General features: G+C 53.6%; 59 protein-coding genes, 1 tRNA gene and 1 pseudogene (1 of these 61 cut by a window edge). 25 read left to right on the top strand and 36 right to left on the bottom strand.

Features of this window, described 5'->3' with window-relative positions; genetic code table 11:
- The 7 genes from WD823_RS00125 to WD823_RS00155 form a co-directional block, all read left to right on the top strand.
- Nucleotides 1–337 (top strand): hypothetical protein (locus WD823_RS00125; protein ID WP_368427451.1); only part of this gene is annotated, 337 nt, incomplete at its 5' end.
- Between the two features lie 41 nt (nt 338–378).
- Complete coding sequence (locus WD823_RS00130; RefSeq protein ID WP_368427452.1) at nt 379–1,179, top strand: transporter substrate-binding domain-containing protein; 801 nt, start codon at nt 379–381, stop codon at nt 1,177–1,179.
- 82 nt (nt 1,180–1,261) lie between these two features.
- Nucleotides 1,262–1,843, top strand: coding sequence for a hypothetical protein (locus WD823_RS00135; protein ID WP_368427453.1), 582 nt, complete (start codon nt 1,262–1,264; stop codon nt 1,841–1,843).
- Between the two features lie 261 nt (nt 1,844–2,104).
- Entirely contained in the window at nt 2,105–2,413 is a 309-nt protein-coding gene (locus tag WD823_RS00140; protein ID WP_368427454.1) for a hypothetical protein, read from the top strand.
- A gap of 90 nt (nt 2,414–2,503) precedes the next feature.
- Nucleotides 2,504–2,770, top strand: a complete 267-nt coding sequence (locus WD823_RS00145) for a hypothetical protein (protein WP_368427455.1) — start codon at nt 2,504–2,506, stop codon at nt 2,768–2,770.
- 100 nt (nt 2,771–2,870) lie between these two features.
- A complete protein-coding gene (locus WD823_RS00150) occupies nt 2,871–3,515 on the top strand; it encodes an SGNH/GDSL hydrolase family protein (RefSeq protein WP_368427456.1) in 645 nt (214 codons plus the stop codon).
- Between the two features lie 166 nt (nt 3,516–3,681).
- Entirely contained in the window at nt 3,682–5,475 is a 1,794-nt protein-coding gene (locus WD823_RS00155; protein ID WP_368427624.1) for a winged helix-turn-helix domain-containing protein, read from the top strand.
- Nucleotides 5,476–5,478: 3 nt separating this feature from the next.
- Here the strand turns inward: WD823_RS00155 and WD823_RS00160 are convergent, their stop codons facing one another.
- Complete coding sequence (locus WD823_RS00160) at nt 5,479–5,931, bottom strand: YHS domain-containing (seleno)protein (RefSeq protein ID WP_368427457.1); 453 nt, start codon at nt 5,929–5,931, stop codon at nt 5,479–5,481.
- Between the two features lie 329 nt (nt 5,932–6,260).
- Between WD823_RS00160 and WD823_RS00165 the strand changes: the two genes are divergently transcribed.
- The 5 genes from WD823_RS00165 (at nt 6,261) to hemG (ending at nt 10,401) form a co-directional block, all read left to right on the top strand.
- Nucleotides 6,261–6,797 carry a hypothetical protein gene (locus WD823_RS00165; protein ID WP_368427458.1) on the top strand — a complete coding sequence of 179 codons (537 nt, stop codon included), beginning with the start codon at nt 6,261–6,263 and terminating at the stop codon, nt 6,795–6,797.
- 163 nt (nt 6,798–6,960) lie between these two features.
- Complete coding sequence (locus WD823_RS00170; RefSeq protein ID WP_368427459.1) at nt 6,961–7,983, top strand: alpha/beta hydrolase family protein; 1,023 nt, start codon at nt 6,961–6,963, stop codon at nt 7,981–7,983.
- A 295-nt stretch (nt 7,984–8,278) separates the two neighbouring features.
- The gene (locus WD823_RS00175) at nt 8,279–8,908 is read left to right on the top strand and encodes a histidine phosphatase family protein (RefSeq protein ID WP_368427460.1); all 630 of its coding nucleotides are present in this window, start codon (nt 8,279–8,281) and stop codon (nt 8,906–8,908) included.
- An 87-nt stretch (nt 8,909–8,995) separates the two neighbouring features.
- Nucleotides 8,996–9,772, top strand: coding sequence for a hypothetical protein (locus WD823_RS00180; RefSeq protein WP_368427461.1), 777 nt, complete (start codon nt 8,996–8,998; stop codon nt 9,770–9,772).
- Nucleotides 9,773–9,873: 101 nt separating this feature from the next.
- Nucleotides 9,874–10,401, top strand: coding sequence for a menaquinone-dependent protoporphyrinogen IX dehydrogenase (gene hemG, locus WD823_RS00185; RefSeq protein WP_368427462.1), 528 nt, complete (start codon nt 9,874–9,876; stop codon nt 10,399–10,401).
- Nucleotides 10,402–10,428: 27 nt separating this feature from the next.
- Here hemG and rlmB read toward each other — a convergent pair whose 3' ends face one another.
- Together rlmB and rnr are read right to left on the bottom strand one after the other, a co-directional pair.
- Nucleotides 10,429–11,169 (bottom strand): 23S rRNA (guanosine(2251)-2'-O)-methyltransferase RlmB, encoded by a 741-nt coding sequence (rlmB, locus tag WD823_RS00190; RefSeq protein WP_368427463.1) that lies wholly within the window; start codon nt 11,167–11,169, stop codon nt 10,429–10,431.
- A gap of 1 nt (nt 11,170) precedes the next feature.
- On the bottom strand, nt 11,171–13,441 hold the full coding sequence (gene rnr, locus WD823_RS00195) for a ribonuclease R (RefSeq protein ID WP_368427464.1): 2,271 nt from the start codon (nt 13,439–13,441) through the stop codon (nt 11,171–11,173).
- A 63-nt stretch (nt 13,442–13,504) separates the two neighbouring features.
- Here rnr and WD823_RS00200 point away from each other — a divergent pair.
- Nucleotides 13,505–13,589, top strand: a tRNA-Leu gene (locus WD823_RS00200).
- A 62-nt stretch (nt 13,590–13,651) separates the two neighbouring features.
- Here the strand turns inward: WD823_RS00200 and WD823_RS00205 are convergent.
- From WD823_RS00205 to prfB, 10 genes are all read right to left on the bottom strand, one after another.
- Complete coding sequence (locus WD823_RS00205) at nt 13,652–14,944, bottom strand: adenylosuccinate synthase (RefSeq protein ID WP_368427465.1); 1,293 nt, start codon at nt 14,942–14,944, stop codon at nt 13,652–13,654.
- Between the two features lie 15 nt (nt 14,945–14,959).
- The gene (locus WD823_RS00210; RefSeq protein ID WP_368427466.1) at nt 14,960–16,144 is read right to left on the bottom strand and encodes an ATP phosphoribosyltransferase regulatory subunit; all 1,185 of its coding nucleotides are present in this window, start codon (nt 16,142–16,144) and stop codon (nt 14,960–14,962) included.
- A 30-nt stretch (nt 16,145–16,174) separates the two neighbouring features.
- Nucleotides 16,175–16,363: a DUF2065 domain-containing protein gene (locus tag WD823_RS00215; RefSeq protein ID WP_368427467.1), complete on the bottom strand. Its 189-nt coding sequence runs from the start codon at nt 16,361–16,363 to the stop codon at nt 16,175–16,177.
- A gap of 21 nt (nt 16,364–16,384) precedes the next feature.
- Nucleotides 16,385–17,254 (bottom strand): protease modulator HflC, encoded by an 870-nt coding sequence (gene hflC / locus WD823_RS00220; RefSeq protein ID WP_368427468.1) that lies wholly within the window; start codon nt 17,252–17,254, stop codon nt 16,385–16,387.
- On the bottom strand, nt 17,251–18,456 hold the full coding sequence (gene hflK, locus WD823_RS00225; RefSeq protein ID WP_368427469.1) for an FtsH protease activity modulator HflK: 1,206 nt from the start codon (nt 18,454–18,456) through the stop codon (nt 17,251–17,253). The genes hflC and hflK overlap by 4 nt, the downstream gene beginning before the upstream one ends.
- Nucleotides 18,457–18,513: 57 nt before the next feature.
- A complete protein-coding gene (hflX, locus tag WD823_RS00230) occupies nt 18,514–19,839 on the bottom strand; it encodes a ribosome rescue GTPase HflX (protein WP_368427625.1) in 1,326 nt (441 codons plus the stop codon).
- 1 nt (nt 19,840) lies between these two features.
- Nucleotides 19,841–20,107: an RNA chaperone Hfq gene (gene hfq / locus WD823_RS00235; RefSeq protein WP_368427470.1), complete on the bottom strand. Its 267-nt coding sequence runs from the start codon at nt 20,105–20,107 to the stop codon at nt 19,841–19,843.
- Nucleotides 20,108–20,211: 104 nt separating this feature from the next.
- Nucleotides 20,212–21,156 carry a tRNA (adenosine(37)-N6)-dimethylallyltransferase MiaA gene (gene miaA, locus WD823_RS00240; protein WP_368427471.1) on the bottom strand — a complete coding sequence of 315 codons (945 nt, stop codon included), beginning with the start codon at nt 21,154–21,156 and terminating at the stop codon, nt 20,212–20,214.
- A 96-nt stretch (nt 21,157–21,252) separates the two neighbouring features.
- On the bottom strand, nt 21,253–22,743 hold the full coding sequence (gene lysS, locus WD823_RS00245) for a lysine--tRNA ligase (protein WP_368427472.1): 1,491 nt from the start codon (nt 22,741–22,743) through the stop codon (nt 21,253–21,255).
- Nucleotides 22,744–22,794: 51 nt separating this feature from the next.
- Nucleotides 22,795–23,896, bottom strand: a protein-coding gene (prfB, locus tag WD823_RS00250; RefSeq protein ID WP_368427473.1) for a peptide chain release factor 2 whose coding sequence is annotated in 2 segments (ribosomal slippage) — nt 22,795–23,820 and nt 23,822–23,896 — 1,101 coding nt in all. Because the reading frame shifts where the segments join, the coding sequence is not laid out codon by codon here.
- A gap of 701 nt (nt 23,897–24,597) precedes the next feature.
- Here prfB and msrB point away from each other — a divergent pair.
- The 3 genes from msrB to WD823_RS00265 are packed head-to-tail and all read left to right on the top strand — an operon-like array spanning nt 24,598 to nt 26,265.
- Entirely contained in the window at nt 24,598–24,996 is a 399-nt protein-coding gene (gene msrB / locus WD823_RS00255) for a peptide-methionine (R)-S-oxide reductase MsrB (RefSeq protein ID WP_368427474.1), read from the top strand.
- Complete coding sequence (locus WD823_RS00260; RefSeq protein ID WP_368427475.1) at nt 24,996–25,373, top strand: VOC family protein; 378 nt, start codon at nt 24,996–24,998, stop codon at nt 25,371–25,373. The genes msrB and WD823_RS00260 overlap by 1 nt, the downstream gene beginning before the upstream one ends.
- Before the next feature lie 34 nt (nt 25,374–25,407).
- Nucleotides 25,408–26,265 (top strand): DUF5996 family protein, encoded by an 858-nt coding sequence (locus tag WD823_RS00265; protein WP_368427476.1) that lies wholly within the window; start codon nt 25,408–25,410, stop codon nt 26,263–26,265.
- Nucleotides 26,266–26,369: 104 nt separating this feature from the next.
- On the opposite strand, the gene WD823_RS00270 is transcribed toward WD823_RS00265, so the two are convergent.
- The gene (locus WD823_RS00270) at nt 26,370–27,218 is read right to left on the bottom strand and encodes a sulfurtransferase (protein WP_368427477.1); all 849 of its coding nucleotides are present in this window, start codon (nt 27,216–27,218) and stop codon (nt 26,370–26,372) included.
- A 142-nt stretch (nt 27,219–27,360) separates the two neighbouring features.
- Between WD823_RS00270 and WD823_RS00275 the strand changes: the two genes are divergently transcribed.
- From WD823_RS00275 to dsrK, 7 genes are all read left to right on the top strand, one after another.
- Complete coding sequence (locus WD823_RS00275) at nt 27,361–27,522, top strand: hypothetical protein (protein ID WP_368427478.1); 162 nt, start codon at nt 27,361–27,363, stop codon at nt 27,520–27,522.
- Between the two features lie 85 nt (nt 27,523–27,607).
- Nucleotides 27,608–27,967 (top strand): sulfurtransferase complex subunit TusD, encoded by a 360-nt coding sequence (gene tusD, locus WD823_RS00280; protein WP_368427479.1) that lies wholly within the window; start codon nt 27,608–27,610, stop codon nt 27,965–27,967.
- Between the two features lie 42 nt (nt 27,968–28,009).
- Nucleotides 28,010–28,399 carry a sulfurtransferase complex subunit TusC gene (gene tusC / locus WD823_RS00285; protein WP_368427480.1) on the top strand — a complete coding sequence of 130 codons (390 nt, stop codon included), beginning with the start codon at nt 28,010–28,012 and terminating at the stop codon, nt 28,397–28,399.
- 12 nt (nt 28,400–28,411) lie between these two features.
- Nucleotides 28,412–28,711, top strand: a complete 300-nt coding sequence (gene tusB, locus WD823_RS00290) for a sulfurtransferase complex subunit TusB (RefSeq protein ID WP_368427481.1) — start codon at nt 28,412–28,414, stop codon at nt 28,709–28,711.
- A gap of 32 nt (nt 28,712–28,743) precedes the next feature.
- Complete coding sequence (locus WD823_RS00295) at nt 28,744–29,076, top strand: TusE/DsrC/DsvC family sulfur relay protein (RefSeq protein WP_368427482.1); 333 nt, start codon at nt 28,744–28,746, stop codon at nt 29,074–29,076.
- A 60-nt stretch (nt 29,077–29,136) separates the two neighbouring features.
- On the top strand, nt 29,137–29,907 hold the full coding sequence (locus WD823_RS00300; protein ID WP_368427483.1) for a respiratory nitrate reductase subunit gamma: 771 nt from the start codon (nt 29,137–29,139) through the stop codon (nt 29,905–29,907).
- The gene (gene dsrK, locus WD823_RS00305) at nt 29,900–31,399 is read left to right on the top strand and encodes a sulfate reduction electron transfer complex DsrMKJOP subunit DsrK (RefSeq protein ID WP_368427626.1); all 1,500 of its coding nucleotides are present in this window, start codon (nt 29,900–29,902) and stop codon (nt 31,397–31,399) included. The genes WD823_RS00300 and dsrK overlap by 8 nt, the downstream gene beginning before the upstream one ends.
- Here dsrK and cysG read toward each other — a convergent pair.
- The 16 genes and pseudogenes from cysG to rpsB form a co-directional block, all read right to left on the bottom strand.
- Nucleotides 31,396–32,814, bottom strand: coding sequence for a siroheme synthase CysG (gene cysG, locus WD823_RS00310; protein WP_368427484.1), 1,419 nt, complete (start codon nt 32,812–32,814; stop codon nt 31,396–31,398). The genes dsrK and cysG overlap by 4 nt on opposite strands.
- Before the next feature lie 157 nt (nt 32,815–32,971).
- The gene (rnhB, locus tag WD823_RS00315; RefSeq protein ID WP_368427485.1) at nt 32,972–33,562 is read right to left on the bottom strand and encodes a ribonuclease HII; all 591 of its coding nucleotides are present in this window, start codon (nt 33,560–33,562) and stop codon (nt 32,972–32,974) included.
- A 16-nt stretch (nt 33,563–33,578) separates the two neighbouring features.
- Nucleotides 33,579–34,754, bottom strand: coding sequence for a lipid-A-disaccharide synthase (lpxB, locus tag WD823_RS00320; RefSeq protein ID WP_368427486.1), 1,176 nt, complete (start codon nt 34,752–34,754; stop codon nt 33,579–33,581).
- 3 nt (nt 34,755–34,757) lie between these two features.
- Nucleotides 34,758–35,528 carry an acyl-ACP--UDP-N-acetylglucosamine O-acyltransferase gene (gene lpxA / locus WD823_RS00325; protein WP_368427487.1) on the bottom strand — a complete coding sequence of 257 codons (771 nt, stop codon included), beginning with the start codon at nt 35,526–35,528 and terminating at the stop codon, nt 34,758–34,760.
- Complete coding sequence (gene fabZ / locus WD823_RS00330) at nt 35,529–35,972, bottom strand: 3-hydroxyacyl-ACP dehydratase FabZ (protein WP_368427488.1); 444 nt, start codon at nt 35,970–35,972, stop codon at nt 35,529–35,531.
- Nucleotides 35,969–37,006, bottom strand: a complete 1,038-nt coding sequence (lpxD, locus tag WD823_RS00335; RefSeq protein ID WP_368427489.1) for a UDP-3-O-(3-hydroxymyristoyl)glucosamine N-acyltransferase — start codon at nt 37,004–37,006, stop codon at nt 35,969–35,971. Before lpxD ends, fabZ begins: the two co-directional genes overlap by 4 nt.
- Nucleotides 37,007–37,012: 6 nt before the next feature.
- Nucleotides 37,013–37,525 carry an OmpH family outer membrane protein gene (locus WD823_RS00340; RefSeq protein ID WP_368427490.1) on the bottom strand — a complete coding sequence of 171 codons (513 nt, stop codon included), beginning with the start codon at nt 37,523–37,525 and terminating at the stop codon, nt 37,013–37,015.
- Nucleotides 37,526–37,542: 17 nt separating this feature from the next.
- Nucleotides 37,543–39,834, bottom strand: coding sequence for an outer membrane protein assembly factor BamA (gene bamA, locus WD823_RS00345; protein WP_368427491.1), 2,292 nt, complete (start codon nt 39,832–39,834; stop codon nt 37,543–37,545).
- A 39-nt stretch (nt 39,835–39,873) separates the two neighbouring features.
- Entirely contained in the window at nt 39,874–41,235 is a 1,362-nt protein-coding gene (gene rseP, locus WD823_RS00350) for an RIP metalloprotease RseP (RefSeq protein WP_368427492.1), read from the bottom strand.
- Entirely contained in the window at nt 41,232–42,482 is a 1,251-nt protein-coding gene (gene ispC, locus WD823_RS00355; RefSeq protein WP_368427493.1) for a 1-deoxy-D-xylulose-5-phosphate reductoisomerase, read from the bottom strand. Before ispC ends, rseP begins: the two co-directional genes overlap by 4 nt.
- A 3-nt stretch (nt 42,483–42,485) precedes the next feature.
- Entirely contained in the window at nt 42,486–43,313 is an 828-nt protein-coding gene (locus tag WD823_RS00360) for a phosphatidate cytidylyltransferase (protein ID WP_368427494.1), read from the bottom strand.
- On the bottom strand, nt 43,306–44,082 hold the full coding sequence (locus tag WD823_RS00365) for an isoprenyl transferase (RefSeq protein WP_368427495.1): 777 nt from the start codon (nt 44,080–44,082) through the stop codon (nt 43,306–43,308). Before WD823_RS00365 ends, WD823_RS00360 begins: the two co-directional genes overlap by 8 nt.
- A gap of 64 nt (nt 44,083–44,146) precedes the next feature.
- Complete coding sequence (gene frr, locus WD823_RS00370; RefSeq protein ID WP_368427496.1) at nt 44,147–44,713, bottom strand: ribosome recycling factor; 567 nt, start codon at nt 44,711–44,713, stop codon at nt 44,147–44,149.
- Between the two features lie 2 nt (nt 44,714–44,715).
- On the bottom strand, nt 44,716–45,447 hold the full coding sequence (gene pyrH, locus WD823_RS00375; protein WP_368427497.1) for a UMP kinase: 732 nt from the start codon (nt 45,445–45,447) through the stop codon (nt 44,716–44,718).
- Nucleotides 45,448–45,450: 3 nt separating this feature from the next.
- A complete protein-coding gene (gene tsf / locus WD823_RS00380; protein ID WP_368427498.1) occupies nt 45,451–46,335 on the bottom strand; it encodes a translation elongation factor Ts in 885 nt (294 codons plus the stop codon).
- 293 nt (nt 46,336–46,628) lie between these two features.
- Nucleotides 46,629–47,363 (bottom strand): annotated as a pseudogene (gene rpsB / locus WD823_RS00385) (30S ribosomal protein S2); the annotation flags it as partial.
- 300 nt (nt 47,364–47,663) lie between these two features.
- Here rpsB and map point away from each other — a divergent pair.
- Together map and glnD are read left to right on the top strand one after the other, a co-directional pair.
- Complete coding sequence (gene map, locus WD823_RS00390) at nt 47,664–48,431, top strand: type I methionyl aminopeptidase (RefSeq protein WP_368427627.1); 768 nt, start codon at nt 47,664–47,666, stop codon at nt 48,429–48,431.
- Nucleotides 48,432–48,467: 36 nt separating this feature from the next.
- Entirely contained in the window at nt 48,468–51,158 is a 2,691-nt protein-coding gene (glnD, locus tag WD823_RS00395) for a [protein-PII] uridylyltransferase (protein WP_368427499.1), read from the top strand.
- A 6-nt stretch (nt 51,159–51,164) separates the two neighbouring features.
- Here the strand turns inward: glnD and WD823_RS00400 are convergent, their stop codons facing one another.
- From WD823_RS00400 to WD823_RS00425, 6 genes are all read right to left on the bottom strand, one after another.
- The gene (locus WD823_RS00400) at nt 51,165–51,875 is read right to left on the bottom strand and encodes an ABC transporter ATP-binding protein (RefSeq protein WP_368427500.1); all 711 of its coding nucleotides are present in this window, start codon (nt 51,873–51,875) and stop codon (nt 51,165–51,167) included.
- Entirely contained in the window at nt 51,872–52,675 is an 804-nt protein-coding gene (locus WD823_RS00405) for an ABC transporter ATP-binding protein (protein WP_368427501.1), read from the bottom strand. The genes WD823_RS00400 and WD823_RS00405 overlap by 4 nt, the downstream gene beginning before the upstream one ends.
- Nucleotides 52,659–53,789 (bottom strand): ABC transporter ATP-binding protein, encoded by a 1,131-nt coding sequence (locus tag WD823_RS00410; RefSeq protein ID WP_368427502.1) that lies wholly within the window; start codon nt 53,787–53,789, stop codon nt 52,659–52,661. The genes WD823_RS00405 and WD823_RS00410 overlap by 17 nt, the downstream gene beginning before the upstream one ends.
- Nucleotides 53,790–53,797: 8 nt before the next feature.
- Nucleotides 53,798–54,727 (bottom strand): branched-chain amino acid ABC transporter permease, encoded by a 930-nt coding sequence (locus tag WD823_RS00415; RefSeq protein ID WP_368427503.1) that lies wholly within the window; start codon nt 54,725–54,727, stop codon nt 53,798–53,800.
- A gap of 141 nt (nt 54,728–54,868) precedes the next feature.
- Nucleotides 54,869–56,059 carry a branched-chain amino acid ABC transporter substrate-binding protein gene (locus tag WD823_RS00420; RefSeq protein WP_368427504.1) on the bottom strand — a complete coding sequence of 397 codons (1,191 nt, stop codon included), beginning with the start codon at nt 56,057–56,059 and terminating at the stop codon, nt 54,869–54,871.
- 111 nt (nt 56,060–56,170) lie between these two features.
- Nucleotides 56,171–57,289 carry the 3' portion of an N-acetylmuramoyl-L-alanine amidase gene (locus WD823_RS00425; protein WP_368427505.1) on the bottom strand. The gene runs 237 nt beyond the window's last position, so only the last 1,119 of its 1,356 coding nucleotides appear in the window; its start codon lies off the right edge, out of view — the gene reads right to left on this strand; the stop codon is at nt 56,171–56,173.

Below are 57,289 nucleotides of genomic sequence, written 5' to 3' on the forward strand. Positions count from 1 at the left end.
ATTTGAGGGCGCCGCGCATCGTGGCCTTCACGCGGACATTAAGCAACCGGTTGGGTCGTCGTACGAAACCGCGCCACTCGAAGTATCGAAGCCCGCGAACTACAAGGGCCCCTTCAATTACGCTGCCTTTCGTGATGCCGCGGAGGCGTATTACCGCGGATTGGTCGGAAGTCAGGGTGGCGGCATTCGAGTAGGCGGTGGACGCAACATCCGGATGAGGAACAATCGGTTCGCCAAAGAATCCGTCAGCGAATTCGACGTTGATTCTTCAGGGGGGGTGGTAAGACGCCCAACCATCCGTTCAACGCCGACGCGCCGCAAGCGGCGCGCGGGTTAACGGCACGTTAGAGAGCAACAGTAACCTCAAAGGAGAACGCAATGCGAACGACTCATTGGCTGATGACTGCGACACTTGGACTGCTGCTTACGGGCTGTGCGGGCATTAGTACCGCCCCGACACCGGAAGCGCGACAGGCTTTGGCTCCAACCGGCAAGCTTCGCGTTGCGCTCCAGCTTGCCAATCCCTTAAACGTAATACGCGACTCCGCGTCGGGGGAGATGAAGGGAGTGGCGTTCGATCTTGGAAACGAGTTAGCCCGGCGCCTGGGGGTTCCGTTTGAGCCCGTTCTGTACCCATCGGTCGGAGCCCTTCTCGACAGCGGGAAATCCGGCGCTTGGGACGTGGCCTTTGTCGGGTTTAGTCCTGCGCGGGCAAAGGAGTGGAATTTCACCGGGCTGCATCTGGAAGTCGAATTCGGCTACCTCGTCCCGGCCGGTTCTGCCATCTCAACAATGGCTGATGTGGATCGGCCCGGGATTCGAGTTGCCGTGCAGGAGAAGTCCGGCCCGGATAGTTTTTTTTCTCGCACGCTAAAAAATACCGTGATGGTCCGAGCATCAAGCAACCCTGGCGCATTGGAGGCGCTGAAATCCGAGAGAGCAGACGTAATGGGCAGTCTCAAGCCAATCCTGTTCGATATGTCGAATCAATTGCCTGGTTCTCGAGTTCTTGACGGTCGGCCCGGCGTCGATCCGCACGCTATGGCGATGCCGAAGGGACGGGACCCCGGGGTGGCGTACGCGCGTAGGTTCATCGAGGAAGCGAAGTCCGAGGGTCTGGTGAAAGCCGCGATCGAGAGGGCCGGTTTACGCGGCGTGATTGTTGCCCCACTCAAGTGATGCTCTCTAACCATTGGGTTGAGAAGGACGCTGAAGAACGCGCCTCTCACCCAAAGCGTTATACAGCTCGCGAGTCTTGTTCATGGAATTAGATAATGTAGAAAAACTCTTTCGCTTCGCGGCTCGTGCCCAGAAACGACTTGGCATTAAGAATGGCGGCGGCACCAACTGGTATGCGAAGGTCGATAGCGGCGAGACCCATCACTACTTGTTAAACGGCGTGAAATCGCCGGAAGAAATTGAAGAAGATATCTTGGCAGCCTTTCACTGGCTTTGGAGCATCAAGGACAATGTGAAAGATTATTGTGAGAAGAAAGGTGCTGCTAGTCGTTGGATCGAGGCCGAAATCAGCGCGGACCCCTACCTGTGTGTTTGCGGCGATATTGCGAATAGAACAAAACATCCAAGCCTCAAGAAAGGCAGCAGGTCAAACAAGTACCCTGTGCTAGGAAAACTTAAATACCAAATCCCGCAAGAGGCGCTCGGCTCAATTACGGTTGGGGCATTTGATGTAACGACCGACATCGCAAAGCCGGAGCTTGTGAGTCTTAAGATGCCGATCTTAAGCAGTGACGGAAAATATCTTGGAGATGCCTTCAAGTATATTGAGTACGGATTGAAGGCGTGGGAAAGGATCATTGATCGTGCAGAAAAAGCTGTATAACACGTCGCTCAACCTGACTCACTACGTCGGCTCTTCGCGCCTCGTAGCTCGCAGGTTAGCTTTGCGTTAGGGCCCACAAGGAGGAATATCGATGCGCGTACTAAAGAGACTCGGCGTAACCATCGCCGCGTTCGTTGTTGCTGGCATTTTCGTAGCACTGTGGCGTGAGGCGGTTCCGGCTGGTGCCTTTTCTGGGGTCGTTATGGCTCTTATTGCCGTCGGTATAGTCTTCGGCACATGGAAGTGGACGGAAAGGCTTAAATGAAAACTCTCATTTCTTTGTTCTTCGTTGCGGCGCTCCTCGCCTCGTTCCCTGTTACTTCGAAAGAAGTCGATAATCCTTATCTGAAGTGTGTGGCGCAAACAAAGGATCAAGATGCTTGTCTGGACAAAGTCGGTCGAGATCATTGGACGCCGTACAAATCTCCAGACGACTGCATCATAGTCAAAGAAACTCTAGAGACAGCGGAAAAGTCTAATTGGAAATTTTCTTACAAAATTCTCTTCTTCAACGAGCGTTGTAAATCTCTTCGGCAGCCCCACTTTGAGAGAAAAAGCCGTGAGCCCTAACTGTGTTTTCAATTGGACGCGGTGTAACATCGGCGCAATATTTTGCGTTCGTGCCTCGTGCCGGCATAAACGGCGTTTGGGTGCAAAAACATGACAAACTTTCTCATTAATCAAGAATGGAAGAAGAATCCGAGTCTCGCATCGGGAGACCTTGCAATTCTTAAGTTTCAAGATGGCTTTACGTATTCGATCAAATGCATCGTAAAGAGTGTTGCAAGTAACAACATCAATGGGCATATTGAGGCTGTCTTTGATGCTCAGTCTGGCGGTGAGTTGGTGCAACACGCAATGAAAAACAAAAAAATTTCGTTCACTACTCAACACGTCTTCAAAGTCATCAAGAGAAATGCACCCTAACTACGCGTTCGAGGCCGACGCGGTAAGACAGCACGCTGTTTCCTGTTATGTTCGTACCCCGCGCGTCTCAACGCGGCGTTAATCATCAAAGAAAAATCCTATGCACCAAATCCTCGTCTATGCCGATTCGCTGTCTTGGGGCCTCATCCCGGATTCCCGCGAGCGTCTTCCTTTCGAAGATCGTTGGCCCGGAGTCATGGAAGCGGAGTTGGTTAAGCGCGGGTTGTCGATACGCGTCATCGAAGACTGCCTGAACGGCCGCCGTACTGTCTTCGAGGACCCGTTCAAGCCCGGTCGCAACGGACTCGTCGGCCTGGAACAGCGAATCGAGATCAACTCGCCATTGCGGCTCGTCATCCTCATGTTGGGCACCAACGACTTCCAGTCGACGCACCAGCACAACGCGTGGCATTCGGCGCAGGGCATGGCGGCGCTCGTGGATGCCATCCGCCGCGCGCCGATCGAGCCGGGGATGCCGGTTCCCGAGATACTTATCGTGGCGCCGCCCGCCTTCCAGACTCCAAAAGGCACCATCGCCCCAAAGTTTCTTGGGGCGAAAGAGAAAAGTGTCAGTCTCGCGGCGGCCTACGAAGCAGTCGCGCGCGAGCGCGGCTGTGGTTTTTTCGATGCCGGGATAGTTATCACAACGAGTTCGGTGGACGGCGTGCATCTGGACGCGGAACAACATGGTATCTTGGGGCACGCGCTTGCGGAGACTGTGGCCCGGCAGCTCGAGCGAGACTAGTCGCCTACTGAAATTATAATTTGACCTTGCGTCCGTTAATTATTTGTTTGGAGTCAGATCACAATTATCACTAATATAAGCGGAAACCGTGATCTAACACCAATTATTTTGAGATTAATTACATGGCTGGACGATGATCGCTCGTGATACTGACCTTCCCGCACAGATGCGGGCAAAGCGACTACGATTCGATCGTTATGTACTGGATTTGGATCGCGGCTGCCTCCTTCTCGACGGGAACGAGATCGCACTACGGCCCAAGACTTTCGCGGTCCTGCATTACCTAATTGAAAATGCCGGCCGGCTTGTTTCGAAAGACGATCTCTTTGCCGCGGTCTGGCCGAATCTCGTTATCACCGACGATGCTTTGGTGCAGAGCATCGGCGAGCTGCGGCGGGCGCTTGGAGACGACGGGCCACGCCTGATCACAACGATTCCGCGCCGCGGCTATCGATTTGAATCTGACGTGTCGGCTGTTGCAGCAGTTGATCAGTTTTCAGTAAATGCCGCCCCGATATTGGCTGCGTCCGGTGATGAGGTTCCATCGCCAGAGATTATCGTCAAGGTGCGTACGCCTCTCAGTTTTTTCACCACGGCGTCTACCGACTGGCGCATTGGGTTGTTCGTTTCGTTCACTTTCGCCGGTTTGCTTGCTGCAGGAGTGCTGTGGAGCGGCATCGCGAGCGACTGGAGATTTCTGCACGTTTTGGGATACGGCGACCGATCCGCAATCAAGAACCCCGCAATTGGTGCGAAACCTTCGGTTGCTGTGCTCCCGCTTGTTAACCAGAGCGATGATTCGGGTCGAGAGTATTTCGCGGATGGATTGACGCAGGATATTATCAACGCGCTGGGTCGGTTCTCCGCGCTGACGGTCATCTCGTGGAACGGTGTCTTCCCCTACAAGGGAAAGCCTGCGAGCCCGGAAGCGATCGGCCGCGATCTCGCCGTCACCTATCTGGTCGAAGGCAGCGTGCGCCAGATCGGGGACCGCGTGCGGGTGAGCGCGCAACTCGTCGACACGCGCCAGGGACGGGTGCTGTGGTCTGCCCGCTTCGACGAGGCGCTGGCGGACGTGTTTGCGCTGCAGGACAACATTACCACGCAGATCGTCAGTGCCCTGGCGATTCGCGTGGCGCAAATCGAACAACGCCGGGTGTTCGCAAAGCCGACCGAAAGTCTCGAGGCCTATGATTACGTGCTCCGCGCACGGCCGGCATTTCAGCGCCCGACCCGCGCAAACAATGTGGAGGCGCGCGTCCTGCTCAGACGCGCCATCGAGCTCGACCCGAACTACGCTGCCGCCTATGCGGCACTCGCCGAAACCTATCACATTGGCGCGTCGATGGGCTGGGCCGAATCGCCGACCGCTACCTTAAGCCGCGCCGAGGAATTGGCAATCAAGGCGCTGAGCCTCGATCACTCCGAAGTGCGCGCCCGCGTCATTCTCGCCCGCATCCATATCTTTCATCAGAGGTACAAGCAGGCAGAGGCAGAGATCGAGCGCGCCATTGCGATCAATCCAAACGACGCCCAGAGTCTCGCCGGACGTGGCAATATCCTGATGTGGCTGGGGCAGACGGATGCGGCGATCGAGGCATTGGAGCAAGCGCAGCGCATCGATCCCGATCTCAATACGATAGACCGCTTTGCGCTTGGTCTGGCCTACTATCTGAAAGGTCGTTATGACGCCGCGATTGAACAGGCGGAACTCAATCTTCGCGAAAGCGCAGGCGCGAACTTCAACCGCATCGTGCTGGCAGCCGCTTATACACAGCAACATCGAACCGAGGACGCCACGCGTGTTGTGGCGGAGATACATCGCATCGATCCGACCTTCGACCCACAGGAGTTTGGAACCAAGTTTCTCAACGCCGCCGATCTCAAATATTTGCGCGACGGCCTCAGCAAGGCCGGTCTCTATCCGGCAGAGGCTGGCGCCACGCGGCCGCTGAAATGACTACTAACGCTTTGGAATGAGAGCCCGGTTTTGGTTCGCCTTGGCGACGTTTCCTTCAAGCTCTTGCTGGAACCGATTCGGTCCCGCCGGTATTGCAAAAATATAAAGCTTGCCCTCTTTTATCAGCCAATATTCCGGGTTGGCCTCAATGACCTTGCCCCGAGTGAGGGCCATGGCGCAGAAATCCGCGAATTGCGGGGCGTAGCGCACCGGATCGGCCTTGAAAAGCTCCCGATGTTCCGGGCGCGAGAAGCGGTAGCGGTGCTCATCCCATTCATATTCGATCGTCGGCAGTCCGCGCGTTGGTTTCGCGTCGGTGAAATAGGCGACCGGGTCATAACCCTTGATTGCCAGTGGGACGCTTTCCGCGGCGACCGATGGTATCGAGGTTGCAAGCGAAGAGGAGACGACCAGGAGAACTAAGCGAATCGCGTTTCGGCGGAACAGATTGTACATGGCGAATTCCCTCTGAAATTTGTGTTTCGCGCGCCGTTCCGACAGACCGGCCGCGCGACACCCCAGACCATTTAGTTTTGTTGCAGTCGGCGTAAGCAATTGTAACGCACTCACCCCCTCACTCGCCTCTTCAAATTTCGGTGCTTTTTCGGCGTTTCCTTCGGATTCTCTCGTTACCGCAACCGTTCTTCCCGGCTATCTTGCCGGGGTCAAAGGTGCCGTGCAACGAGGGAACCATAAACAACGGCCACATTGGCAACAAAGTCATTCATAACTTAGGCGTCACGGCACCGCCTTCTTCTGTGCCGTAATTGCAAGGAGAACGAAACATGAGATTCAAAAGTGTGCGACTCGCATTCTGGATCGCGGCCATTGTTCCCATGGTATTGGGTGTAGCGCCCGCGTTTGTTAATGCAGCTTCCCTAAAGATCGAGTCCGTCGTATCCCCGAAGGAGGAAATACGCTTTGAATTCGCGGATGGCAGCAAGCACTTCGTGGCGATGATGAGGCGCGAAGGGAAAGCAACGGGGCAAGGGGTCCTTTCGGGGGCAACAGTGACTGAATACGGAATGCACGACATACAGCCGGGAATTTCTGGTGATCCCCACGGCTATCTCGTCTTCACCCTTCCGGAAGGCGATATTGCTTACGTGAAATGGGTCGTTCGCGGCGTATTCGTGCGCGGCGCCGACGGCAAACCGATGCTTCTTGACAATGGCGTCTGGGAAGTCGTCGGCAGTACTGGAAAGCTCAAGGGATTGCAGGGCGCGGGCACGCTTCACATCAAACGCGTGCCATCGCCGCTTGAGCGACGCTTTATCCTTGAAGGTGAACTCTTCACTGCAACGGACGGGCCTAAGAAATAGCGATTTGCGAAACAGGGCGCCTAATCATGCGCTCAAGCGGACAGTCACCGGAAAGCCGGTGCCTGATGCTGAGTTCAAACGGTTAGGCGTCCCGGCACCGTCTGTATTTACCTTCATAGCAAGGAGAACGAAAATGAAATGTAATAGTGTAATGCGATTCGCGATGCGAGTCGCTGCCACCGCTCTATTGGGAATGGCGACAGCCTCGGTCGCCGCCGCTCCGACAAAGATCGATGCAGTTGTGGTGCCCGTGCCGGCGTTCGAAGGCGACGGTCGCATCGTCGAGAAACGCCCGTGCAACTTTTTTTTCAACAACTATGACTCGTGGCTCTCGTTTGTGCGCGATCGCCATGCTCGACGCGGCGATCCGTTCGACGAATGGGCGTTTCGCGCGGCCTTCCCGCCCAGCGCCTTCCGCGCGTTAGTGGGTGGTCGTGAAGTTGAATGCTTGCAGATCACTTACCTGAGCGACAGTCTCAAGGTAGGTGGCTATGTCGTGAGGCCGCGAGGCCACGCCGCTGCCATGAAACCGCTGGTTATTTTCAACCGCGGTGGTAACCGCAGCTTCGGCCAGCTGGTGTTCGCCAACCTGGTTAATTTCGCACGCTGGTCGCAGGAGGGCTTCGTGGTGTTGGCTTCGCAATACAGAGGCGGTACGGGTAGCGAAGGCAACGACGAATTCGGCGGCGCTGATGTCGATGATGTGATGAACTTATTCGGCGTGGCTCGCGAGTTGGGCGGCATTGATATGCGCAACGTCTTCATGCAAGGCGAGTCGCGCGGCGGCTTGATGACCTATCTGGCACTACTGCGTGGTGCGCCGGTGAATGCAGCGGTAATTGTCGGCGGTCCCACTGACCTGTCACCTGAAGCCGATCCCCGACCAGAGATGCAGGCTTTGTACCGAGAGCTGATGCCGAACTTCGACGCGGACCCAGGCACGGCTCTGCGTGCGCGCTGTGTGCTAGACTTTGCGGACCGCTTGAACGTGCCATTGCTGATCTTGCATGGCGGCGCCGACTGGCGCGTCGATCCGCAGCATGCTTTGGCTTTGGCGCAGCGCCTACAGGCCCTTCAGCGGCCTTACGAACTGTTGGTCTATGCCGGCGACGACCACGGCTTGAGTCGCAACGCCGAGGACGGCTGGCGCCGAACTGTCAAATGGTTCTGGCAGCACATGAAATGAGCCTTGCCCCTGGCACCGAAGGGAGATACGTGGAGCGCCGCCTCGAGAAACCCTAGTCGACCCTGTTCCTGCATTCGCTTACCGCTTAACCGGGACAAATTTATTTTATTGGTAGTGCCGCCGTCTGAGAGTACATCGCGCACCTGACCCAGCATTGGGGAACGCAAGCGGGCGGGTCTCGTTGGCAGCGTATATGACAAACTCTGGAATACTTGAACAGCGCATGCCGACGCGAGGTAAGATACACGCCGTGAACCGACCCAGGTTTTCCATAATGCGATGCACGGCAGCACTTATGCTGGGAGCACTCGCCCTGCTAGGCAGTACCGCGGCACTGGGAAGCGAGAAGCCCTCCGATGAGGCGTTGGTGCACGGGCTACGCGCGGGCGGGTATAACCTCTACTTTCGACACGCGGCGACCGACTGGCAGACCGACGATCACGTGACCGCCGCGGGTGACTGGGTGAGTTGCGATTCCAAGAAGATGCGTCAGCTAACCCCGGCGGGCCGCGAGGCCGCGCGCGCGGTCGGCGAGGCGATGCGTGCTTTGGGAATTCCCGTGCGGCATGTGCTGGCGAGCCCTTACTGCCGCACGGTGGAGACGGCGCGTGCGCTGGCGCTCGGGCCGGTGGAGACAACGACCGATATCATGAATTTGCGGGTAGCCGATTTTTTCGGAGGCGAATCCGCCATCGCCGCGCGGACGCGCCAACGTTTGTCGATCTCCCCGCAGGCGGGCACCAATACCGTGCTGGTGGCACACGGCAACGTGATCCGCGCCGCCACCGGCGAGTATCCTGACGAGGCCGGTGCCGTCATATTCCGTCCCGAGGGTAACGGAAAATTTTCAGTACTCGCGCATGTTTCGCCGACGGAATGGGCACGCCTGGCCGCCACGTTCACTCAGCCCCGTCGTGACCGTTAATGACTTGATTAAAATGCAGAATGCTTTAAACGGACGGCACACCACTCAAGCACTTCATTAAGCCCAAGGCAGTAAGGAGGATCGAACATGAATAAATGGCTGAAAATCCTGATTGGCATAGTTGTCGTAATTATTGTAGTGGTTTCCGCGGTTTTCTTCATGACATCGGGGATGGTGGACACCGCCGACGCCTTTTTTAAAGCAATAAAACAGCAAGACATCGCCAAGGCTCGCGGTTATCTTTCCGAAGATTTTAAGTCCAGCACTGACGAAAACGCATTGAAAGCCTTTTTATCCAAGGGTGCCATGCTTAATTTCAAAGAAGCGAGCTGGTCCGATCGTCAAATCAGTGGTGGCCGAGGTGAATTGAATGGTGCCATTACCACTGAAACCGGTGGAGTCGTTCCGATAAAAATGATGTTGGTTAAAGAAAACGACGCCTGGAAAATATATGCGATTCAAAAACCCACTGCGGGATTACAGTCTGACGGCGCCTCACCGATCGTTCCCGGCGAGGCTGAGCAAGTGACGTTAGTGAAACAGTCGATACATGACTTCATCGTTTCGATAGAACAGAAGAATATGGGGCACTTTCGCAGTAAAGTATCTCAACTATGGCAGAAACAACACACCACCGAACAACTCAATCAAGCGTTCAAATCGATTATGGATTCGGGCGCGAACTGGCCGGTGCTGGACAGCTTCCAACCGGTCATTTCATCCGAGGCGAAAGTGGACGAGAACGGCGTGCTGTGGATTGCCGGTCACTACCCGACGCAACCGAGCCAGGTTAATTTTGAACAGAAATTCATTTACGAAGGGGTTTCGTGGAGACTCATCGGTTTCAAAATTCAAGCAAATTAACGGCCATCCCGGCACGCCATAGTCGCAGCGAACACCTCTGCGCCAGTATGCTAAGCCAATATCCGCCGCGAAATCTCAGGCAGGACTAATCAAATTTAAAGATGGCTAATGTTTTGATTATCTATTCAACCACCGACGGCCACACGCGAAAAATATGTCAGCGGCTGAAGCAAGCGATTGAGGGGCAGGCCCATCAGGTCAAATTGGCGTCCATGGATGAAGACCCGCATGTGGATTTGAAGCCGTTCGACAAAATCGTTCTGGGTGCCAGTATCCGCTATGGAAAGCATGGCAAACAGGTTTACGAATTCATAAAACGAAATGAACAATTGTTAGACAGCAAGCCGAATGCCTTTTTCTCGGTCAATGTCGTGGCCCGCAAACCTGAAAAGAATCGGCCCGAGACGAATCCCTATTTAATAAAATTTCTTAAACAGATATCGTGGCGACCCAAGCAATTGGCGGTATTTGCAGGGAAAATAGACTATAAAATGTACCGCTTTTGGGATCGGCAGATAATCCGTTTCATCATGTGGATCACAAAAGGCCCTACCGATTCTAAAACAGTCGCGGAATTTACCGATTGGAAACTAGTTGAAGATTTCGGACGGCAAATCGGCGATATGTAATAAAACAAGCGGAAAGGCAGATAAATTTTATATTTCGCGCTGGCGCACGGCCTCGAAGAGACATACCCCCGCCGCGACGGACACATTGAGGCTTTCCACCGTCCCGGCCATGGGGATCCGCACCCGCATGTCGCATTCCTCCTCAGTCAATCGACGCAAGCCTTTACCCTCCCCGCCCAGCACCAGTGCCAACGGCCGACGCAGATCGGCATGGAAAATATCGGTGTCCGCATCCTGGCTGGCGCCAACGAGCCAGATGCCGGCGGCTTTCAGGGTACGCAGGCAGCGCGCCAAATTGATTACTTGAAATATCAGCAGAGATTCCGCCGCCCCGCTGGCGGCGCGGCGCGCCACGGCGCTCAACGGCGCCGTATGTTCCCGGGGGATGATCACGGCCTGGGCACCGGCGGCGTCGGCGGATCGCAGGCAGGCGCCGAGATTATGCGGATCCTGCACGCCGTCCAACACCAGCAACAACGGCTGTTCCGGCAGATTTGCGAGAAATGCCTCTAGATCGTGTTCATTGTGCACCGGGGTTTCGCGCAGACGCGCGACCACGCCCTGATGCCGCACCCCATCCGCCAGGCGATCCAGCGCGGCCCGCGGTGACTTGTGGATTTTTACCCGCATGGAACGCGCGCTCTCGATGATCCGACCAAGGCGCTTGTCTCCGCGGGAGTCGCTGGCCCAAATTTCCTCCACGCCTTGCGGGTTGCTTTTGAGCGCGGCCAGGACCGCGTGCAGACCGCAAATCAAATTTGCTTCCATGTCAGCGACGACGCTTTCTGGAACGTTTTCCCGAATGTTTGCCGGCGCGCCTGGCGGCTGGGTGCCGGCGTTTGGGAGATGGCCCGGCCTTTCCGGCGGGACCGCCGACGAGCTCGAAATCGATCTTGGCCTCATCCAGATCGACGCGCACCACGCGAATGCGCACCTTGTCGCCCAGGCGGTAGATTTTGCGCGTGCGCTCGCCCATCAGGCGATGATGCGCGGCGTCAAAATGATAGTAATCGTTGCCCAGCGCCGTGATATGCACCAGCCCATCCACGTACACGTCCACCAGCTCGACAAAAATTCCGAAGTTCGTCACGCCGCTGATGTAGCCGTCGTATTCCTCGCCGATCTTGTCCATCATGAACTCGGCCTTGAGCCAGCGGATGACCTCGCGCGTCGCCTCATCGGCGCGGCGTTCGGTCAAGGAGCAGTGCTCGCCCTGCTGTTTGGCCAGATCCTGAGTCAGGTTCGTGGGCCGGTGCGCGATAATGTCCTTGATCGCCCGGTGGACCAGCAGGTCCGGATAGCGGCGTATCGGCGAAGTGAAATGCGTGTAATTCGGGTATCCGAGCGCAAAGTGACCGATGTTGTCCGGGCTGTATACCGCCTGGCTGAGCGAGCGGAGCAGCACGGTCTGAATCAGCCGCGAATCCGGACGTTTTTCGACCGCCTTGATGAGCTTGGAATAATGTTGTGCTTGGGGCGAAGCACCGCCGGCGAGCGAAAGGCCGAGCTCGGTAAGGAACTCGCGCAGGTTATTGAGCTTTTCCAGTGTCGGCCCTTCGTGGATGCGGTATGGCGCGGGAACCTTGTGTTTGATGAGCAGTTCGGCCGCGCAGACATTGGCCACCAGCATGCACTCCTCGATCAGGCGGTGCGCGTCATTGCGCTGCAACGGCAGGATATTTTTGATTTTTCTTTCCTCATCGAACACGATGCGGGTTTCCGGCAGCTCGAAATCCACCGCGCCGCGCTTGATCCGCGCCGTGTGCAGAATCTGAAACAATCCGTACAACGCCTCCAGGTGCGGGACCAGATCCGCGTATTCGCGCCGGAGCGCGGCATTTTTCTCCACCAATATGGCGGCAACCTTGGTGTAGGTCATCCGCGCCCGCGAACGCATGACGCCTTCCAGGAAACGGTAACGGGTAATTTTCCCGTTGTTGTCGATCTGCATCTCACAGGCGAGACACAGGCGGTTCACATTCGGGTTGAGCGAACACAAGCCGTTCGACAGGACTTCCGGCAGCATCGGAATGACATGCTGCGGGAAATAGACCGAGTTGCCGCGTTGATAGGCCTCGTTATCGAGCGCCATGCCGGGTTTGACGTAATAAGACACATCGGCGATCGCCACGAGCAGCCGCCACGAGTTGCCCGACCGTTCGGCATAAACCGCATCGTCAAAATCGCGCGCATCTTCACCGTCTATGGTCACCAACGGTACATCGCGCAGATCCACCCGGCCGTGGATGGCCTGTTCCGGCACTTCCGCCGTGAATTGTTCCGCTTCGCGCGCTACGGCTTCAGGCCAGAGGTGCGGAATATTATGGGCCCGGGTGGCGATCTGTATTTCCATCCCGGGCGCCATGTGGTCACCTAATACTTCCACAACCCGCCCGGCGGGTGCCGATCGGCTCGTGGGCGGCGCCGTCACCTCCGCCACGACGATCTTCCCTTCGGTTGCGCCGCCCTCGCCTCCGCGCGGGATGATCACGTCCTGCGCGATGCGTTTGTCTTCCGGGACCACAAATGCCATGTCATGGCGGATCACGTAGCGGCCGACGACCGTCGTTCGCGCCCGTTCGAGCACTTCGACCACTACGCCTTCTTTCCGTCCGCGCGGATCGACGCCGGTAACGCGCACCATCACGCGGTCGCCGTGCAGCGCCTGCCGCATTTCGCGCGGCGGCAGAAATACATCCTCGCTTTTGTCCTCGGGAATGAGAAAACCGTAACCGTCCGGATGCCCGCTCACGCGTCCGCAGACCATGTCCATTTTGCGCGCCACACCGTAAAGATCACGACGGTTTTTCAGGATTTGGCCGTCGCGTTCCATGGCGCGCAGACGGCGTGCCAGCGCGTCTTCATCGCGTTCGCCTTCGACCCCAAGTTTCCCGGCCAGGGCGCGAAACGAAAGCAGTTCGCCGTGCTCGGTCAATAAAGCCAGAATGGCCTCCCGGCTGGGCACGGGATGCTCGTATTTTTGTTTTTCGCGTTCGCGCATGGGGTCACGGAACGGTTTTTGATTTTTTCGCGTTGACATAAAATTTATCTCTCGGTAGAGTGCGCCGTCCTGCCGGGCCCCGTCTTTATCGACGGACTCCATGCCGAGGTGGCGGAATTGGTAGACGCGCTAGATTCAGGTTCTAGTGGGGAAACCCGTGGAGGTTCAAGTCCTCTCCTCGGTACCATTAATCAGTAACGTAATATCCGTGATTTCCTGCCTCATGCTTTGGGCCCAAACCGGGCTTGATCACTCGAACGGGTGACGCAGAATAATCGTGTCGTCGCGCTCGGCACCGGTGGAGATGATATCAATCCGCGCTTCGGAATGCTCTTCGATTATCCTCAGATAATTCTGCGCGTTGGCGGGTAATTTATCGAAGCTGCGGATACCCACCGTCGATTCCTTCCAACCGGGAAAATCCTGGTACACGGGCTCGCACCGCGCCAGGGCATCCGCGCCGCCGGGAGGCGTGTTCCGGGTTTCGCCGTTGCAGTTGTAAGCGGTGCATACGCGAATCGTGTCAAGGCCATCCAGCACATCGAGCTTGGTGACGCACAGGCCGCTGACACCGTTCAACCGGTTCGAGCGGCGCATGATCACGGCGTCGAACCAGCCGCAGCGGCGCTTGCGCCCCGTGGTCGCACCGAATTCATTGCCGCGCTCCCCGAGACGCTCGCCGATCTCGTCGTGCAACTCGGTCGGGAATGGGCCTGCTCCAACGCGGGTGGCGTAGGCCTTGGTTATACCCAGTACGTAGTCGATCCGCCCCGGCCCGACTCCGCTGCCCAGGGTCGCGGTACCGGAGCAGGTGTTGGATGAAGTGACATACGGATAAGTGCCGTGATCGATATCGAGCAAGGTTCCCTGGGCCCCTTCGAACATCACCCGCTGGGCTTCGCAGCCGTACTGATACAGCAGTTCCGTAACGTCGGCCACCATCGGTCGCAATCGTTCGGCCAGTTGTTGACATTCCTGAAGGGTCTTCGGGTAATCCACGGTGTCGGAATGAAAATAATTCTTGAGCACGAAATTATGGTAGTCCAGCACTCTTTTAAGTTTATCGGGGAAGGTTTTGGTGTCCAGCAAATCCGCGACCCGCAGGCCGCGTCGCGCCACCTTGTCCTCGTAGGCCGGACCGATCCCGCGTCCGGTGGTGCCGATGGCCAAGTTGCCCAGGGCCTTTTCACGCGCCTGATCCAGCGCTATGTGATATGGCAAGATAAGCGGGCATGACTCGCTCACGCGCAACCGCTTCATGACGTCCACGCCGTTTTGCGCGAGCTTGTCCACTTCCTCGAAGAGCGCGGCCAGAGACAGCACCACCCCGTTACCGATCAGGCACATCACACCGTTGCGCAATACCCCGGCGGGGATCAGATGCAATATCGTTTTCTGTCCGTTGATGACCAGCGTGTGCCCGGCATTGTGACCGCCCTGGAATCGAACCACCGCGTGCGCCCGATCGGTGAGCAGATCGACGATCTTGCCCTTGCCTTCATCGCCCCATTGGGAGCCGACCACCACGACATTGATTGCCATAATCGGATGATAACGTTATTTAACCGGTTGAACGACCCATCGGCTGTTCTGCTTGACCAACTCGCAGTCGCATCCAAAATCTGCGACGGGCGACTTGTCGCCGGGCAGGCGCAACACCACGCGCTCGCCTGACGCACGCAGTCGTGCAATCTCGGCATGCAAGGAAGAGTCCGCTCCGTCTGGCGCCAGAATGCCTGTTATGGGTCGCGGCGAAGCGGCTGAAAATCGCAACCACTCTCGCAAGTCGGCGCCGAATCCGGTGGCGGCGCGGTCACGGCCGAAAAAACGTCCGATACCGTCGTAGCGACCACCGCGTGCGATCGCGCGCCCGTATCCCGGGACAAACGCTGAAAATACCACTCCGGTGTAGTAGTGATAACCGGATAGCTCGGCGAGATCAAAATTAAGTTCGGGCGCCCCTGCCTGAAGCGTTACCAGTTCGGCAACGGCCTGAAGCTCATTCAGGGCGCGCGCAACGCCTTGCGGTGCGCCGCGCAGCATCGCATCGGCCTGTGTTAGTACTTCTTGACCACCGCTAAGATCAAGCAAGCCGGCCAGCATCCGCTTGGAAGCGGATGGAGCATCATGGGAATCAAGGAGCGCCTTGACTTCATTGCGCGCTTTGCGTTGCAACGCTTCAAACAGTTCTTTTTCCTGTTCGTCGGTCAGTTTCGCCTGCGCCGCAAGACCGCGGAAAACACCCACATGACCCAGGTCAAGGTGCGCGTCGTGAATTTCCGCGGTTCGCAGGGATTCGATCATCAGCCGGAGGATTTCCGCGTCCGCCTCGGGACCGGGATAACCGAACAGTTCGGCGCCGAGCTGCAGCGGCTCGCGCGATCCGCCGAACTCGTCCGGACGCGTGCGCAATACCGATCCCGTGTAACACAGGCGGACGGGCGCGGTCCGTTTGAGGTAATGGGCGTCGATGCGTGCCGTCTGCGGGGTCATGTCCGGACGGACTCCCATCAGCCTTCCGGTCAATTGATCCGTTAACTTGAATGTCTGGATGTCAAGTTCCTGGCCGGCGCCGGTCAACAATGAATCGAGATATTCGATCAGCGGCGGCATCACGAGTTCATATCCCCACCGCTCGAACATATCAAGCAGCTTCCGGCGCAGATCCTCCACGCGCCTCGCTTCGACAGGCAGGATCTCTTCAATCCCCTCGGGGAGCAGCCAGCGGTCTTTGGTGGACATGCGAGTGATTCCGAAACAGAATCGCTTAAGTCAGCGGTTAATGAAATACAGCAACACCACGCCGAGCAGCATGCTGGACAATCCCATGAAGCGCAATTGCGAATCACTCAACTGATGTATCGCTACCAGGGCCTTGCGTAGCCCGTCCGGGCTAAGGAAGGGGAAGACACCCTCCACGATCAGCAGCAATGCCAGTGCGATCAAAAATTCATGCCACATAGCCGCCGAATCCGAGGGAGCTTACCGGCCGGGTTTCTTCATATATTTGAAGAAATCCGCACTCGGGTCCACGATCATGATGTCGTCTTTTTTTCTGAAGCTTTCCTTGTAAGCGATGAGGCTGCGGTACAAAGAATAAAATTCCGGTGCGCGCGTATAAGCGGCGGCGTAGATCGCAGTCGCTTTGGCGTCCCCCTCGCCCCGAACCCGCTCGGCCTTGCCGTAGGCTTCAGCCAACAGCACTTCACGTTGGCGCTCGGCATCGGCACGGATCTTCTCCGCGGTTTCGGCGCCTTGCGCGCGCAATTCATTCGCGATGCGCAGGCGTTCCGCCTTCATGCGTTGATAGACCGATTGGCTGACTTCTTCCTGCAAATCCACGCGCTGGATGCGAACGTCCACTACTACAATACCGAACTTGCGCGCCTCTTGATCGGCATAGGCCGTGAGGATATCCATGATCTTTTGGCGGTCGGTTGAGATCACGTCGTGGACCGTGCGTTTTCCGAATTCATCCCGAAGGCTGCTGTTGATAACCTGCTCCAGACGGCGACGTGCATCGATTTCCTGCCCGCTGACCGTAAGGAAAAATTTAAGTGCATCCTCGATGCGCCATTTGACGAAGGAATCCACCACCACGTATTTCTTTTCCTTGGTGAGAAACGGCTGCGGTTCCGCATCCAAGGTCAGAATACGCGAATCGAAGTAGCGCACTTCGTCGAGGAACGGCGTTTTGACGTGCAGGCCGGGACTTTCGTCGTACCGCAACACCTGTCCGAACCTGACAATAATGGCCTTCTCTCGCTCATCCACCATATAGAGCGTGGAGCGCACGGTGATCAACACCAGCAGCGCGACGCCCAGAACTGCGAATAATTTAGTCTGGTTCATGGCGTCCGCCTCCGTTGATCATTCCGGCCGCGGCTTGTATCGCCGCTTTTTACCGTCGGGCTTGGCGTCATCCCGGATTCCGTGGGCGTCGCGGATGGAGCCAGGCGATCCATCGGCACGAGCTTGTCGAGCGGCAGGTATATCAAACTGCTGCCGGCTTTCTGGTCCACGAATATCTTGGTGGTGTTGGACAACACCTGCTCCATGGTCTCCAGATAAAGGCGTTCGCGCGTCACCGCCGGCGCCTTCGCATATTCAATGGCTATCTGCGAAAACCGGCGGGCATCGCCGTCGGCGCGCGCAATCACGCTCGCTTTGTAGCCTTCCGCCTCTTGGGTAATGCGGGCCGCGGCGCCGCGAGCGCGTGGAATCACGTCGTTGGCATAGGCTTCAGCCTCGTTTTTCAGGCGCTGTTCATCTTCGCGCGCCTTCACGGCATCGTCGAACGCCGGTTTTACTTCATCGGGAGGTTGCGCCTTCTGGGTCTCGATCGTGACAATATGGATACCGGATTTGTACTTGTCCATAATTTGCTGCAACTGGTCGCGCGAGTTGCGCGCAACCTGGTCGCGCCCTTCGGTCAGGGCGAAATCAAGCGTACTCTTTCCGACCACTTCGCGAACCGCCGATTCGGTGGCTTGAACGATGGTGGTTTCGACGTCACGAACATTAAAAAGATAATCGGACGCGTCCTTGATCTTGTATTGCACGGCAAATTCGATATCGATGATGTTTTCATCTTCGGTCAGCATCAACGCCTCTTTCGGCACCTTGCTCTTGCTGCCGCTGCGCGGGTTACTGCGGTAACCGATTTCAATATTGGAGACCTTCTCCACGTTGACCTTCTCGACTTTCTCCACCGGGAAGGGGAGATGCCAGCGCAATCCCGCCTCGGTAATTTCAGATTTCTTGCCGAAACGAAGCACCACGCCACGCTCGCCCTGGTTGACGATATAAAAACCGGAGATGAGCCAGATAAACAGCGCAACGGCAACAATCAGGCCGAAACCGATACCGCTGGCATAACCCCCACCCACACCGCCACCACCGGCACCAGCACCACCTCCGCCTCCGAACAGGCCAGCAATCTTCTGCTGGATGTTCTTCACAATGCGGTCGATATCCGGCCCGCTGGCGCCCGGTCTACGACGTTGGCCCCACGGATCTTTATCCCCGGGTTTGCCTGGTTCATTCCACGCCATGGATTACCTCTTGATGATTATTGGTGCAAAAACTCTGCAAAGAGCGGCATTTTAGAGTCAGGACCCGGTGGGAGCAAGGACAGGTTTGGCATCCGAGAGCAGATATTCCTCGCGAAAATCAGCGTGCTGGCGCAACCAGGCGAGTTGCGGGATTTCCAGCGCTACCCTGATTTCCCAACCGCCGGATTCCATGGGTACTTCACCCACAATATCGAAGCGCTCATACAAAGTGGCGCGTAAACGACCGGTTTCCGGGGGCAGGTGCAGGATGTAGCGTTGACGATGATGGCGGAAGTGTGTCGCCAGCACTTCGCGCAGCAGATCGAGGCCTTCGCCGGTACGTGCTGAAACCCAAATGCGCGCAATACGCCCATGGGCATCGCGTTCATAGCGCGGCGCCTCCCCGGTGAGATCGATTTTATTGAATACCACGATCTGCGGGATGGAATCGGCGTGAATCTCCGTTAACACTTCATGAACCCGTTGCATTTGTTCAAGTCGCTCGGGATTGGCGGCATCCACCACATGCAGCAACAGATCCGCCTCGGCCACCTCTTCCAATGTGGACTTGAACGCCGCCACCAGATCGTGCGGCAGATGACGAATGAATCCGACCGTATCCGCCAGAATGATCGCGCTTTTCCCGGGCATCTCAAGCCGTCGCATCGTGGGGTCGAGCGTGGCAAAGAGCTGATTTGCCTCGTAGACCGCCGACGAAGTCAAGCGGTTGAAGAGCGATGATTTTCCGGCATTGGTATAGCCGACAAACGACACCGTGGGAATGGGAACCTTGTGGCGCGCCCGGCGACGGCTGCGACGCTGTACGGATACTTGTTTTAGACGTTGATTGAGCTTCTTTATGCGCTCGCGAACCAGGCGACGGTCAACTTCCAGCTGCGTTTCGCCGGGACCACGCAGGCCAATGCCGCCCTTTTGACGCTCCAAGTGGGTCCACCCGCGAACCAGGCGCGTGGACAAATGTTCCAGCTGCGCCAACTCAACCTGAAGCTTGCCTTCCGCCGAGTGGGCACGCTGTGCAAAAATGTCGAGGATGAGCCCGGTTCGGTCCAGCACGCGGCAACCGGCGATTTTTTCGAGATTACGTTCCTGAACGGGGGAAAGGTCGTGGTTCACCAGCACGATATCGACGTGATCTCGCGCGCATGCCGCGCGGATTTCCTCGGCCTTGCCCTGGCCCACAAATGTCGCGGCAGCCGGTACTTGTCGGCTGCCGAGTATAGTCCCGCAAACTTCGGCGCCGGCGGATTCAGCGAGCAGTCTCAGTTCTTCGAGTTCCTCCTGCCCGATACGACTCGTGAGACGCAATTGCACGAGCAGGGCGCGCTCACGTCGGCGCGGAACGGAAACGGCTTTATGTGAAATATTATTCGTTTCCAGGGCCCTTGGAATCCGGGTCTTCCATGCCTTCAATATGGAATTTCACCGGGCGGCTTGGAACGACCGTGGAGATGGCATGTTTATAAATCATCTGGCTCACGGAATTTTTCAACAGCACCACGAACTGATCGAACGATTCGATCTGACCCTGCAGCTTGATACCGTTAACCAGAAAAATGGACACGGGGACATGTTCTTTACGCAAGGTATTGAGGAAAGGGTCTTGTAGGGCTTGCCCTTTTTGCTGGCTCATGTGAATACTCCTGTTCTTTTTCGGAATGCTTTCCAGCGATCGTTGAACCGCTCATGATCTCTGACCGGTTGGGATTCCTTCGTATTATAACTCCAGGCCGCGTCTTAGTGATGCATGTATTTCTGTAAAAAATCAATACATTCCTTGGTTCGTAGAGGTTTGCTGGTGCCAATTACTTGGATTGCAGGATAATTTCGCAACCATGTTATTTGGCGTTTGGCGAATTGTCGCGTGGCGGCAATCGCCTGCTCTCTCATTTGACTATAGTTGATTTTACCGGTCAAGTATTCATGTATCTGCCTGTAACCGACGATACGCGTGGAAGACGCATTCATATTTAAGTCAAATCGCCGGCGTAATTGTTCCACCTCTTCGACGAATCCCTGTTCGAGCATCGAATCAAATCGTCCGGCAATACGCCGGTGCAACCATTGGCGATCGTCCGGCCAAAGGGCTATTTTCACAATGTGATACGGTAACAACGCCCCCGGCCGGGTATCCGTGATCTTGCTTGGAGGCTGCCCGGTCAATTCATATATTTCCAGCGCACGTTGAATCCTCCGTCCGTCATTAGGATGAATCCTTGTCGCCGAGACGGGATCTATGTCGTGTAATCTTTTATGCATCCCAGGCCATCCCAATTGTTGCGCCAACTCGGAAATCCGCGAACGGATGGCAAGATTCCCGGAAGGTAAATCCGAGAGTCCAAATTCAAGCGCAGAAAAATAAAACATCGTCCCGCCGACGAGCAGGGGGATTTTTCCCTGCTCGGTTATCATGGCCATCTCGCGAGATGCATCGATACAAAATTCTGCTGCCGAATACGACTGTGTCGGTTCGCGGATATCGATCAACCGATGAGGTGCGCGTAACTGTTCCGAGACCGTCGGCTTGGCCGTGCCGATATCCATTCCCCGATAAACCTGGGATGAATCTACACTGACGATTTCAACCGGCAATGCATCATGCAGTGAAAGAGCGAGCAACGTCTTGCCTGCGGCTGTCGGGCCCATCAAAAAAATCGCCAAGGGTAATTCAGGGCTGGTCATGAAATCACGGGGGAGTATTTACATGCCGGACTGGAAACAGCTTTGATTACAATTTCACTTTTCAGAATCGGTGCCGCACGACACCGGACACATTGCTTATCGCTCAGGGCGCATATGCGGAAACAACAGCACATCGCGAATAGACGGTGAATCGGTAAAAAGCATGACGAGACGATCAATACCTATGCCCTCTCCGGCGGTGGGCGGCATTCCATATTCCAGCGCGCGAATATACTCTTCGTCATAATGCATCGCTTCTTCGTTACCCGCGTTTTTCTCCGCGACCTGGATACGAAAACGCTCAGCCTGATCCTCGGGGTCATTCAACTCGGAAAAACCATTGGCAATTTCCCGGCCGCCGACAAATAACTCAAACCGGTCGGCGACGGTGGGATCATCGTCATTGCGTCGCGCCAGCGGTGATACTTCTGTCGGAAACGAAGTGATGTATGTCGGGATCTTGAGCTGCGATTCCACGGTTTTCTCGAATATCTCGAGCAGGAGCTTGCCGGTTCCGTAGGCCTGCTTGACGGGTATTTCAAGACGCATGGCGATCTTTTGCAATGCATCGAGGGTGCCGATGTTCTCTTCGTTGATGTCGGAATTATGTTTCATGATGGCTTCATTAAAAGTCATTCGCCTGAACCGCTCGCCAAAATCGTACTTTTCACCCTGGAATGTTATGGTTTCGGTACCGGTAATTTCCCTGGCGAGGCCGCGCAACATCTCTTCGGTGAGGTTCATCAGGTCTCGATAATCGGCGTATGCCTGATAAAACTCGAGCATGGTGAATTCCGGGTTGTGCCGCGTGGATAGTCCTTCGTTACGAAAACTTCGGTTGATCTCATAGACCTTCTCAATACCGCCTACAATTAAACGCTTGAGATAGAGTTCCGGTGCGACGCGCAGGTACAGATTCATATCAAGCGCATGGTGATGCGTCACGAAGGGACGCGCCGCGGCGCCCCCCGGGATAATCTGCATCATCGGTGATTCGACTTCGAGGAATCCTTTATCATCGAAAAAGCGACGGATGTAACGGACCATGGCGGTGCGCGTTTGGAAAGTTTTCCGCGTGCTCGCGCTCATGATCAGGTCAAGGTAGCGCTGGCGGTACTTTGTCTCGGTATCGGTCAAGCCATGATACTTCTCCGGCAGTGGCCGGAGTGATTTGGTCAGCAGCCGCATCTCTTCCGTCTTGATGGAAAGCTCTCCGGTTTTAGTCTTGAACAAAAAACCCGTGACGCCAATGATGTCGCCGATATCCCAACGCTTGAATTCCTCATAATGCCCTTCACCCACGGCGTCCCGAGTTACGTATGCCTGGATCTGGTTGGACATGTCCTGAATATGCGCAAAACTGGCCTTACCCATAATGCGCCGGGTCATCATGCGTCCCGCCACCTTGACGTGGACTTTGCGGGTCTCAATCTCCGCCGGATCCATTGCCCCGTATGCCGTAAGCAACTCGTCAGCCAGCGCGTTACGGCGGAAGTCGTTGGGGAAAGCGTTTCCGCGGTTACGCAGATCCGCCAGCTTGTGGCGGCGCTGCGCCAGGTGTTCATTTTCGTCCTGTTCTTCGCTCATTTGCTTTTTTATTTATATAGTTATGTCATTTATTTTAATAATTACATTAATTTATTTTTGGCCGCTTTTCAGGCTCGCATCGATAAATTTATCAAGATCGCCATCCAAAATCGCCTGCGGATTGCCACTCTCGACGCCCGTTCTCAGATCTTTCACGCGCGACTGGTCCAGAACATAGGATCGAATCTGGTGACCCCATTCAATATCCGATTTGCTATCCTCCAGTTTCTGCTTTTCCTGATTCCGCGCCTGCAGTTCGCGTTCATAGAGACGGGATTTCAGCATGGCCATGGCTGACGCCCGGTTGCGATGCTGGGAACGATCTGACTGGCATTGAACCACAATCCCGGAGGGGATGTGTGTAATGCGAATGGCGGAATCCGTGCGGTTGACATGTTGCCCTCCGGCACCGCTGGCGCGATAGGTATCCACACGCAAATCCGCCGGATTGATGTCGATGTCGATGTTTTCATCGATTTCCGGGTAGGCAAACACCGAGGCAAAGGACGTATGTCGTCGATGCCCGGAATCAAAGGGCGACTTGCGAACCAGGCGATGCACGCCGGATTCTGTCCTCAGGTAACCGTAAGCATAAGGACCGGTGAATTTCACCGTGGCACTTTTGATACCGGCTACCTCGCCTTCAGACAGCTCTAGAATTTCAGTTTTGTATTTGTGCGCATCGCCCCACATCAAATACATGCGTAAGAGCATGTTTGCCCAATCCTGCGCCTCAGTCCCTCCTGATCCGGCCTGTATGTCCATGAAAGCATTGTTGGCATCCATTTCGCCTGAAAACATGCGCTGAAACTCAAGATCGGCCAGCCGCTTTTCCAATCGCTCAAGGTCGGCGGCAAGTGAAGCCACGACCTCAGCCTCATTCTCATCGCGGGCAAGTTCCAGTAATTCCCGCGAATGGGAAAGTTCGGTGTTCAGGCTGGTGAGCGTTCCGACCTCGTTTTCCAGGCGTGCCCGCTCGCGGCCCAGTTCCAGTGCGCGCTGGCGATTGTTCCAGACGTCAGGCTGTTCCAACTCGCGTTGAACCTCGATCAGGCGATGTTGCTTGCCGTCAAAGTCAAAGATACCCCCGTAAGACCTGTGAACGGTCCTGAAGATCGCGCAATTTATTGAACAAAAGATTTAAATCTTCCATGACTGGTGAAAAAATAGTGCTTGAAATTATGAAGGTATATTATACTTATAAATCATGTAATTATACAATATAATTAATCTATTACTAAAGCAATTATAAAGCAGAATTTATTCAAAAAAGAACGCTTCATCGGAGCTTTCCGTTACCAGATTAATGACACCAGGCAGTGAGTACATTCTTAACCCACGCCGCGCCGTTGCACACCCACGATAACCCGTGAATTTATACCACCAGCTTCTGGTTGCGTAATATACCGGGAACGATGGTGGATTGCCTGGCGAGGCGGCCTGGAATTCAACTATAAATCCATGGATCCAGCGACCGGGAGGCAAGGCCATACGGGCCCACACCGGCGTTTCGGTGTATTTTCCACGATGTATAAACACTCGTCATCTATTCCGTCATACCGTAAATTCTCGCTGGTAACCGGTAAGATTTATCTCAACTGGCGGCCTGGCGAGAACTGCTCCCATCTCGTCCCTACTCCAGCGTCAGATATGTTTCCAATATGTCGCGGGCGTATTTCAGATTCAGCGGTATAACGCAATGACATGAGTAAGTGATATTTTGTTTTTACAATGTTATTTTCACGTTTAAACATTATAGTTTCCAGACTGAATCTTATTGTTGGACTTGCGCTTTTCTACAGCCGCTATCTTCCCTTTTAACAAGCCGGCTCGCGGGCATGGGGCGATGACAATATGAAATACAAAATATACAAAAATAATGCTGAATGGAGAAAAATTCTCACTCCCGAACAATACAAAATAACCAGGAAAAAAGGGACGGAGCATCCATTCACCGGAGAGTATCACGACTGCAAAGACAAGGGATTTTATCAGTGCGTCTGCTGCGGAAATGATCTTTTCAGTTCCGACGCCAAGTTTGATTCCGGAACGGGTTGGCCGAGTTTTTTTGCGCCAATGAAACCGGAGAACATAGCTGAGCATGAAGATAACAGCTTATTCATGCGCAGAACTGAAGTAATTTGCAGTCAATGCGGGGCGCACCTTGGACACGTTTTTCCTGATGGACCGGCGCCTACCGGTTTACGCTATTGTATCAATTCCGCATCCCTGAAGATGCACAAGGAGAAATAGTGCAACCGTTATTTCACTACGCCTTTCCTGTACATGATCTCGCCGCAGCCCGAGCATTTTATGAATGGGTGGATTTCGATCTGTATGGACACCAGATCGTTGCGCACTTGTCAGAAAAGTCACGTGGGAATTCCACGACGAATCCGGTCGATGGACACGACGTACCCGTACCTCACTTTGGCGTTATTCTCACCATGTCCCAGTGGGAGGAATTGGCCAACCGTCTCCGTCAGGCCAAAGTTCGATTTGTGATCGAGCCTTACGTCCGGTTCAAGGATCAGGTTGGCGAACAGGGAACAATGTTTTTTCTCGACCCAAGTGGTAACGCGCTTGAATTCAAAGCCTTTGCCGATATGAATCAGGTTTTTGCGAAATAGTTGCCCTGGCACTTACCGGTACAGGACTTATGCCATGTTACCTGGAGAATTTCCCGATCTGAAACTGGAATACTGGCGGCCTACTCGCGACACGATTCACGGGTATGCCAAGCTGCTTGGTGTCGTTCGCGGCGCCTTAACTCCCAGGCAAAAGCACTGGTGGCATATTAGCTTACGTGTCGAGCCGTACGGAATTACCACCACGGAAATTCCTTTTGATAAAACCGGTTTTGAATTGTATCTCGATTTCACCGGTCATTCGCTTGTTATCAGGACAAGGAATGGCGATTCGCGCCCTATCCCTTTGGAAAATCAATCAGCCGCCGCATTAGGCAGGCAGACTCTTGAGTTGCTGGGAAAATTGGGCATTCGGCCGGAGCTGAGCAACGTCATACCGTCTGACGCGAAACAGGATAATAATTATGACCCAAAGGCAGCAGAGCGATTTTGGCAAGCCTTGTTTCGAATCGATGCCATATTCAAACGCTTCAAACAACATTTGATCCCGGCGACAAGTCCTGTCCAGTTATGGCCGCATCATTTCGACATTGCCATGGTATGGTTTACCGGAGAATTAGTGCCGGGCGTTGATCTCAACGATGAGGAAGCAGCTGAAAAACAGATGAATTTCGGATTTTCCACTGGCGATGAAACCATCCCTGATCCCTATTTTTACATTACCGCCTACCCCCTGCCAAAGAAACTGGCGGATACAGATCTGGTACCGGATGCCCGCTGGCACACACAAAATTGGCAAGGAGCAATTTTACCTTACCAGGCGCTGATCAAATCCGGTAATGCGGCAGAGAAGCTTTTACAATTCCTTGAAAAAACACATTTTGCAGGTCAGCGGTTGATGACAAAACGCATACCAGACGGCTCAAAACATTAATCAGGCGACAATAAAATTGTCCGCCAAGTTACATTCTTTTGGATTTCTGTGATGATCAAAAGCAATATCCCGGTGTAATTATTATTCGGCATTCAGCTAACCGTCTATTCGCCCGTTGCAACCGGGCGTCGGTTGTCCGTAATCCATTCGCTCCAACTGCCGGCATATAATTTAGAGCCGGATAATCCGGCATGTTCCATCGCCAGCAAATTGTGACATGCCGTGACTCCTGAGCCGCACATGTGAACAACATCCATCGGCTTTACGTCTTTTAAGACGTTCAGATACCGATCTCGCAGAATAACAGCTGGCTTGAATTTGCCATCGATATTTAAGTTTTCCGCATAAGGCAGATTGACAGCCCCTGGAACGTGTCCGGCAACTTTATCAAGCGGTTCCTGCTCGCCGCGAAACCGCTTTGCAGCGCGGGCGTCAATGAGCTGGCCACTCATATTATTCAGCATCGCCTCTACCTGGTCCGCCGTTACACACATATCATCGCTGATTTCCGGGAAAAAATGTGACGGCAATATATTTGGAGTCATGGTTGTTAATGGCTTTCCTTCATCCTGCCATTTGTGCAAACCGCCATCGAGAACCGCAACGGCTTCGTGCCCCAACCAGCGCATAAGCCACCACAGCCGTGCCGCCATGGCGCCACATGCGTCGTCATATACAACGACCTGCTTGTTTTTATCCACTCCCCATTGGCCAAGCTTTTCTGCAAGTGTGCCCGGATTGGGAAGCGGATGCCGGCCACTATTGGTTGCTTGGGGAGCGGATAAATCCTTATCGAGATTCGCATATCGGGCGCCTGGAATATGTCCGGCAGCATAAGCACGTTCTCCGGCATCGGCATCAGACAGTACGAAACGCGTGTCGAAGACAATCCAGCATGAATCATCAAGCTGCCGGAACAGCGTATCGGTATCAACCAGTGTGGTAAAACGCATGCTCGAAGAATACAGGAACCTTCGCACTAAAAAATAATATTATTAAATCCCTATTGTTAGCAGTAGCATTCAATTCAATATTGTTGTGTTTCAAAAAACATTCCTCCTAACCACGTGCCATGATTTCTTTATTCATTCAATAATGATTCCGATTAAAAAATTCAAGAAACATCAATTAGAACAATATGATAGAAATATCCTTCCTGATATGGCGACAGGCATTTTCATTTACATAACACCGGCGGGAGTTGAAACTAAGCCGATTCAATCATTAACAAGCGCGCAACAAATGTTACAAATTTAACTCACTGTCTTGAAAGAAAATGACGGGTTATCATGACAGCTGGGTCGGATTTCGTGTTGGTAACGTGCAATAAAAAGGGGTAACGATGAAAATCGGCATTTTGGTCAATGAAGGGCCATACACGCATCAGGCGTCTGATTCAGCATATCAATTTGCCAAGGCAGCGGTAAATAAAGGCCATCAAATTCTGCGCGTATTCTTTTATCAAGACGGCGTTTACAACGCCAGTCGACTCATCGAGCCGCCGCAAGATGACCGCCATATCACCAATCGTTGGCGGGAGCTTGCGGGTGATAATCAGTTTGAATTGTTCATATGCGTGGCTGCCGCACTTCGCCGCGGAATCAAGGAGGAAAACCTTCAGGATGGTTTTCAAATAACCGGCTTGGGGCGGCTGGTCGAAATAGGTATCGAAGCCGATCGCCTTGTTGTCTTTGGCGATTGATGCAATCCGCTTCATGAATCATCTTGTCTTCGGGGACGAAAAGTGAATGAATCTGGCACAGATACTTCGACGAGAATTAAAAAATTCTTATTCGTTAACCGCAAGGCGCCCTATGGCACCATTTACGCGCTGGAGGCGCTTGAAGTTGTCATGATCTCAGCTGCATTTGACCAGGACGTGAGCCTCGCCTTTCTCGATGACGGTATCTTCCAGATTGTCAAAGGTCAGGAAACCACGTTCATCGGCATGAAGAATTTTTCGCAGACGTATCGCGCGCTTGAGGACTTTGGCGTCACCAAGCTGTACGTGGAAAGGGAGTCGATGGAGGCGCGCGGTATAAGCGGGAGTGATTTTATTGTCCCGGCAGAAGTTATCAGTGTCAGGGAAATGGCCGAATTGATGGCTTCACAGGATATTATTTTAAGTTTTTGAGAAAGAAATCACATGCTGCACACCGTGAACAAATCCCCTACCGAGCGCAATTCCCTGGAGAGCTGCTTAAAGCATCTTAATAACGGGTCTGCTGTGCTGCTCATTGAGGATGGAATTTATGGCGCTTTGAAAGGGGGATCTGTAACCAGTTTGGTTGAGCGCGCCCTGGTGAATTACCCGATCTATGCCCTGAAACCGGATATTGAGGCGCGTGGAATGAAAGACCGCGTTATTGACGGAATCCAATTGATTGATTACGAAGGTTTTGTCGATCTCGTGGTGGAGTATCCCGGTGTCCAGGCCTGGCTTTAGCATTTTTATCGTTATTAAAAAAGAGCAAGCGAATGTCTATAAGCCAGAAAGGGGAAATCCTTGAAACAGATGAGGAAGGTTATCTGTCGAATCTTGCCGATTGGAGCGAAGAAGTCGCTCAAAAGATGGCCACGGACGACAATTGCCATTTGACCGATGATCACTGGGAAGTCATTAATTTTCTACGGGATTACTACGCGGAATACCAGATTGCCCCTCCGATTCGCGTTTTGACCAAAGCCATCGGTAAAAAACTCGGCCCGGAAAAAGGCAGCAGCCGGTATTTGTATGAATTATTCCCTTACGGTCCGGCCAAACAGGCATGCCGATATGCGGGCCTGCCAAAACCGACTGGCTGCGTATAAATGGATTTTCCATATCGTATTAGTCTGCGCCCCACAAACCAGGGAATTGCAAAATAATTTATGTCTGTTGTCACTGTAATCTATACGCTGCTGTTGTATCTGGCCGCTGCGGTATTCCTCGCAGGGATCACGCGTAAAATCATCAGTTACGCTTGTACACCGCAACCGTTGAAAATTCCCACGACTCCGGCACCGACAACCAGAATCGGTGTTATAATTCGTGTGGCTCGTGAAGTGATCCTGTTTGAAAGCTTGTTTAAGGCAAATAAATGGACTTGGTCTTTTGGATGGATATTTCATTATTCAATGCTGTTATTGCTGCTCCGCCATCTTTTTTATTTTACTGATCCGGTGTGGTCCTGGGTGTTGGCGATACAGCCCATCGGAGATTACGCCGCGGCGGCAATGCTGATCGGCCTTGCCGGGTTGTGGTGCCGTCGCCTCCTGGTTGACCGGATACGCTATATCAGCAGTCTTTCCGATCACTTGATGCTTGCACTGCTGGTTGGAATCGCCGCCAGCGGATTGGCGATGAACTATTTTGACTATCCGGATATCATCGTCGTGAAGGCGTTTATCCGGGGTTTGATTACTTTCAAATGGCAGCCATTGTCGGCAATTCCGCTCCTGATGTTGCATCTTGCCCTGGTGGCCATACTCCTGATTGTTTTTCCTCTAAGCAAATTGCTTCATGCGCCCGGGGTATTTTTCAGCCCTGCCATCAACCAGGTGGATAATCCGCGCGAAATCCGTTGGCTTTCCGGCTGGAGCGCTGAAATCAATAACGCCGAGGGGAAGAAACATGGCGGAACGGATAGCGCTCATGAGTGAAATTAAAGTCCCCGTCTTGAGCAAGTCCCGGGCTGTGCCCTTCCTCGAACCGGGAGCGATGGCTCACAGCAAACCCTTCCCCGCCGGTCCCGAAATCCAGGCACGCCTTGGTTTCCCGGATAAACTCGTCCCAGATTGGGAAAAGGTTGCCGTCAATACACTGGGTGATCTGGTTAAGCAATCCCGCGCGCTGCGGGTATTTCTGGATTCATGCGTCAAATGCGGCGCGTGTACCGACAAATGCCACTATTTTCTCGGCACTGCCGACCCAAAAAACATGCCGGTTGCACGCCAAGACCTGCTTCGTTCCGTATATCGCCGTTATTACACCTTCGCCGGTAAATTTTTTCCCGGACTCGTCGGTGCACGCGATATGACGAAAGAAGTCCTTGACGACTGGTACAGCTACTTTCATCAGTGCTCACAATGCCGGCGTTGCTCGGTATTCTGCCCGTTCGGAATCGACACGGCGGAGATTTCGATGGCGGCACGACATATCATGTCGTCAGTGGGCCTGGGACAAAAGTACACAAACGAAATAATCTCCAAGGTCCACAACATCGGAAACAACCTGGGACTGCCCGAACCCGCCCTGGCCGACACGCTCGCCAGTCTTGAGGAAGACGTCAAAGAGGAAACCGGCGTGGATGTCAGATTCCCGCTCGACATCAAGGGGGCCGAAGTCCTGGTAGTCACACCATCCGCCGATTTTTTCGCCGAACCGCATATTGACGGATTGATCGGTTATGCCAAAGTTTTTCATGCCGCCGGAGTTTCGTGGACACTGTCGTCACATGCTTCCGAAGCATCGAATTTTTCCATGTTTATCGGATCGCATTCCAATCTGCAACGCGTGGCTGTACGGATACGGGAAGCAGCGCAGGAACTGGGAGTCAGACGGATCATCGTGGGAGAATGCGGGCATGCCTGGCGCGTGGCCTACAACTACTGGAACACACTCATCGGCCCATTTGATTTCTTGGATCGGAATTATCCGATACCGCAGCATATATGCGAGTTCACGCACGACCTGATCGATCGTGGTGCGCTCCGGTTTGACAAATCCGTCAACGACGACAAAGTGGTCACCTTCCACGATTCGTGCAATGTCTCGCGCGCCTCACGCATGGGAAACCATCCCGGAGGACAATTCACGATACCGCGGGCCATTATCCGGGCATGCTGCAATCACTTTTATGACATGGCGCCGGAAACAATTCATGAAAAGACTTTCTGCTGTGGCGGCGGTGGCGGGCTGCTGACAGATGATTTGCTGGAATTGCGTGTCAAGGGGGCCGCGCCCCGAATGAACGCTCTCAGGCAAGTGGTTGAAGAACATGGCGTGAATCATGTGGCCGCAATATGCGCCATCTGCAAGAGCCAGTTTGCCAAGGTACTTCCCTACTACCAATTCCCCATGGACATGGTAGGCAGCGTCCACGGTCTCGTCAGCAAGGCCATTCAGTTGGGGCCTGGAAATAAGCGAGTTTAACTTTCCTTGCCGCTTGCCGCGCCAGGAGAGGCGGGGGCGAACCAGTTGAGGCGCTCACGCAGTTGCACCACTTCGCCGACGATAATCAGGGTTGGCGCTTTTACCTCCGCCGCCTCCACAATCGCCGGCAAGGTTTCCAGGTTTCCGACCAGAACCCGCTGATTTGGCAGGGTACCTTGTTGCACCAGCGCCGCCTTGGTGGAAGGTGACATGCCGTGATGTATCAGCTCGCGGCAGATCGTTGTAAGGCCGAGCAATCCCATATAAAAGACTATCGTTTGATTCGGCTGAACCAGGGCTTTCCAATTAAGGTTTACCGTTCCGTCTTTCAAGTGCCCGGTCACGAACACAACGGACTGGGAATAATCGCGATGCGTGAGTGGTATACCAGCGTAGGCGGCGCAACCTGACGCGGCGGTTATGCCGGGAACCACCTGAAACGGTATCCCCTCGGCCGCGAGGGTATCGATTTCCTCTCCGCCTCGCCCAAAAATAAACGGATCGCCACCTTTCAGCCGCACAACCCGTTTTCCTGCTTTCGCCAAACGCACCAATAACTGGTTAATATCCTCCTGAGGGAGCACGTGATGATCGCGCTCCTTTCCTGCATAGATTCGCACTGCATCACGGCGTACCAGATCAAGTACCGCCGCGGACACCAACCGATCATAAACCACCACATCCGCCTGCTGTATCAAGTGCAAGGCGCGGAATGTCAGGAGATCAGGGTCGCCGGGACCGCCGCCGACAAGATAAATCTCGCCCAGGGGTGAGCTGTTGTGATCGTCAGATTCAATTTTCTTCTGAAGCGCCGCAACCGCTGCACTGTCCTGTCCCGTGTGAACGAGCTCAGCGATGCGCCCCTGCAGAACTTGTTCCCAAAACCGACGGCGTTGCGCCGGTTGTTTGAAGCGCTGTTTAACGGTATCGCGGAAGCGGTTAGCCAAGTTCGCCAATCGTCCGTATCCGGCTGGAATCAGCGCCTCAAGCCGTGCCCGGATTTGGCGCGCGAGTACCGGCGACGCTCCGCCCGTCGAAACGGCGATAATGACCGGAGAGCGGTCAACGATCGATGGCATGATAAACGTGCACAAATCCGGCTGATCGACGACATTGACCGGGATCCCGCGTAATCTGGCAGCATCCGACACTTGGCGGTTAACGGATGGATCGTCCGTTGCGGCGATAACCAGGGTGCTGCCTGCCAGCTGTTCAGGAATAAATTCTTCGGCAACGTGCCGAGCTTTTCCATCGCTGACGGCACGTTGAATCGTGCTGTTCACGGTTGGGGCAAAAACTGTTACCTCCGCACCGGCATCCATCAACAACGAGACTCTTCTGGATGCCACTTCGCCGCCGCCGATGACGGAGCAGTGACGATTCTTGAGATCGAGAAATATCGGGAAATAATCCATATCCGAATTATAACCTGCAGCGACGATCGTTCATCTCGACTTGACGCTCAAATCCGGGGATATCATTCGTTGCTGACAGGTGGCACAAGAATTGTGTGTAATTAAGAAATTATTGGTTATCCAACTATTATCGTTGCTTTTGGTTATTCTTATCGATTTATAAACCGAGTAACGCCTTCACCGGAGCATAACTAAGACGATGGATGGCGCTGACCCCGATTCTCCTGATTGCCTGCTTGTGGAGTTCAGTCGGATATCCCTTGTGCTGGGAAAATCCATATCCGGGAAATATTTTGTCCATTTCCGTCATCTCGCGATCACGCGCAACTTTCGCCAATATCGATGCCGCGGATATCTCCGCAACGGTAGCATCGCCGCGGATAATCGTCTGTACGTGACAATCAAGTATTGGGGCCTGGTTCCCGTCAACCACTACCAGATCAGGGATTACGCGTAATCCGGCGACCGCCCGCTTCATGGCAAGAAGGCTCGCCTGGAGAATATTGATTTTGTCTATTTCCTCGACTTCCGCCCGCCCCAGGGCCCAACAACGCGCACGGTCTGTGATGGCGACAGCAAGTACTTCACGTCTGCTGGCGCTTAACTTTTTTGAATCTGCCAGACCTTCTATGGGTCTGGCCTCGTCAAGGATAACGGCAGCTGCAATAACCGGTCCAGCCAAAGGTCCCCGGCCGGCCTCATCTACTCCAGCAATAATTTTCCCGCCGATCTTCACTGTTTCGGACATTGTCGATTCCGTCGCATTAAACCTGGGATTTTCCCGTTTTCCGTGACTTCAGCATTTTTATCACTGCCTCGGCAGCGCGGGCATTCGCGTTCCGGCGAAGCGAACGTTGAACCTCGGCGAGCGCTTTTCGTGTCCTCCGCACCAGATCACGACGAGTCAGATATTGCCCTACCGCTTCACCCAATTTCTCAGGCGTCGCTTCATGCTGTATGAGTTCCGGAACCAGTTCGCGGCCGGCCAGAATATTGGGCAACGAATATAATTGAACGTGCAAGAAAGGCCTGATCAGATAATAGGAAAACCAGGACATCCTATACGTGACGACCATAGGCTTCTTTAGCAACGCCGCTTCCAATGTAGCCGTGCCGGATGCCAGAACAATGATCTCAGACACCAGCATCGCTTCGCGAGACTGGCCGGCTACGATTGTCAGAGGTAAAAACCAGCCGCCGCATCGGAATAATGACTTTTCGAAAATTGCTTTTGTGTCATCGCTTACGAGCGGCACAATAAAATGAATATTCGGATAACGTTGACTCAGCCAAATCGCCGTCTTTACGAAAAGGTCGGCATGTCGCTTGAGTTCACTTATACGACTCCCTGGTAGCAGGGCTATAACAGACTTTTTTTCAGGTATGAGAAATTTTTTCCGGATTGAATCCGTATCAGTAACCTTATAGGTCGAATCTGCCAATGGATGTCCGATAAATGTCACGGGAACATGATGTTGGCGATAGAATTTTGCTTCAAAGGGGAAAAGCGTCAACATGTGATCAACCGCACGCCGGATTTTCCTGATTCGATAGCGTCGCCAAGCCCACACGGTCGGGCTGACGTAGTGAACTGTAGTAATACCCGCTGATTTCAATTTCTCCTCAAGCCCGAGGTTGAAATCGGGAACATCAATACCAACGAATAGATCCGGCGGGCTTGACAAAAAATGGCGTACCAGGCGATTACGTATCCGGAGAATGTCGGCATATTTGTCGATATCTTCAAGCCCGATGATCGATAGCTTTTCCATGGGAAAGAGACTGCGACAACCTAGCGTCTGCATCTGCGGGCCGCCAATTCCCTCGAATGACAAACCCGGCATGCGCTGACGGAGGGCGCGCATCAGTCCTGCGCCCAGCAGGTCGCCGGAAACCTCCCCCGCCACTATTCCGATACGGAACCCGGTTTGACCTTTCACGGTTTATCGAATAATACCGCGCGTTGATGCCTTGATAAAAGACAGAAACTGATTGACCTCCGGAAATGACTCGGCTGCCTCTTCGAGTTTTTCGATCGCTTCATTCAATGTCAGTTTGGATCGATACAGGACTTTGTAAGCCCGCCGTAGCGCTTCAATCGACGATTCAGGAAAGTGGCGACGTCTCAGACCACGTACATTAAGGCCATGAGGTTCCGCTGCGTTTCCCGTGGCGGTTACAAATGGGGGAACATCCTTGAATGCAACGGCACCTATTCCCGTGATGCAATGTGCGCCAACGCGACAAAATTGATGTACTAACGTAAATCCGCCCAGAATTGCGTAATCCTCCACCGTAACGTGACCAGCCAGGCTTGCGCAATTGGCAAAGATCGTGTGATTGCCAACATGACAGTCATGCGCCAAGTGACAATAGGCCATGATGAAGTTATCATTTCCCAGGCGGGTTACGCCGCCACCCTCCACGGTTCCCCGATTGAAGGTGCAGTATTCACGGATGATATTCCGGTCTCCGATCTCGAGTCGTGTGGATTCGCCTTTATACCCTACATGTTGCGGCGCTTCGCCGAGGGATGAAAACTGATAGATTTTGTTGTTTTTTCCAATACGAAGCGGTCCGCGAAGCACAACATGCGGCCCGATCCAGGTGCCATCACCGATTTCGATGTCCGGTCCGACGATTGTGAAAGGACCGATATGGACGTTGTCACCGAGTCTAGCGCCCGGATCGACTATGGCTTGAGGGTGAATCACTCAAACACCCTTGTACGTACACATCAATTCCGCGCTGCAACAAGGTTCTTCATCCACGAAACTGTTGCATTCGTAGACCCAAATTCCTTTCATGACGCGTTTGATCCCCACTTTGATAACGAGTTGATCGCCAGGACTGACCGGCCGTTTGAAGCGTGCCTTATCGATGCCCGCTAAATAGTAAACCGAATCTTTATTGGGTGTCGTATCAAGACTTTTTATCGAAAGGATGGCACAGGCCTGAGCCATGGCTTCGAGGATGAGTACACCGGGCATTACAGGATGATAGGGAAAGTGACCCCGAAAAAAAGGTTCGTTGATAGTTATGTTTTTGATGGCCGTAAGAGACTGATCTTTCGTGTAGCTGATGACACGATCGATGAGAAGAAAAGGATATCGGTGCGGTAGGTATTTAAGAACCTCATGAATATCATGCGAATTCAATTTTTTTGCTCCTTGGAAAGCTGCTGAAGTTTATCTTCCAATTTTCCTAGACGCCGTGCTATCTCGTCCAGGTGATGCAACCTGGCGGCATTCCGGCGCCACTTCTCCACCGGTTCTGCTTTAAGACTGGCTGAATAAACACCTGCCTGTGCAATGGAATTTGTCACCAGTGAACCGGCGGTGACGTGAACATCATCTGCAATTTCGATATGCCCGACGATGCCGGCCTGCCCGCCCACCGTACAGCGTCTGCCGATCACGGTGCTGCCTGCAATACCCACACATGCGGCAATCGCCGTGTTTTCACCGATCTGAACATTGTGAGCAATTTGAATCTGATTATCCAGTTTCACTCCGTCGCCGATTACCGTGTCTTTCAGCGTGCCCCGGTCAACCGTCGTATTGGCACCGATTTCAACAAGATTGCCAATGATCGCACGACCCAGTTGCGGCACTTTTTGCCAGCGTTCATTATCCTTTGAATAACCGAAACCATCACTGCCGATTACCACGCCGGAATGAATCAGACAGTCCTCACCAATGGTGCAACGGTCATAAACGGCCACATGCGCGAAAAGACGGGTACGACTTGCAATCAGAACATGTGCGCCAACGTAACATCCGGGCCCTACCCATACCCCATCCTTGATTACGGCCTCGCTCTCTATGACGGAATAGGGACCGATCCAGGATGTACCTGCTACACGTGCCTTCGGGCTTACCACGGCCGTTGCATGTATCCCCGGCTTAAACGCGGGCAATGGATGCAGCAGCGACGCAACGCGTGCAAAACACAAATGTGGATTTTCGACGAGCAATACATTTCCGGAAAAATGATCCGCATCGGTCTCGGTGAGAATAACCGCACCGGCAGCGGTTTTTGGAAGTAATTCGAGATATTTTCGGTCGCTAACGTAGGCAATATCATGAGGACCGGCAGTCTCCAGCATCGCGACGGATTCGATCCTCGTATCGGGATTGCCTCGCACCTTTCCCTGAAATCGCTTGGCCAGCTCTGCGAGGGTAACGGACATTTTTGTTTATTTCTTTCCTAGTTTCTTGAGAATCTTATCCGTAATATCCACTTTCGGTCCCGCATATACGGCGCTTTCCAGTATTAGATCGAAGTTATCCTGTTTGGCAATTTCTGCGATAGTTTTTTGCACAAGCTTCTGCAGCGCAGCCAACTCTTCATTGCGCCGCAGATTATAATCTTCGCGAAATTCCTGGGTAGCCCGGCGCAGGTCCCGTTTAAGGCCAACGATCTCGAATTCCCTGGAGCGCGCCTCGGCGTCCTTGAGCACCAGAGCATTTTTTTCCAGATCCTGCTCAAGCCGCTTGAGCTTATTCTGCATCTCGATTATCTGCTTGTCGCGCGGTGCGAACTCCGCCTCGAGTTTCTTCAGCGCGGCCTCACCCTGTGGTGCCTCTTCGATCACTTTAACGGCATTGACATAGCCGATTTTAAGTTCAGCCGCTGCCACCGGCCCCACGGCCACGCCGGCGACGGCTAGAAATATAACTAACGGGATATGCACCATTCTGTGCTTCAAAACTACCTCCTAACCACTTATCGCAAGGGTACGCCCAGGGTGAATTGAACTGTTTCGGTTCGATCTCCGGGTTTCTCGTTGATCGGCACCGCATAGCTGACGGCGAGCGGTCCGATCGGTGAAAACCAATTAAACGCCAAACCAGCGGAATAGCGCAACTGCCCGAGATCGAGCTTTTCACCCGGGCCGTAGACCGTGCCGGCGTCAGTAAACAGACTGAGTCGCATGGTTTTATTTTCGACTGTCGCGCCCGGGAAAGGAAACAAAAGCTCCATATTGGCCAGTACCCTCCGGTTGCCGCCAATGGGATCATTCGGAGGCAAGGTATCTCTGGGCCCCAATGATCGCGATCGATAACCGCGCACCGTGCTGCTGCCACCGGCGAAGAAATTTTTGTAAAACGGCAACGAGTCATCGTCACCGAAACCGTCACCATAACCCAATTCCACCCTGGTCTTGAAGGTGAGCGTTTCGCTTAACGGCCAGTAACGGCCAGCGGTATAGGTCAATTTGTAATACTCGACCTCGGAACCCGGCAGGGTAATTTCCGCCGTTAATCGCTGAATGGATCCCGAGGTCGGCACCAGCAAGCTGTCCAGCGTATCATATGACCAGCCGAGCGTCGTCTTTAATACAGTATTCGATGGCCCATTTATGGCGACGAAGTCCTGCGCAACCTGTGCGCTGGTGGAGTTGGTTTTCAGATCAATCCGCTCCACGTCAACTCCCACATCTATCTTGTTGTCTTCGCTCAATGGTATGCCATAAAAGATGCCTAATCCCCTGCTATCCACAGTGTAGGCGGCGGTGTCCGCTTCTGCGGCATCTACCGTGCTTGAGAAGAAATTGAAACCGCGACTGACACCTTCATTCGTATAATAGGGATTGACGTAGCGAATGTTGAAGTTAGTCGTGGACCGCGTATTGTCGATACCCACGCTCAACTCCTTTCCGGTACCAAACAGATTGCTCTGGGTTATTCTGGCATTCAACAGTAATCCATCGGTATCGGAGAAGCCAATGCCAAATAGCAGGTTTCCGGTAGGCCTTTCTTTAACGGTCATGCTGACATCCACTTGATCGGAAACTCCGGGAACAGCCGGTGTTTCGACATTGACGTCTTCAAAAAATCCGAGCCGTTGCAAGCGGATGCGTGAACGCTGGATTTTCGAGGCGTTATACCATGCACTTTCCTGCTGGCGCATTTCACGTCTCAGCACTTCGTCCGTTGTGGTCACATTGCCGGAGAAGTTGACACGTCGCACGTATATTCGTCTGCCAGGATCGACAAAAAACGTGAAAAAGACTTGTGACTTTTCCTTGTCAACGTCTGGAATGGGATTGATGTTAGTAAACGCATAACCATTGTTGGCGAGACGATCCGTGATTCTTTTTGAAATCTCGGTAATTTCCTTGCGGGAAAAAACACTACCGGATTTGATGCCAATCAATTCATTAATTTCTTTTTCAGGCAGTACAAAGACCCCGGCCAGCTTGTATCCGGAGATTGTGTACTTTTTTCCTTCGGAAATATTTACCGTTATATATATATTTTCCTTGTCAGGGGTTATGGAAACCTGGGTGGATTCGATGTTGAATTCCAGAAAACCCTGGTCTTGATAGAAATTTCGCAGACGTTCCAGATCACCAGCGAGCTTTTGCTTTGAGTACTTGTCGCGGCTGGAAAACAGGGCATACCACGGCTTGGGACCAAGACTGAATAGTTTTCGAAGTTGCTTATCGCCAAAAAGCCGGTTTCCGACAATGTTGATTTCATGAATCCTGGCGACACGACCCTCGATGACATCAATATTAATATCGACACGATTGCGTTCCAGTGGTGTGATCGTCGGGCGAATGACGACACCGTAATAACCCCGGGCAAAATACTGTTGCCGTAACTCCTGCTCTACTCGATCAAGCAGGGATTTATTAAACACCCTCCCTTCCGCCAAGCCGATCTCTTTCAAACCTGTCTTAAGGTCTTCTTCAGAAAGTTCCTTTGTCCCTACAATCTTGATGCCGGCAATTGACGGCCGTTCGACGATCGTGACAATCAGTACATTCTTATCACGTTCGAGTCTTACATCCCGAAAAAATCCTGTCTTGAACAGGGCGCGAATTGCGTCCTGTGATTTTTTTTCCGTTAGCGTATCGCCCATCTTGACAGGCAAATAGTTAAATACTGTTCCCGCCGATATCCTCTGCAGACCTTCCACACGGATATCCTTCACCACAAATGGCTCCATGGCCAGGCAGAAGGAAACAGAGAAAAAATAAAGGAAAAACGCCGCTGGAATATTTTTCATTCTTCGTTCAGTTCTGATTTCCCGCCAGCGGCGATCGGGTTAAAGAAAAATTCTGGTTAGATCATTATAAAACGCCAGCACCATCAGCCCGATCAGCATGGCCACTCCGATTTGCTGGCCGACGACCATAAAACGCTCGGAGACCGGGCTTCCTTTCACAGCCTCGATAATGTAATACATCAGATGGCCGCCATCGAGAACCGGGATGGGGAGCAGATTCAATACCCCCAGGCTGATACTAATAATGGCTAGAAACAACACAAATTGCTCAAAACCCACTTTGGCTGAGTGACCGGCATACTGGGCAATCGTGATGGGACCGCTGATGTTACGCGCGGACACCTCCAATTTGAGCATGCGATAAAGCATTTCCAGCGTGAGCACGGACATCGCCCAGGTTGTGCCAATACCTTCCACCAGGGCTTCGCCTGTCCCGAAACGCACGCGAACTTTCGCTTCATCGGGAATTTCACCGAATAACGGACGAATATTGATACGGCCGATCGTTTTTTCACCCAGTGAGACGGCATCAGGTGTCACCTCAAAATCAAGCCGTTCCCCGTCGCGTTCTGCCAGAATGTGTATGGACGTTCCGGGACTCCGGCTGATCAACGCCACCAGGTTCTCCCAAGAATCCACCGGTTGATGATTCACCGCCAGCAGACGATCACCAACTTTCAAGCCGGCGCGAGCCGCAGGTCCAGGTTCCATGGCGCCGATCACAGGTAATGGTTCAGGAAAAAAGCCGATCAACCCGATCCCTCTTTCAAGTAATCCGGCGTTCACCTCTTCAACAGGTAATTCGGACAGGTCTAGTTTCAGCGACTTGGCGTTACCTTGTATGTCGCGCACTTCAAATCCCACCAGCGCATTGTCAAGTGCCCGTTGAAACAAATACAGCCGGCGATGATCCCAGCTTTGAACTTCTTTGCCGTCAATACTCTGGATCACGTCTCCTGCTCGGAATCCTGCCTGCTGAGCTAACGATCCATCAACTACCTTGCTTACTTCAGGTTTTATTCCGTCTATACCGATTGAATAAACCATCCAATAAGCAAATATGGCGAAGAGAAAATTGAACATCGGGCCAGCCGTCACGATTGCCATGCGCTTCCATAACTTCTGGCGATTAAATGCGCGGTGTATTTCCTGCGGTGACACCTTTTCCTCGGTTTCATCAAGCATTTTTACGTACCCGCCGAGTGGAAATGCCCCGATCACCAGTTCCATTTCATCCTTGCCAATGCGCCGCATCCACAACGGTTTTCCGAATCCGACGGAGAAACGCAATACCTTTACGCCGGCCAGACGCGCGACCCAAAAATGGCCGAATTCATGTACCGTGATTAAGATCCCGAGAGCAACCACAAACGCACCGGCATATATGAACAAATCCATCATGTAACACCTTGACTCATATGGGACAAACGTTCAGTGACATATCTCCCAGCCATTTCACGGGCATGAACGTCATCGGAAAGGACCGTTCCCAACTGATTGTCGCGGTTTGCCGGCAGATTCTTCAGGGTGTATTCGATCACACGCGGTATATCGGTAAAACCTATTCTCCGGTCGAGAAACGCCTGCACCGCGACTTCGTTTGCGGCATTCAGAATCGCCGGCGTGGTACCTCCGGCACGGGCGGCTTCGTATGCCAGACGCAAACACGGGAAGCGATTGAGATCAGGGCGCTCGAAATCAAGGCGCGCGAGTTCAAAAGGATCCAGACTCTTGACGCCTGATTCAATCCGTTCCGGCCAGGCCAAAGCATGGGCAATGGGTGTGCGCATGTCAGGATTACTGAGTTGTGCCAGCACCGATCCATCCACGTATTCAACCATGGAATGAACCACGCTTTGCGGGTGAATGACTATTTCAACCTGGTCAGGTGTTACCCCAAACAGCCAACATGCCTCGATAAGCTCAAGGCCCTTGTTCATCAGCGTTGCGGAATCGACGGATATTTTCGGGCCCATGACCCATTTGGGATGCGCGCAGGCCTGCTCGGGAGTAACGGAAACCAGCGCCTCGGCCGGAAAAGTGCGGAATGGCCCGCCCGAGCATGTCAAAAAAATCCGTTTTACCGTGGCGGGGGCGGCGCCTGTTGTGTAACCGATCGGCATGCACTGGAATATTGCATTATGTTCGCTGTCGACCGGAATCAGCTCGGCACCGCTGGCGCGGGCTTCATTAATAAAGATATGCCCGGACATCACCAATGGTTCTTTATTGGCGAGTAACACCCGCTTTTTTGCGCGCACGGCCGCCAATGTCGGCATCAGCCCGGCGGCGCCAACGATCGCGGCCACGACGATATGCGTTCGTAAATGAGTAGCGACGGTATTCAATCCCTCGATACCGGATAACACTTCCACCGCAATACCCGATTTTCTGACTTTTTCCTTGAGCCGGATCGCGGAATGTGGATCCAGCATTACCGCTTTCGGAGGCAAATATTTCTGGCACTGTTCGAAGAGGCGTTCCACTTGTGTATTGGCCGTAAGCGCCATGATGCGATAGCGGTCGGGATGCCGGGCAAGCACATCGAGCGTGTTAATGCCAATAGATCCGGTGGATCCAAGAATTGTAACGCCACGCACGCCATGGTTGGCGCGTTCGTCAGTGAAATTATTTTTCGGGGTGGTCATATATCAGGACTTCGCGAGCAATATTAGCCCAAGCGCATATACCGGTGCGGCGGCTGTCAATGCGTCAATACGATCCAGGACACCTCCGTGGCCGGGAAGCAGATTTCCGCTATCTTTGACACCGGCCACGCGTTTGAGTTTGCTTTCAGTAAGATCCCCCACGACTGAAAACAGGACTACCACAACTGCCAAACCGATCCATTGCATAAGCAGACTGAACTCGTAATTCCAGATCATTGTCCCACAAAGCCAGGCCAGCAGCACGGCGCCGATGAGGCCGCCGACCACACCTTCCACTGACTTTCCGGGGCTGACCTTTGGAGCGAGTTTGGTGCGTCCCAGGAACGAACCGGTAAAATAAGCAGCCGTGTCGGCCACCCACACCAAGACAAACAAAAACAGCAAATCGCGGGGACGTCCTTGATCCGCCGATAAGAGATAAACGGTAGAAACCCAGAGCGGAAGAAGAACCAGAAATCCACCGACGGCTCGTCCAGCCGTAGTTGTAAACATTCCCTGGTTTATTTCCTTGCGACTTATGATTTCAACAAATGCCCAAATCCACCACAACAATGCCGCGAAAAGATAATAAATAACCAGCGTGGCATGCGATAACGTGGACATCCCGGCGATTCCCAGTACCAGAAGGGAAAAAACATATAACAACTTGGCCGATAATCGCTGAAAACCGGAGAGTGCCGCCCATTCCCAGGCTGCCGCCGCGACGAATAACCCAAACAACAGGACATTCCAGTGAATGGGAAAAAAGAACAACGCCGCGATCAGAAGCGGAACCAGAATGATTGCGGTAAGAATACGTTTTCTAAGCATGTCGCGCTGCTTCGATCTGCTCACCTGTCAAACCGAAACGTCGCTGACGTCCGGCATAGGAGACTAGAGCCTGCTCGAAGTGCGCACGGTCAAAATCCGGCCAGAGGACCGGCGTGAAATACATTTCAGTGTAGGCAAGCTGCCAGAGCAGAAAATTACTGATACGTTGCTCACCCCCGGTGCGTATGAATAGATCCGGCTCTGGGTATCCGGCCAAGCTGAGGAATGGTTCGATATTTTCCTCACGGATGGTTTTTGGATCTATCTCGCCGCGTACGGCACGTTGAGCCAACTCGGCACAAGCCCGCGCAATATCCCATCGCCCGCCGTAATTGACAGCCACAGTGAGTGTCAGAGCATCATTTTTCTGTGTGAGCGTCTCCGACTGATGGATGAGATCCGTGATTTTTTTCCCAAAGCGCTCGATATCCCCAATCGTGCGGAATCGAACCTTGTTTTTATGCAATTTTATTATCTCGTTTTCAAGCGCGTTCAGAAAAAGATCCATCAACAAGCGAACTTCCTGTGGCGGCCGTCGCCAGTTTTCGCTACTGAATGCGAAGAGGGTAAGGTATTTAATTCCCTTTTCGCCACACACGGTAACCATGTCCCGCACATGCTCCACCCCTTTGCGGTGTCCAGCCACTCGTGGCAGATTGCGGTTTTTCGCCCAGCGGCCATTACCATCCATAATGACAGCGACGTGTCTCGGAATGTCCGACTGATTGGCCACAACGACAGCCAGATCGGTAATACGTGTGTTGTCCATTAATAAATAATCTTAGTTCGCTTTTCGATACCGGAACAGCAACCCAGAATGAGCGCTGCGGAAATCAGATCTGCATGATGTCATTTTCCTTGGCTGCCACCAGTTTGTCGACCTCGCCAATGAAACGGTCAGTAAATTTCTGCACCACCTCTTCGGCGCGTTTGTCATCGTCCTCGGTAATTGATTTCTTCTTGAGAGCATCTTTCAGGTGCTGATTGGAGTCACGACGGATGTTGCGAATGGCCACTTTGGCATTTTCTCCCTCGGCCCGGACATGTTTGGAGAGCTCCTTGCGCCTTTCTTCGGTCAACTGCGGAAGCGGGACACGGATAACTCCTCCTGCCGTCATGGGGTTGAGTCCCAGATCAGATTCACGGATGGCTTTCTCAATCACCGGAATCATGGTCTTGTCCCAAGGGGTCACGGTAAGCGTGCGCGCATCGCCGATCGCCACGTTGGCGGTCTGGCTCAATGGCGATTTGTTGCCGTAGTAATCGACACGTATGTGTTCCAGCAGCCCGGGGTGGGCCCGGCCGGTTCGTATTTTTCCAAGATCCGTTTTAAGTGCCTCCAATGATTTTGCCATACGCGTTTCGGCGTCTTTTTTGATGTTTTCAACTGAATGCACCATGGCTAATCTCCTTTTACAAGCGTTCCGACGTTTTCACCGAGACAGATCCGCATGAGGTCACCAGGATTAGTAATGTTAAATACACGAACAGATAGGTTCTGATCACGGCATAGCGCGATCGATGCGGCATCCATCACCCCCAATCGTCGCTCCAGCACTTCGTTGTAACTAATTTGATTAAAGCGCTTGGCATCGGGGTGTTTCACCGGATCGCGGTCGTAGATACCGTCGACTTTGGTTGCCTTGAGCAGCACATCGGCGCCGATTTCCGCCCCGCGCAGCGACGCGGCGGTATCGGTCGTGAAAAAAGGATTTCCGGTACCCGCCGCAAAAACCACAGTGCGCCCCTTTTCCAGGTGGCGTATGGCGCGGCGCCGAATATACGGTTCGACCACCTGCTCGAATCGTAGCGCTGATTGCACCCTTACCGGAACATCCAGTTTTTCCAACGCATCTTGCAAAGCAAGTGAATTCATGATGGTCGCCAGCATGCCCATGTAATCGGCCGACGCACGGTCCATACCCCGGGCAGCATGCGCCATACCCCGGAAGATATTCCCCCCACCGATGACGACGGCGAGCTGTACACCGATGACGGTAACTGATTTGATTTCCGAGGCTATGCGCGTCAGCACCTCGAGATTGATGCCATAGGCGTCACTTCCCATCAAAGCTTCGCCAGATAGCTTGAGCAGCACGCGGCGGTAAGCAGGAACTCCGGACGTGCTTTTCAAGAACTATCCTCCTTTTACCTGCGCCATCACCTCGGAGGCAAAGTCGGCTGATTTTTTTTCCATTCCTTCGCCAACTTCATAACGAATGAATCGTATTACTGAAGCGCCCTTGGTATTAAGCAGTTTATCAACCGTCATTTCCGTGTCTTTGACGAAGGGCTGTCCCAGCAGGGTAATTTCATTGAGATATTTATTGACCCGGCCCATGATCATTTTTTCCACGATTTCAGGCGGTTTGCCGCTTGCTTTGGATTGTTCGGCAAATATTTCTTTTTCCTTGGAGATTACGGCGGCCGGAACTTGCTCTTTCGATACGTACTCCGGCCGGCTTGCCGCAACATGCATGGCGAGATCCTTGGCCAGATTTTCATCGCCACCTTTCACCTCGATCAATACACCGATTTTGCGGCCGTGAACGTAACTGCCGATGATTGACTTGTCCGTTGTCATACGAACGAAGCGTCTGACACTGATGTTTTCGCCAAGTTTCATCACCAGGTCTTCGCGTGCCTGCGCCAACGTGACAGATGTTCCGTTTTGCCGCAACTTGTAGAGCTCGTCAACATTCGCCGGATTCATGCTCGCCACAGTTGCTGACGCCGTGGCACTGAAATCGGCAAAATCATCACCCTTGGCAACGAAGTCAGTCTCTGAATTGATCTCGACCATAGCGGCCGTCTTGCGGTCAGGGGATACACATATGCCGATTATGCCTTCCGCCGCGAGCCGACCCGATTTCTTCTCCACCTTGGCTCCTGCCCGCTTGCGCAGCAAGTCAGTGGCAGCTTCCATGTCTCCATTCGTTTCCGTGAGTGCCGCCTTGCACTCCATCATCCCGAGCCCTGTCCGTTCGCGCAGTTCTTTAACTTGATGAGCTGAAATAGTCATACCTTAAACCCTGCTTAATACGAATGACGATGCCGGTCATTGCCATAAAATCGAGGGGTTGCGCCCTCATTGTTTCCGGATTGTCATCAATAATCCTTTTAATCGGTTTTTTCGGGTTTCTTTCCACGGCTTCCGCTCTTTTGTTTGGCACGGACCGTACGCTTCGGTTTGGACTCCGGCTTGACAGACAGCGTTTTGCCCGCATCGCCCGCATCATCGGTTGCCACGGCAATATCCTCAATGGGCGCGACTACGGTCTTCTTCTTCGCGACTACCTTGACTGTCGCCGGCTCCTCTTTAATTTCAACGAAGTCATCATCGCCGGAGACGATCGTCAACTGACGCTGTTCCTGACCGGCAAGGATAGCGTCCGCAGCCGCCTGGCTGTAAAGCTGAATGGCACGGATGGCATCGTCATTTCCAGGTATAACATAATCCACACCATCCGGCTTGCAATTGGAATCCACCACTCCGACCACGGGGATGTTCAGCTTGTTCGCCTCCGAGACGGCGATGTATTCATGACCCACATCGATGACAAACACAGCATCCGGCAGGCCGGACATTTCCTTGATTCCGCCAAGACTCTTTTCAAGTTTTACCCTTTCCCGGTCAAGCGTCAGCAGTTCTTTTTTGGAAAGTTTCTGGCTGCTGGCTTCATCCGCCAGAACGGACTCAAGCAACTTGAGCCGCTCAATCGACTTTTTCACAGTCCGGTAATTGGTCAGCATGCCGCCGAGCCAGCGGTGGTTCACATAAGGACTGCCGCATCGCTCTGCTTCCTCGTGTACGGTTTCTGTGGCCTGGCGTTTGGTACCGACAAATAAAATGGTGCCGCCATTGGCCGCGAGTTTGGCCAGATACTTCATGGCCTCGTTGAAGAGCGGGAGGGTTTTTTCCAGATTGATGATGTGAATTCGATTGCGTTCCCCGAAAATATACGGGCGCATCTTGGGATGCCAGAATCGCGTTTGATGGCCGAAATGCACGCCGGCCTCCAACATCTGGCGCATAGTGACGTTGCTCATGATATCTCCTTCGGGTTTTTCCTCCGCGGACCCCAAGCATCAATCCGGCCGCTCCGAGGAGCAGACGGACACCCGGATGCCTGTGACGGTACCGCGTGCGGGTTTAAGGTTTATTGATGCGGCAACCAGATCAGCTTCGATCTATACGCTACGCACCGGAACTATAACTGCGGGCGGCTTTATACCACAGCAGGATTATTAGGACAATGTTTTCATGGGCTTGGGTAGTAGACACACCATGAAAGGGCTTTTTTAATTGGTCTCATTCCCGGAGAATACCGCGCAGTGACACAGCCTATCATGCCCGTAACACTAAAAACTCCCGCCGAGATCGAAAAAATGCGTATCGCCGGCCGTCTGGCCGCCGAAGTTCTGCGCATGATCCGCTCTCATGTACGCCCGGGAATTACGACCGGGGAATTGGACGGTCTATGTTACGACTACATCGTCAATGTCCAGCAAGCCATACCGGCGCCACTCCACTACAAGGGTTTCCCCCGATCCATATGCACTTCGGTCAATCACCAAGTTTGTCACGGCATTCCGGGCGAAAAAAAACTCAAGAAAGGCGACATCATTAACATCGATGTTACCGTCATCAAGGATGGATATCATGGTGATACAAGTAAGATGTATTTCGTGGGCGAACCTTCTATCCAGGCGAAACGTCTCGTACAGGTAACGCATGAGTGCATGATCAAGGGCATAGAAGTTGTCCGTCCGGGTGCACGACTTGGCGATATAGGTCATGCAATACAAAAACACGCCGAGGCCCATGGTTTTTCAGTCGTGCGCGAGTATTGCGGTCATGGAATCGGACGTGAGTTCCACGAAGACCCGCAGGTACTGCATTATGGAGAACCCGGAACAGGGATGGAACTTCAACCCGGCATGACATTCACCATCGAGCCCATGATCAATGCCGGGAAAAAAGAGGTGAAACTCCTGCCCGACAACTGGACAGTCGTGACACGCGATCATTCCCTTTCGTCACAATGGGAACACACCATCCTGGTGACGGAAGCATCACATGAAATCCTTACATTACTTTCCGGTGATGAACCTTGATAATTTCCGCCGGTCCGGCTGAAACTTATTAGTGCCATGGCATCCGTCAAACACAACCTGTTTAACAGCCGCGAATTCGATCGGTCACTGACCGATTCAAATAATCCTTTGCCGTTTTTCCGCAATGCACTGCAGTCCGGGCGCAATCTTCTCAAACAGCGTTTTGCGGAAAAACGCCGGGCATTTTCGGTAGTAACATTTCACGCCTGGTTGATCGATCAACTCGTCATTCGCGCCTGGAAGCTGCATCTCGGATTATTGCCGTCCCATACCACTGCCTCGCTGGTCGCCGTCGGCGGATACGGCAGAGGCGAACTCCACCCGGCCTCCGATATCGACCTTATGGTACTGGTCGAAAAAGTTGCGCCCCCCACAATCCGCCCATTCATTGAATCATTCGTGCGTTTCCTGTGGGACATGGGCCTTGAAGTCGGACATAGTGTGCGAACCGTTAAAGATTGCGTGCGTGAATCCAGTAACGACCTCACTGTTGTCACCAATATTATGGAATCCCGTCTCCTGGACGGTAACGAAGTTCTCTTCCAGAAAATGCATCGAATGACACATTCATCAAACATCTGGCCAAGCAGGAGATTTTTTGCCGCCAAGCGCGAGGAACAGAATTACCGGCATCATCGTTTCGACGACACGGCCTATAACCTTGAACCGAATGTGAAGGACGGCCCGGGCGGTCTGCGAGATATCCAGATGATTTCCTGGGTGACGCAAAGGCAATTCGATACCGCCTCTTTGCGTGACCTGGTGCAGCTCGGATTCCTGAGCGATGAAGAATATCGTACGCTGATATCCGGACGTGATTTCCTCTGGCAAGTGCGCGCCGGTTTGCATTACCTGGCGGAAAGACGCGAGGATCGTCTCCTGTTTGATCATCAGCGTGCGCTTGCCAGGGACTTTGGCTATGTCGACCGGCCGGGAATACTCGCTGTCGAGCAGTTCATGAAACGCTATTACCGGACGGTCAAGGAATTATCCCTGCTAAACGTCATACTTTTGCAGCATTTCGAAGAGGCCATTCTTGCGCGTGGACGAGTAAAAACAAAAGCCATCAACAGGCGGTTTCAATCGCATCACGGATTTCTGGAAGTCACGCATCCACGGATCTTTGAACGCTCTTCCTATGCCCTGCTGGAACTGTTTCTTGTCATGCAGCAGCATCCTGAGCTTAAAGGAGTACGTGCGGACACTATCCGTCTCGTACGCGCGAATCTCCATGGAATCGACGGCAAATTTCGCAAAGATATCGCCTGCCGCAGCCTGTTCATGGAGATCATGCGTCAACCGCGCGGTATTACGCATGAACTGCGAAGAATGAATGCCTACGGTGTGCTTGGCGCCTACTTGCCGCCTTTCGGACGCGTCGTCGGTCAGATGCAGCACGACCTGTTTCACGTCTATACCGTGGATCAACACTCGCTGTTTGTTCTGCGCAATCTCCGCCGCTTCACCGTGCCGGAATTCCACCATGAATTTCCACAACAGAGTGAAATCATCCAGAAAATCGTCAAGCCGGAGCGGTTGTACCTTGCCGGTTTGTTTCATGACATCGCCAAGGGGCGTGGCGGCGATCATTCGAGGCTGGGTGAGAAGGAAACCAAGGCATTCTGCCGATTGCACAACTTGAGCGAATACGACACACGATTCATCTGCTGGCTGGTCCGCCATCATTTACTGATGTCGAATACCGCTCAGCGTGAAGACATAACCAACCCTGACATCGTGTTGGCTTTTGCTCAGCAGGTGGGCGACCAAGAACATCTCGATAATCTCTATTTGCTCACCGTGGCGGATATGCGCGGAACCAGTCCGGTTGTATGGAACGCCTGGAAGGGTCGTCTGCTGTCGCAATTATACAGTGCCACCACCCGTGTTTTGCGACGCGGCCTGACGAAGCCGATCGATCTTCATGAGCACATAGCCGATTTGCGTAACACGGCGCTTGAAAAGCTGCGACCGTCCGGGATTACGGAGAAACAGGTTAACCGTTTCTGGCAGGATCTTGATGAGGAATACTTTCTTCCCTACGACGCTGAAAGCCTGGCGTGGCACGCACGGGTCATTACCGCGGCGCATGCCGCCGATCTGCCAATTGTCGCCACGCGTTATGCCCCGGGTCTCGGTGGCAGCGAATTTCTGATCTACACGCCGGATCGCGACGACCTGTTTGTCATCATCACGGCGGGATTCGACCGGATGAACCTTTCCATCATGGATGCACGAATACATACGCTGCGCAATGGGTTCGCGCTCGATACATTCGTCGTGCTTGATCACTCGGGTGACCCCGTGAGCGATCCGAAAACGCTGGAACATTTGCAAGTGGCAATGCGCGATCAGTTGCTCGATCCACGTCCCGGAAAAGACATTCAATCCGTCAGCCTTCCCAGGCCGCTCAAGCATTTTCCGATCGAGACGCGGGTGATGTTCAGCCCCGCCCCAAAGGGACAACTCACGATTATGGAAGTCACCGCGCAAGACCGCCCGGGCTTGTTATACCAGATAGCATTGGCACTCAAGCATTGTCGTGTGAATCTGGTCGCGGCCAAAGTGGGAACCTATGGTGAGCGCGCCGAAGACATCTTTTTTGTCAACAGTCGCGAGAAGACTCCGCTGTCTGACAAACAACAGCTTATCTGCCTGGAGGATGAAATCATCAAACGTATCGGAGCACCGGTAACCAATGAAGGCACGATGGCGGTTTCAACCTGAGGAACGCTATCCTCCCAGATAGGCTTGTTGTACTTTCGGATCTTTGAGCAGGACGTCGGCATTGTCGCTGAGGGTGATTTTTCCACTTTCCATCACGTATCCCCGATGGCTGATCGCGAGGGCGAGTTTTGCATTTTGTTCCACAAGCAAAATGGTAACGCCTTCCTCCGCGATCCGCTTGATGGTCTCGAATATCTTCTTCACAAGCATTGGCGCCAGACCCATGCTGGGTTCATCGAGCAGCAGCAATCGAGGTCGACTCATCAGCGCGCGCCCGATAGCCAGCATCTGTTGTTCACCGCCCGAAAGCGTTCCGGCCTGCTGGGTCCGCCTCTCGAGCAGGCGCGGGAAGAGTGAATAAATATTCTCCAAATCCGATCGGATACCGGTGTGATCTCGTCTTGTGTAAGCTCCGATCATGAGATTTTCTTCAACCGTCAAACGTCCAAAAATGCCACGTCCTTCCGGAACCAGGGAGATGCCACGGCGCACAAGTTCGTACGAGCGTTTACCGGTTATCGCCCTTCCTTCATACAGTATTTCGCCTCGGCTCGGTCTGAGCATCCCGCAGAGCGACTTGAGCGTCGTCGTTTTTCCGGCGCCGTTTGCGCCAATCAGGCAAACCAGCTCGTTGTATTTCACCGTTAGGTCAACTCCTTTAACGGCGCGGATCCCCCCATAATCCACCTCCAGGTCTTGGGTTTGGAGAAAGTTCACTCGATGTCTCCGCCCAGATAGGCTTCAACGACAAGTGGATCGCGCTGTACGTCCGAAGGAATACCTTCGGCAATCTTTTTCCCGTAATCCAGGACGGCCACGCGATCGCATAATCCCATGACGAGTTTGACATCATGCTCAATAAGCAAAAGGGTTACGCCATCGGTGCGGATTTTCTGCAGTAATGTCTGAAGCTTGGCGGTCTCGCTGGTATTCATTCCCGCAGCCGGCTCATCGAGGGCAAGCAACACGGGGTCGGTGGCCAAGGCACGGGCAATTTCGACCCGTCGTTGATCTCCATAGGGAAGATGCATGGCTAACGTATCCGCATGCTGGCTAATTCCGACATACTCCAACAATTCGTGCGCCCGTCCGGCAATAGCCGTCTCTTCCGCGATTGTGTTTCTATCGTGCCAGACGGCGCCAATAATTCCGGCATGCGTGCGTACATGGCGTCCGACCATGACATTTTCCAGCGCCGTCATGTTGGCAAACAACCTGATGTTCTGAAACGTCCGCGCAATGCCCAATGCTGCCACCTGGTTGGGTTTGAGACCCGACACGGTACGATTTCTCAGCGTGATCATACCGGAATCGGGGGTGTAGAGACCGGTCAAGACATTGAACAATGTTGTCTTGCCAGCTCCATTGGGGCCGATCAGGCCGTAAATTTCGCCGGGAAAAATTCGCAAACCCACTTCCTGAAGCGCCGCGAGCCCGCCAAAATGCTTGCTCACATCGCTGACATCGAGCAATGATTCCGGACGCTCTTCCGTATCTCTATCAGCGTTTGATGTCATACAGTGAAGCCTGTTCCTGGGCAAGCATGGAAGCATCATCGCCGAACTCGCGACGACGTCGTACTGACGGCAGCAGTCCGGCCGGCCTGAAAATCATGATGAGAATAAGCGCCAAGCCAAAGATCAGCATCCGCAGGTCGGCCGCGTCGACATATATCTGTCCAAATATAAATCTTTGCAGGTCGCCAATGTAGCGCAATGCTTCGGGAAAAACTGTAAGCAATACCGCACCCAGGATGACACCGGCTATATTCCCCATGCCCCCCAAGACAATCATGCAAAGTACGATAATTGACTCGAAGAGATTGAAACTTTCGGGGCTGATAAATCCCTGGAAGCCGGCAAACAAACCACCGCTGATTCCGGCAAATGACGCGCCCATGGCAAACGCCAGCAATTTGATGTTGCGCGTGTTGATACCCATGGCTTCGGCAGCCACCTCGTCCTCCCGAATCGCCACCCACGCGCGCCCGATGCGCGAATTCTGCAGGCGTAGTGAAATAAAAATCATCAACAACGCCAACACGAGAAAAAGGTAGTAATACGTGTAAATGCCGGGGAAGATTACACCGAAAAACGTGTGTGTCTGGTTGAAGGAGAATCCACCGAATGCAACGGGATCGATCAGATTGACTCCCTGCGGGCCATTGGTGATGTTGATCGGCGCATTGAGATTAGTGAGAAAGATTCGAATGATTTCGCCGAAACCCAGCGTGACGATGGCCAGATAATCGCCGCGCAGTCGCAAGGTCGGCGCACCCAGCAAAATCCCAAAAATTCCCGCCAATCCCGCGCCCAACGGCAGCAATGCCCAGAACGGCAAATGCAGGTCAAAATGGGGCGATGCCAGCAAGGCATAAAGATAGGCGCCCACGGCGTAAAACGCGATGTAACCCAAATCGAGCAATCCGGCATAACCCACCACAATATTGAGACCAAGCGCAAGCATGATGTAGAGCAGCGCGAAATCGAGAATTCGAACCCAACCACGGCCAAGCGCTTCGCCGGTCAAAAAAGGCAACGCCGTCAACAACACTGCCAGCGCCAAATACGCAAGCCATGCCAGGCGGCGATCGCTCCTGAACTGAAGCCAGTGCCGGTGAAGGGTCCTCATGCTAACCATCATGCACGTTCAACCACCCGTTCCCCGAGCAGGCCGGATGGACGTATCACCAGAACAAGAATGAGTACGAAGAAAGCAAACACGTCCTGATAATGGCTGCCAAGGAAACCTCCGGTCAAAGCGCCGATATATCCTGCCCCGAGGCTTTCAATCACACCGAGGAGTAATCCTCCCAACATGGCACCGGCGATATTGCCGATGCCGCCCAGCACCGCAGCCGTGAATGCCTTGAGACCAAGGAGGAATCCCATGTAATAATGGGCCAGTCCGTAATAGGCGCTGACCATGACACCGGCAACGGCAGCGAGAGCGGCGCCGATAATGAAAGTGATGGAAATAATGGTGTTTACGTTGATACCCATCAACCCGGCTATATCCTGTGCTTGCGCCGTGGCGCGCATCGCGCGGCCCAAACGGGTTTTCTTGATGAGCAGCAGCAATCCAATCATCAGCAGGCACGATAACACCATGATAAAGATTTGCAGATTGGTGATGACCGCGCCGCCAATTTCATAACGCACGGTCGGCAGTATGGGAGGGAAAGCGATGTAACGCTTGCCCCAGATCAGCATGGCCAGATTCTGAAGAAGAATAGACATGCCGATGGCGGTTATGAGCGCGGCCAGCCTCGGCGAACGACGCAGTGGACGGTAAGCCACGCGTTCGATCGTGAAGCCAAGGGACATGCATACGGCAATCGCCGCAAGCAATCCAAGGAGCACGATGATCGACCCATCCAGACCCATTCCGCTTCCGGCGAGCGCGCCGATGACAGCCAAACAAATCATGGCGCCGAACATCGTCACTTCGCCATGCGCGAAATTGATGAGCTCCAATATTCCGTAAACCATGGTGTACCCCAGGGCCACCAAGGCATAGATACTGCCGAGAACCAGACCGTTGATTAATTGTTGGGTGAAAATATCCAAACGGTGTACCCTCGCAAGATCCGGTCACACCCCGGACAAACAGCCATGTCAGGAACTTCGGATCGCTGCTGGCAAAAATAAAGTCAGGTAGCCGGACAGCTACCTGACTTTACGCGCAGCAAATAATGCAATCAACCGGCCTTATTTTTTCTCCGCCGGTTTCTGTTCGTTTTCTCCCATCACCGTTTCCAGCACCTCCCATTTCCCGTTTGTTACACGATACATCGTGATTGCCCCGCCACGGACGTCGCCACGTTCATCAAAACTAATGTTACCGGTCACCCCGGCGCGTTGGATATTCTGCACTTCGACGAGATATTTGCTTGGGTCCGCTGAATTCGCCTGCTTCATGGCCGCTACCATGGTCATGGCCGCATCGTAGGCATAGGGGGCGTAAGTCTGAATTACTCCGTATTTGGCGGTGAATTTCTCCCGGAATTCCTTGCCCCCCGGCATGATATCGAGGGGCAGACCGGGTGAGGAAGCCGTCACACCTTCCGCATCGTTTCCCGCCAGCTTAAGGAACTCGGTTGTTTGCGCGCCATCTCCGCCGAGGAACGAAGCCTTAATCCCGAGCGAATGAAGTTGCTTTACCATGGGTCCGCCCTGCGCATCCATCCCGCCATAGAACACCACGTCAGGCTTCCTGGCCTTGATGGAGGTCAGAATAGCGCGAAAATCCGTGGACCGGTCGGTGGTAAATTCCCGTGCGATGACCTCGCCGCCCGAGCGCTTAACCGCTTTATCCACTTCGTCCGCGAGCCCCTGGCCGTAAGCGGTGCGGTCGTCGATTATCGCGACCCGCTTGGCTCCCATTTTTTTTACCGCGTATTCACCCAATACTTTTCCCTGTTGACGATCGTTGGTCATGACACGGAAAGCGGTTTTGTACCCCTGAGCCGTATAGGCAATCGCGGTGGCGGAAGGGGAAACCTGCGGAATACCGGCATCATGGTATATTTTTGAGGCGGGAATGGTCGTGCCGGAATTGAGGTGTCCGACGACACCGGCGACGCGCTGATCCACCAGCTTTTGCGCCACAATGGTCGCGTTGCGCGGATCGGCCTGATCGTCTTCGCTCACCAATTCGAATTTGACGTTCTTGCCCCCTAAAGTTATCCCAGCGGCGTTGACCTCATCGATCGCCAGCCGGGCACCGTTATCGTTGTCCTTGCCGAGATGGGCCTGTGGACCGGTTAGCGGAGCTACCGATCCAATCCGAATAATTTCGGCAGCGCCCTCGGCCTTATCCTCTTTCTTACTGCAACCGGCGAGGCCGATCGTCAGGAAAAGCAACCACGCGATCCACTTTGTTGTTTGCAATGCCTTCATTGACGTCTCCTTGATATTTTTTGATATCGTTGGCAAGTGACATTTTAACGTACAAACCTCCCGCGGGCGCAAGCAGCCGGTTAGCGCTGTAATACAAACCAAAAGAGCGATTTAACCGTCCCCTTGCCTGGGGGGTATCAGAAGTCTTATGCCGATCGGAATCTCTTGACTCCGCAGGTTATTCAGAAAACGCAATGCATCCACGTGGACATTGTAATGGCGTGCGATCGAAGCAAGCGTTTCACCCTTGCGCACGATATGTTCACGCTCCGGATCCACATCTTGTTTCGCCTCCACAATGGTTGACGGCGTTGCCGGTCGCCGCGCGAGAAATTGCTTTATGCCTCGAAACATACCGGAAGCCAAATTTTGTTGAAATGCTTTTGAGCGGAGTTTCCTCTCTTCCGAGGGAGTTGAAATAAAAGCGGTTTCCACCAGAACAGACGGTATATCCGGCGACTTGAGCACGGCAAATCCGGCCTGGGCCACCTGGCGCATATGTACCGGACCTACTCGCAGTAATTCGGCAAGGATGTCATCCCCGAGATTCAGACTATCCTGCATGGTCTTGTTGTGCGAGAGGTCCAGCAACACTTGGGCGAGCATGTCATCCTTGTCACTCAGGCTCACGCCGCCGATCAGATCGGACGCGTTTTCCTTGTCGGCAATCGATCGCGCCATGGCATTGCTCGCGCCTTTTTCCGACAAGGCATAAACCGATGATCCGTAGGCGCGCCGACTGGACACGGCATCGGCATGTATGGATATGAAAACGTCCGCCTGGAGACGGCGCGCTTTCTCGTAGCGCTGACGCAGACTGACATAGTAATCGCCGTCACGTATCAAAACCGGTCTCATACCCGGCTCGCGCGCAACGAGTTTGGCCAGTTCACGGGCGACGGCCAGGGTGATATCTTTTTCCCGCGTGCGATAACGCCGTCCAATGGCGCCCGGATCCTCGCCACCGTGACCGGCGTCAATCGCCACCACCCGGTCACGGACAACCGGCTTTAGCGGCACGGAGGCTTTGGGCTTGCGTTCATCCGTCTTGGCGGTTTCAATTTCCGTCGCCTTGGTGTCATAGAGATCGATCACCAAGCGATGGCCGTAAGGCCCGGCTGGTTTTAACGTGAAGCTGCGCGGCTGGGCTCCGGTTTTGAGATCGAGCACGATGCGCAGCGGACCCGAATCCGGTTGACCCACGCGCACCTTCTCCAACAGCGGTCCCCC

Source organism: Sulfuricaulis sp. (genome assembly GCF_040901545.1).
GTDB lineage: Bacteria > Pseudomonadota > Gammaproteobacteria > Acidiferrobacterales > Sulfurifustaceae > Sulfuricaulis.

Bases quoted from the DNA above. Each gene is read 5' to 3' on its own strand.
- WD823_RS00130 (WP_368427452.1), top strand. From the start codon at position 379: ATGCGAACGACTCATTGGCTGATGACTGCGACACTTGGACTGCTGCTT.
- WD823_RS00135 (WP_368427453.1), top strand. From the start codon at position 1,262: ATGGAATTAGATAATGTAGAAAAACTCTTTCGCTTCGCGGCTCGTGCC.
- WD823_RS00140 (WP_368427454.1), top strand. From the start codon at position 2,105: ATGAAAACTCTCATTTCTTTGTTCTTCGTTGCGGCGCTCCTCGCCTCG.
- WD823_RS00145 (WP_368427455.1), top strand. From the start codon at position 2,504: ATGACAAACTTTCTCATTAATCAAGAATGGAAGAAGAATCCGAGTCTC.
- WD823_RS00150 (WP_368427456.1), top strand. From the start codon at position 2,871: ATGCACCAAATCCTCGTCTATGCCGATTCGCTGTCTTGGGGCCTCATC.
- WD823_RS00155 (WP_368427624.1), top strand. From the start codon at position 3,682: ATGCGGGCAAAGCGACTACGATTCGATCGTTATGTACTGGATTTGGAT.
- WD823_RS00160 (WP_368427457.1), bottom strand. From the start codon at position 5,931: ATGTACAATCTGTTCCGCCGAAACGCGATTCGCTTAGTTCTCCTGGTC.
- WD823_RS00165 (WP_368427458.1), top strand. From the start codon at position 6,261: ATGAGATTCAAAAGTGTGCGACTCGCATTCTGGATCGCGGCCATTGTT.
- WD823_RS00170 (WP_368427459.1), top strand. From the start codon at position 6,961: ATGCGAGTCGCTGCCACCGCTCTATTGGGAATGGCGACAGCCTCGGTC.
- WD823_RS00175 (WP_368427460.1), top strand. From the start codon at position 8,279: ATGCTGGGAGCACTCGCCCTGCTAGGCAGTACCGCGGCACTGGGAAGC.
- WD823_RS00180 (WP_368427461.1), top strand. From the start codon at position 8,996: ATGAATAAATGGCTGAAAATCCTGATTGGCATAGTTGTCGTAATTATT.
- hemG (WP_368427462.1), top strand. From the start codon at position 9,874: ATGGCTAATGTTTTGATTATCTATTCAACCACCGACGGCCACACGCGA.
- rlmB (WP_368427463.1), bottom strand. From the start codon at position 11,169: ATGGAAGCAAATTTGATTTGCGGTCTGCACGCGGTCCTGGCCGCGCTC.
- rnr (WP_368427464.1), bottom strand. From the start codon at position 13,441: ATGTCAACGCGAAAAAATCAAAAACCGTTCCGTGACCCCATGCGCGAA.
- WD823_RS00205 (WP_368427465.1), bottom strand. From the start codon at position 14,944: ATGGCAATCAATGTCGTGGTGGTCGGCTCCCAATGGGGCGATGAAGGC.
- WD823_RS00210 (WP_368427466.1), bottom strand. From the start codon at position 16,144: ATGTCCACCAAAGACCGCTGGCTGCTCCCCGAGGGGATTGAAGAGATC.
- WD823_RS00215 (WP_368427467.1), bottom strand. From the start codon at position 16,363: ATGTGGCATGAATTTTTGATCGCACTGGCATTGCTGCTGATCGTGGAG.
- hflC (WP_368427468.1), bottom strand. From the start codon at position 17,254: ATGAACCAGACTAAATTATTCGCAGTTCTGGGCGTCGCGCTGCTGGTG.
- hflK (WP_368427469.1), bottom strand. From the start codon at position 18,456: ATGGCGTGGAATGAACCAGGCAAACCCGGGGATAAAGATCCGTGGGGC.
- hfq (WP_368427470.1), bottom strand. From the start codon at position 20,107: ATGAGCCAGCAAAAAGGGCAAGCCCTACAAGACCCTTTCCTCAATACC.
- miaA (WP_368427471.1), bottom strand. From the start codon at position 21,156: ATGACCAGCCCTGAATTACCCTTGGCGATTTTTTTGATGGGCCCGACA.
- lysS (WP_368427472.1), bottom strand. From the start codon at position 22,743: ATGAGCGAAGAACAGGACGAAAATGAACACCTGGCGCAGCGCCGCCAC.
- msrB (WP_368427474.1), top strand. From the start codon at position 24,598: ATGAAATACAAAATATACAAAAATAATGCTGAATGGAGAAAAATTCTC.
- WD823_RS00265 (WP_368427476.1), top strand. From the start codon at position 25,408: ATGTTACCTGGAGAATTTCCCGATCTGAAACTGGAATACTGGCGGCCT.
- WD823_RS00270 (WP_368427477.1), bottom strand. From the start codon at position 27,218: ATGCGTTTTACCACACTGGTTGATACCGATACGCTGTTCCGGCAGCTT.
- WD823_RS00275 (WP_368427478.1), top strand. From the start codon at position 27,361: ATGATTCCGATTAAAAAATTCAAGAAACATCAATTAGAACAATATGAT.
- tusD (WP_368427479.1), top strand. From the start codon at position 27,608: ATGAAAATCGGCATTTTGGTCAATGAAGGGCCATACACGCATCAGGCG.
- tusB (WP_368427481.1), top strand. From the start codon at position 28,412: ATGCTGCACACCGTGAACAAATCCCCTACCGAGCGCAATTCCCTGGAG.
- WD823_RS00295 (WP_368427482.1), top strand. From the start codon at position 28,744: ATGTCTATAAGCCAGAAAGGGGAAATCCTTGAAACAGATGAGGAAGGT.
- WD823_RS00300 (WP_368427483.1), top strand. From the start codon at position 29,137: ATGTCTGTTGTCACTGTAATCTATACGCTGCTGTTGTATCTGGCCGCT.
- dsrK (WP_368427626.1), top strand. From the start codon at position 29,900: ATGAGTGAAATTAAAGTCCCCGTCTTGAGCAAGTCCCGGGCTGTGCCC.
- cysG (WP_368427484.1), bottom strand. From the start codon at position 32,814: ATGGATTATTTCCCGATATTTCTCGATCTCAAGAATCGTCACTGCTCC.
- rnhB (WP_368427485.1), bottom strand. From the start codon at position 33,562: ATGTCCGAAACAGTGAAGATCGGCGGGAAAATTATTGCTGGAGTAGAT.
- lpxD (WP_368427489.1), bottom strand. From the start codon at position 37,006: ATGTCCGTTACCCTCGCAGAGCTGGCCAAGCGATTTCAGGGAAAGGTG.
- bamA (WP_368427491.1), bottom strand. From the start codon at position 39,834: ATGAAAAATATTCCAGCGGCGTTTTTCCTTTATTTTTTCTCTGTTTCC.
- rseP (WP_368427492.1), bottom strand. From the start codon at position 41,235: ATGATGGATTTGTTCATATATGCCGGTGCGTTTGTGGTTGCTCTCGGG.
- ispC (WP_368427493.1), bottom strand. From the start codon at position 42,482: ATGACCACCCCGAAAAATAATTTCACTGACGAACGCGCCAACCATGGC.
- WD823_RS00360 (WP_368427494.1), bottom strand. From the start codon at position 43,313: ATGCTTAGAAAACGTATTCTTACCGCAATCATTCTGGTTCCGCTTCTG.
- WD823_RS00365 (WP_368427495.1), bottom strand. From the start codon at position 44,082: ATGGACAACACACGTATTACCGATCTGGCTGTCGTTGTGGCCAATCAG.
- frr (WP_368427496.1), bottom strand. From the start codon at position 44,713: ATGGTGCATTCAGTTGAAAACATCAAAAAAGACGCCGAAACGCGTATG.
- tsf (WP_368427498.1), bottom strand. From the start codon at position 46,335: ATGACTATTTCAGCTCATCAAGTTAAAGAACTGCGCGAACGGACAGGG.
- map (WP_368427627.1), top strand. From the start codon at position 47,664: ATGCCCGTAACACTAAAAACTCCCGCCGAGATCGAAAAAATGCGTATC.
- glnD (WP_368427499.1), top strand. From the start codon at position 48,468: ATGGCATCCGTCAAACACAACCTGTTTAACAGCCGCGAATTCGATCGG.
- WD823_RS00405 (WP_368427501.1), bottom strand. From the start codon at position 52,675: ATGACATCAAACGCTGATAGAGATACGGAAGAGCGTCCGGAATCATTG.
- WD823_RS00410 (WP_368427502.1), bottom strand. From the start codon at position 53,789: ATGAGGACCCTTCACCGGCACTGGCTTCAGTTCAGGAGCGATCGCCGC.
- WD823_RS00420 (WP_368427504.1), bottom strand. From the start codon at position 56,059: ATGAAGGCATTGCAAACAACAAAGTGGATCGCGTGGTTGCTTTTCCTG.